This window comes from Phormidesmis sp. 146-12 (assembly GCF_052939495.1).
In genome coordinates this window covers 55,884-112,889 of the sequence record NZ_JBJPHS010000004.1, presented here as the reverse complement: position 1 = coordinate 112,889, position 57,006 = coordinate 55,884, and the positions used below count along the sequence as shown (strand labels likewise).

General features: G+C 49.4%; 57 protein-coding genes (2 of these 57 running past the window's edge). 33 read left to right on the top strand and 24 right to left on the bottom strand.

What is annotated here, in order from left to right:
* Nucleotides 1–520 carry the 3' portion of a tetratricopeptide repeat protein gene (locus tag ACKFKF_RS03405; RefSeq protein WP_446866387.1) on the top strand. Its footprint begins 230 nt before the window's first position, so the window shows 520 of its 750 coding nt (coding positions 231–750); its start codon lies off the left edge, out of view; its stop codon occupies nt 518–520.
* Between the two features lie 3 nt (nt 521–523).
* Here ACKFKF_RS03405 and ACKFKF_RS03400 read toward each other — a convergent pair whose 3' ends face one another.
* The 4 genes from ACKFKF_RS03400 to ACKFKF_RS03385 form a co-directional block, all read right to left on the bottom strand.
* The gene (locus ACKFKF_RS03400) at nt 524–1,138 is read right to left on the bottom strand and encodes a hypothetical protein (RefSeq protein WP_446866386.1); all 615 of its coding nucleotides are present in this window, start codon (nt 1,136–1,138) and stop codon (nt 524–526) included.
* A gap of 48 nt (nt 1,139–1,186) precedes the next feature.
* On the bottom strand, nt 1,187–1,744 hold the full coding sequence (locus ACKFKF_RS03395) for a hypothetical protein (protein ID WP_446866385.1): 558 nt from the start codon (nt 1,742–1,744) through the stop codon (nt 1,187–1,189).
* A 200-nt stretch (nt 1,745–1,944) separates the two neighbouring features.
* Nucleotides 1,945–3,402, bottom strand: a complete 1,458-nt coding sequence (gene glmM / locus ACKFKF_RS03390) for a phosphoglucosamine mutase (protein ID WP_446866383.1) — start codon at nt 3,400–3,402, stop codon at nt 1,945–1,947.
* A 63-nt stretch (nt 3,403–3,465) separates the two neighbouring features.
* On the bottom strand, nt 3,466–3,765 hold the full coding sequence (locus ACKFKF_RS03385) for a DUF7734 family protein (RefSeq protein WP_446861917.1): 300 nt from the start codon (nt 3,763–3,765) through the stop codon (nt 3,466–3,468).
* 212 nt (nt 3,766–3,977) lie between these two features.
* On the opposite strand from ACKFKF_RS03385, the gene ACKFKF_RS03380 reads away from it, so the two are divergent.
* Nucleotides 3,978–4,547, top strand: a complete 570-nt coding sequence (locus ACKFKF_RS03380; protein ID WP_446866382.1) for a hypothetical protein — start codon at nt 3,978–3,980, stop codon at nt 4,545–4,547.
* A 124-nt stretch (nt 4,548–4,671) separates the two neighbouring features.
* Here ACKFKF_RS03380 and ACKFKF_RS03375 read toward each other — a convergent pair whose 3' ends face one another.
* Nucleotides 4,672–5,277: a DUF3177 family protein gene (locus ACKFKF_RS03375; RefSeq protein WP_446866381.1), complete on the bottom strand. Its 606-nt coding sequence runs from the start codon at nt 5,275–5,277 to the stop codon at nt 4,672–4,674.
* A 249-nt stretch (nt 5,278–5,526) separates the two neighbouring features.
* Nucleotides 5,527–5,748, bottom strand: coding sequence for a CP12 domain-containing protein (locus tag ACKFKF_RS03370; protein ID WP_446866380.1), 222 nt, complete (start codon nt 5,746–5,748; stop codon nt 5,527–5,529).
* Between the two features lie 442 nt (nt 5,749–6,190).
* Between ACKFKF_RS03370 and ACKFKF_RS03365 the strand changes: the two genes are divergently transcribed.
* Together ACKFKF_RS03365 and trmB are read left to right on the top strand one after the other, a co-directional pair.
* Nucleotides 6,191–7,483: an FIST signal transduction protein gene (locus ACKFKF_RS03365; protein WP_446866379.1), complete on the top strand. Its 1,293-nt coding sequence runs from the start codon at nt 6,191–6,193 to the stop codon at nt 7,481–7,483.
* An 80-nt stretch (nt 7,484–7,563) separates the two neighbouring features.
* Complete coding sequence (gene trmB, locus ACKFKF_RS03360) at nt 7,564–8,202, top strand: tRNA (guanosine(46)-N7)-methyltransferase TrmB (protein WP_446866378.1); 639 nt, start codon at nt 7,564–7,566, stop codon at nt 8,200–8,202.
* A gap of 80 nt (nt 8,203–8,282) precedes the next feature.
* Here trmB and ACKFKF_RS03355 read toward each other — a convergent pair whose 3' ends face one another.
* Nucleotides 8,283–9,758 carry a dolichyl-phosphate-mannose--protein mannosyltransferase gene (locus ACKFKF_RS03355; RefSeq protein ID WP_446866377.1) on the bottom strand — a complete coding sequence of 492 codons (1,476 nt, stop codon included), beginning with the start codon at nt 9,756–9,758 and terminating at the stop codon, nt 8,283–8,285.
* Between the two features lie 244 nt (nt 9,759–10,002).
* Between ACKFKF_RS03355 and ACKFKF_RS03350 the strand changes: the two genes are divergently transcribed.
* From ACKFKF_RS03350 to ACKFKF_RS03315, 8 genes are all read left to right on the top strand, one after another.
* Nucleotides 10,003–10,818, top strand: a complete 816-nt coding sequence (locus tag ACKFKF_RS03350; RefSeq protein ID WP_446866376.1) for a response regulator — start codon at nt 10,003–10,005, stop codon at nt 10,816–10,818.
* Between the two features lie 279 nt (nt 10,819–11,097).
* Nucleotides 11,098–11,349: a hypothetical protein gene (locus ACKFKF_RS03345; protein ID WP_446861909.1), complete on the top strand. Its 252-nt coding sequence runs from the start codon at nt 11,098–11,100 to the stop codon at nt 11,347–11,349.
* Between the two features lie 204 nt (nt 11,350–11,553).
* The gene (gene argH, locus ACKFKF_RS03340; protein ID WP_446866375.1) at nt 11,554–13,041 is read left to right on the top strand and encodes an argininosuccinate lyase; all 1,488 of its coding nucleotides are present in this window, start codon (nt 11,554–11,556) and stop codon (nt 13,039–13,041) included.
* 15 nt (nt 13,042–13,056) lie between these two features.
* Nucleotides 13,057–13,515 carry a thioredoxin-dependent thiol peroxidase gene (bcp, locus tag ACKFKF_RS03335; protein ID WP_446866374.1) on the top strand — a complete coding sequence of 153 codons (459 nt, stop codon included), beginning with the start codon at nt 13,057–13,059 and terminating at the stop codon, nt 13,513–13,515.
* A 105-nt stretch (nt 13,516–13,620) separates the two neighbouring features.
* A complete protein-coding gene (locus ACKFKF_RS03330; RefSeq protein ID WP_446866373.1) occupies nt 13,621–14,076 on the top strand; it encodes an NUDIX hydrolase in 456 nt (151 codons plus the stop codon).
* A gap of 30 nt (nt 14,077–14,106) precedes the next feature.
* Nucleotides 14,107–14,310, top strand: a complete 204-nt coding sequence (locus ACKFKF_RS03325) for a hypothetical protein (RefSeq protein ID WP_446866372.1) — start codon at nt 14,107–14,109, stop codon at nt 14,308–14,310.
* A complete protein-coding gene (locus ACKFKF_RS03320; RefSeq protein WP_446866371.1) occupies nt 14,307–15,179 on the top strand; it encodes a nucleotidyltransferase domain-containing protein in 873 nt (290 codons plus the stop codon). Before ACKFKF_RS03325 ends, ACKFKF_RS03320 begins: the two co-directional genes overlap by 4 nt.
* Before the next feature lie 193 nt (nt 15,180–15,372).
* Nucleotides 15,373–15,585, top strand: coding sequence for a DUF6887 family protein (locus ACKFKF_RS03315; RefSeq protein WP_446866370.1), 213 nt, complete (start codon nt 15,373–15,375; stop codon nt 15,583–15,585).
* Between the two features lie 17 nt (nt 15,586–15,602).
* Here the strand turns inward: ACKFKF_RS03315 and ACKFKF_RS03310 are convergent, their stop codons facing one another.
* The gene (locus ACKFKF_RS03310) at nt 15,603–16,397 is read right to left on the bottom strand and encodes a pantothenate kinase (protein WP_446866369.1); all 795 of its coding nucleotides are present in this window, start codon (nt 16,395–16,397) and stop codon (nt 15,603–15,605) included.
* Between the two features lie 154 nt (nt 16,398–16,551).
* Between ACKFKF_RS03310 and ACKFKF_RS03305 the strand changes: the two genes are divergently transcribed.
* Together ACKFKF_RS03305 and ACKFKF_RS03300 are read left to right on the top strand one after the other, a co-directional pair.
* Complete coding sequence (locus ACKFKF_RS03305) at nt 16,552–18,294, top strand: diflavin flavoprotein (protein WP_446866368.1); 1,743 nt, start codon at nt 16,552–16,554, stop codon at nt 18,292–18,294.
* Nucleotides 18,295–18,435: 141 nt separating this feature from the next.
* Complete coding sequence (locus ACKFKF_RS03300; RefSeq protein WP_446866367.1) at nt 18,436–20,151, top strand: diflavin flavoprotein; 1,716 nt, start codon at nt 18,436–18,438, stop codon at nt 20,149–20,151.
* Between the two features lie 101 nt (nt 20,152–20,252).
* Here ACKFKF_RS03300 and ACKFKF_RS03295 read toward each other — a convergent pair whose 3' ends face one another.
* Complete coding sequence (locus ACKFKF_RS03295) at nt 20,253–21,299, bottom strand: squalene/phytoene synthase family protein (protein ID WP_446866366.1); 1,047 nt, start codon at nt 21,297–21,299, stop codon at nt 20,253–20,255.
* Nucleotides 21,300–22,221: 922 nt separating this feature from the next.
* Here ACKFKF_RS03295 and accD point away from each other — a divergent pair.
* From accD to petJ, 6 genes are all read left to right on the top strand, one after another.
* Nucleotides 22,222–23,148: an acetyl-CoA carboxylase, carboxyltransferase subunit beta gene (gene accD, locus ACKFKF_RS03290; RefSeq protein ID WP_446861899.1), complete on the top strand. Its 927-nt coding sequence runs from the start codon at nt 22,222–22,224 to the stop codon at nt 23,146–23,148.
* A gap of 481 nt (nt 23,149–23,629) precedes the next feature.
* Nucleotides 23,630–24,121 carry a photosystem II cytochrome c-550 gene (psbV, locus tag ACKFKF_RS03285; protein WP_446861898.1) on the top strand — a complete coding sequence of 164 codons (492 nt, stop codon included), beginning with the start codon at nt 23,630–23,632 and terminating at the stop codon, nt 24,119–24,121.
* 96 nt (nt 24,122–24,217) lie between these two features.
* Nucleotides 24,218–24,712: a photosystem II cytochrome PsbV2 gene (gene psbV2, locus ACKFKF_RS03280; protein WP_446866365.1), complete on the top strand. Its 495-nt coding sequence runs from the start codon at nt 24,218–24,220 to the stop codon at nt 24,710–24,712.
* Nucleotides 24,713–24,782: 70 nt separating this feature from the next.
* A complete protein-coding gene (locus tag ACKFKF_RS03275) occupies nt 24,783–25,331 on the top strand; it encodes a protein-tyrosine phosphatase family protein (protein ID WP_446866364.1) in 549 nt (182 codons plus the stop codon).
* 150 nt (nt 25,332–25,481) lie between these two features.
* Complete coding sequence (petE, locus tag ACKFKF_RS03270) at nt 25,482–25,895, top strand: plastocyanin (RefSeq protein ID WP_446861895.1); 414 nt, start codon at nt 25,482–25,484, stop codon at nt 25,893–25,895.
* 148 nt (nt 25,896–26,043) lie between these two features.
* Nucleotides 26,044–26,367, top strand: coding sequence for a cytochrome c6 PetJ (petJ, locus tag ACKFKF_RS03265; RefSeq protein ID WP_446866363.1), 324 nt, complete (start codon nt 26,044–26,046; stop codon nt 26,365–26,367).
* Nucleotides 26,368–26,449: 82 nt separating this feature from the next.
* On the opposite strand, the gene ACKFKF_RS03260 is transcribed toward petJ, so the two are convergent.
* Nucleotides 26,450–27,019, bottom strand: coding sequence for a DUF1997 domain-containing protein (locus ACKFKF_RS03260; RefSeq protein ID WP_446866362.1), 570 nt, complete (start codon nt 27,017–27,019; stop codon nt 26,450–26,452).
* Between the two features lie 555 nt (nt 27,020–27,574).
* Here ACKFKF_RS03260 and ACKFKF_RS03255 point away from each other — a divergent pair.
* Nucleotides 27,575–28,231, top strand: coding sequence for an SDR family oxidoreductase (locus tag ACKFKF_RS03255; RefSeq protein ID WP_446866361.1), 657 nt, complete (start codon nt 27,575–27,577; stop codon nt 28,229–28,231).
* A 129-nt stretch (nt 28,232–28,360) separates the two neighbouring features.
* Here the strand turns inward: ACKFKF_RS03255 and ACKFKF_RS03250 are convergent, their stop codons facing one another.
* Nucleotides 28,361–28,717 carry a metal-sensing transcriptional repressor gene (locus ACKFKF_RS03250; RefSeq protein ID WP_446861891.1) on the bottom strand — a complete coding sequence of 119 codons (357 nt, stop codon included), beginning with the start codon at nt 28,715–28,717 and terminating at the stop codon, nt 28,361–28,363.
* 243 nt (nt 28,718–28,960) lie between these two features.
* On the opposite strand from ACKFKF_RS03250, the gene ACKFKF_RS03245 reads away from it, so the two are divergent.
* From ACKFKF_RS03245 to ACKFKF_RS03230, 4 genes are all read left to right on the top strand, one after another.
* Nucleotides 28,961–30,184, top strand: coding sequence for an HhoA/HhoB/HtrA family serine endopeptidase (locus ACKFKF_RS03245; protein WP_446866360.1), 1,224 nt, complete (start codon nt 28,961–28,963; stop codon nt 30,182–30,184).
* Nucleotides 30,185–30,522: 338 nt separating this feature from the next.
* The gene (gene argF / locus ACKFKF_RS03240; RefSeq protein ID WP_446866359.1) at nt 30,523–31,458 is read left to right on the top strand and encodes an ornithine carbamoyltransferase; all 936 of its coding nucleotides are present in this window, start codon (nt 30,523–30,525) and stop codon (nt 31,456–31,458) included.
* Nucleotides 31,459–31,617: 159 nt separating this feature from the next.
* Nucleotides 31,618–34,218 carry a M1 family aminopeptidase gene (locus ACKFKF_RS03235; protein WP_446866357.1) on the top strand — a complete coding sequence of 867 codons (2,601 nt, stop codon included), beginning with the start codon at nt 31,618–31,620 and terminating at the stop codon, nt 34,216–34,218.
* Between the two features lie 192 nt (nt 34,219–34,410).
* Complete coding sequence (locus ACKFKF_RS03230; RefSeq protein WP_446866356.1) at nt 34,411–36,312, top strand: iron uptake porin; 1,902 nt, start codon at nt 34,411–34,413, stop codon at nt 36,310–36,312.
* 164 nt (nt 36,313–36,476) lie between these two features.
* On the opposite strand, the gene ACKFKF_RS03225 is transcribed toward ACKFKF_RS03230, so the two are convergent.
* Both ACKFKF_RS03225 and ACKFKF_RS03220 read right to left on the bottom strand, forming a co-directional pair.
* Complete coding sequence (locus tag ACKFKF_RS03225; RefSeq protein ID WP_446866355.1) at nt 36,477–37,661, bottom strand: NAD(P)/FAD-dependent oxidoreductase; 1,185 nt, start codon at nt 37,659–37,661, stop codon at nt 36,477–36,479.
* A gap of 17 nt (nt 37,662–37,678) precedes the next feature.
* Entirely contained in the window at nt 37,679–37,819 is a 141-nt protein-coding gene (locus tag ACKFKF_RS03220) for a hypothetical protein (RefSeq protein WP_446859402.1), read from the bottom strand.
* 25 nt (nt 37,820–37,844) lie between these two features.
* Here ACKFKF_RS03220 and ACKFKF_RS03215 point away from each other — a divergent pair, with 25 nt between their 5' ends.
* From ACKFKF_RS03215 to ACKFKF_RS03205, 3 genes are all read left to right on the top strand, one after another.
* Nucleotides 37,845–38,714, top strand: a complete 870-nt coding sequence (locus ACKFKF_RS03215; protein ID WP_446866354.1) for a M23 family metallopeptidase — start codon at nt 37,845–37,847, stop codon at nt 38,712–38,714.
* A gap of 188 nt (nt 38,715–38,902) precedes the next feature.
* The gene (locus ACKFKF_RS03210) at nt 38,903–39,388 is read left to right on the top strand and encodes a rhodanese-like domain-containing protein (protein ID WP_446866353.1); all 486 of its coding nucleotides are present in this window, start codon (nt 38,903–38,905) and stop codon (nt 39,386–39,388) included.
* Nucleotides 39,389–39,540: 152 nt separating this feature from the next.
* Nucleotides 39,541–40,218, top strand: a complete 678-nt coding sequence (locus tag ACKFKF_RS03205) for an SOS response-associated peptidase (RefSeq protein ID WP_446866352.1) — start codon at nt 39,541–39,543, stop codon at nt 40,216–40,218.
* 142 nt (nt 40,219–40,360) lie between these two features.
* On the opposite strand, the gene ACKFKF_RS03200 is transcribed toward ACKFKF_RS03205, so the two are convergent.
* The 7 genes from ACKFKF_RS03200 to ACKFKF_RS03170 form a co-directional block, all read right to left on the bottom strand.
* A complete protein-coding gene (locus tag ACKFKF_RS03200; RefSeq protein WP_446866351.1) occupies nt 40,361–41,200 on the bottom strand; it encodes a helix-turn-helix domain-containing protein in 840 nt (279 codons plus the stop codon).
* The gene (locus tag ACKFKF_RS03195; RefSeq protein ID WP_446866350.1) at nt 41,197–42,000 is read right to left on the bottom strand and encodes a pseudouridine synthase; all 804 of its coding nucleotides are present in this window, start codon (nt 41,998–42,000) and stop codon (nt 41,197–41,199) included. Before ACKFKF_RS03195 ends, ACKFKF_RS03200 begins: the two co-directional genes overlap by 4 nt.
* A gap of 163 nt (nt 42,001–42,163) precedes the next feature.
* Nucleotides 42,164–43,492: an ATP-binding protein gene (locus tag ACKFKF_RS03190; protein ID WP_446866349.1), complete on the bottom strand. Its 1,329-nt coding sequence runs from the start codon at nt 43,490–43,492 to the stop codon at nt 42,164–42,166.
* A 570-nt stretch (nt 43,493–44,062) separates the two neighbouring features.
* On the bottom strand, nt 44,063–44,854 hold the full coding sequence (locus ACKFKF_RS03185) for a response regulator transcription factor (RefSeq protein WP_446859451.1): 792 nt from the start codon (nt 44,852–44,854) through the stop codon (nt 44,063–44,065).
* A gap of 308 nt (nt 44,855–45,162) precedes the next feature.
* Nucleotides 45,163–46,185, bottom strand: a complete 1,023-nt coding sequence (locus ACKFKF_RS03180) for an AEC family transporter (protein WP_446866348.1) — start codon at nt 46,183–46,185, stop codon at nt 45,163–45,165.
* A gap of 98 nt (nt 46,186–46,283) precedes the next feature.
* Complete coding sequence (gene hpxZ / locus ACKFKF_RS03175) at nt 46,284–46,658, bottom strand: oxalurate catabolism protein HpxZ (RefSeq protein ID WP_446866347.1); 375 nt, start codon at nt 46,656–46,658, stop codon at nt 46,284–46,286.
* Nucleotides 46,659–46,693: 35 nt separating this feature from the next.
* Nucleotides 46,694–47,398 (bottom strand): 2,3-bisphosphoglycerate-dependent phosphoglycerate mutase, encoded by a 705-nt coding sequence (locus ACKFKF_RS03170; protein ID WP_446866346.1) that lies wholly within the window; start codon nt 47,396–47,398, stop codon nt 46,694–46,696.
* Between the two features lie 122 nt (nt 47,399–47,520).
* On the opposite strand from ACKFKF_RS03170, the gene ACKFKF_RS03165 reads away from it, so the two are divergent.
* On the top strand, nt 47,521–48,621 hold the full coding sequence (locus tag ACKFKF_RS03165; RefSeq protein ID WP_446866345.1) for a DNA topoisomerase IB: 1,101 nt from the start codon (nt 47,521–47,523) through the stop codon (nt 48,619–48,621).
* Nucleotides 48,622–48,667: 46 nt separating this feature from the next.
* On the opposite strand, the gene ACKFKF_RS03160 is transcribed toward ACKFKF_RS03165, so the two are convergent.
* Nucleotides 48,668–49,081: a hypothetical protein gene (locus ACKFKF_RS03160; protein WP_446859414.1), complete on the bottom strand. Its 414-nt coding sequence runs from the start codon at nt 49,079–49,081 to the stop codon at nt 48,668–48,670.
* Between the two features lie 61 nt (nt 49,082–49,142).
* Here ACKFKF_RS03160 and ACKFKF_RS03155 point away from each other — a divergent pair, with 61 nt between their 5' ends.
* The 3 genes from ACKFKF_RS03155 to ACKFKF_RS03145 all read left to right on the top strand — a co-directional run bounded on the left by ACKFKF_RS03155 (nt 49,143) and on the right by ACKFKF_RS03145 (nt 50,483).
* Nucleotides 49,143–49,319, top strand: a complete 177-nt coding sequence (locus tag ACKFKF_RS03155; RefSeq protein ID WP_446859415.1) for a hypothetical protein — start codon at nt 49,143–49,145, stop codon at nt 49,317–49,319.
* 413 nt (nt 49,320–49,732) lie between these two features.
* Nucleotides 49,733–50,152: a RusA family crossover junction endodeoxyribonuclease gene (locus ACKFKF_RS03150; protein WP_446859416.1), complete on the top strand. Its 420-nt coding sequence runs from the start codon at nt 49,733–49,735 to the stop codon at nt 50,150–50,152.
* A gap of 19 nt (nt 50,153–50,171) precedes the next feature.
* Nucleotides 50,172–50,483 (top strand): hypothetical protein, encoded by a 312-nt coding sequence (locus tag ACKFKF_RS03145; protein WP_446866344.1) that lies wholly within the window; start codon nt 50,172–50,174, stop codon nt 50,481–50,483.
* A 105-nt stretch (nt 50,484–50,588) separates the two neighbouring features.
* Here ACKFKF_RS03145 and pdhA read toward each other — a convergent pair whose 3' ends face one another.
* Entirely contained in the window at nt 50,589–51,620 is a 1,032-nt protein-coding gene (pdhA, locus tag ACKFKF_RS03140; RefSeq protein WP_446859418.1) for a pyruvate dehydrogenase (acetyl-transferring) E1 component subunit alpha, read from the bottom strand.
* Nucleotides 51,621–52,063: 443 nt separating this feature from the next.
* On the opposite strand from pdhA, the gene ACKFKF_RS03135 reads away from it, so the two are divergent.
* Nucleotides 52,064–54,238, top strand: coding sequence for an IMS domain-containing protein (locus ACKFKF_RS03135; RefSeq protein ID WP_446866342.1), 2,175 nt, complete (start codon nt 52,064–52,066; stop codon nt 54,236–54,238).
* A gap of 109 nt (nt 54,239–54,347) precedes the next feature.
* On the opposite strand, the gene ACKFKF_RS03130 is transcribed toward ACKFKF_RS03135, so the two are convergent.
* Nucleotides 54,348–55,628 carry a glycosyltransferase family 4 protein gene (locus tag ACKFKF_RS03130; protein ID WP_446866341.1) on the bottom strand — a complete coding sequence of 427 codons (1,281 nt, stop codon included), beginning with the start codon at nt 55,626–55,628 and terminating at the stop codon, nt 54,348–54,350.
* An 824-nt stretch (nt 55,629–56,452) separates the two neighbouring features.
* A protein-coding gene (gene sds / locus ACKFKF_RS03125; protein ID WP_446866340.1) for a solanesyl diphosphate synthase crosses the window boundary here: on the bottom strand, nt 56,453–57,006 show its 3' portion. 415 nt of this gene lie beyond the right edge of the window; only the last 554 of its 969 coding nucleotides appear in the window; its start codon lies off the right edge, out of view; it ends in the stop codon at nt 56,453–56,455.

Genomic DNA, 57,006 nt, shown 5'->3' with positions numbered 1-57,006 from the left:
ACTCTGGAACGCCGAAGCAGGCGTGAAAAATATTGGCAAAGCCCATCAGTATGTGACGCTGGGCAACGTTCTCTCTGAGATGGGTACGTTTGACAAAGCGGCAGAGGCGTATCAGCAGGCATTAGAGAAAGAGCCAAAAAATCCTCATGCGCTTTGGGGAATGGCCTTTGTGGAGGTCAAAAAGCAGCAGTTTGAGTCGGCAAAAGGTCATCTAGAAACGCTGTTGAGCCTCGATCGTGACTACAAATGTGGCGAGGCTTCGCTCCTTTACGGCAAAGCTTTGTTTGAGTTGCAAGATTGGGACGCTGCCAAAATCCATCTCACTCAAGACATCAAATACTGGAGCCATCCCGAATCTTCTGTTTTGCTGGCAAATCTTTTGATCCAACAAGGTGATTCTCAAGCAGCCCGCGAGTGTCTAGAAACGATGATTGCAAAGGTCAAAGCCTCACCGATTTATCACTACAGACACAACAAAAAATGGGTGAGTCAGGCAGAAAAACTATTGAGAGGATTGTAGCGATTAAGCGTCTCCATCTGACTGAGACAGCTTTACCGGAACATTCAGCTTTTTAGACAAGTTTCTCACGGTTTCAAAAAATTCGTCTGCCTTCCTAATCTGTTTTGAAACAGGCAAAATCATTCCTAGAACTGCAATAAAATAAGCTTTGATCTTTTCAGGTTTGCGGCGATAGGTGATTTTGATTTCGTCTTGTAAATCGTTGAAGTAGACGATCGCTAACTCTCTCCGAGCCTCTGGCAATTGTTCAACAGCTTCATACAAAACTTCTAACGACTTGATCACATCATGCAACTCGTAGATTGAGATGGGGCTGACTTCACTTTTAGCTGACGGTTGAGAGACAGAATTTATCGGAATAAAACTTTGACTTAACTCCGATATTTGCTCAAGTTCAGCTTTACCTTTTTCAGTTAGATAAGCTCGAACAATTTGAAATTCTCTCGTATCATTGTCATAAACTCTGGCTGCTTTTAAGTAACCATCTTCTGCCATTGTGTCGAGATAATATCGGAGCATTTGCATTGATGAACCCAACGCTTGAGCAATACTATCGCCCGTAATATTGCCCTGGTCGATCGCTCGTAAAATCCGAAGTTGTCGCTCATTCAATGGCATGGATTGGTACTATTTGACAGGATGCTATTCTAGCCGAGTTTGTGAAAATTACTGCTTGATTGCGCCAGCGTTACAATCCCTCAGCCAAATTTGTACTGCCTGACCGATGATGCCCTGACTGCTTTCTCTCGGTGGCGTGATAGGTTCTCCGATGGGCGCTCTCGCAGAGATGTCTGAAGCAGACCGTGTACGGGTAAACATCAGTGCCAATCGCCAGCCGCTGGTCGTTTTTGCCAAAAATAACCAATGATGTTGCTGAAGGTTAAATGGTTTGCCTGCACTGTTTTGACGCTCCAATGTCGTGAGAAAAACTTGTTGGAGATCAGAATCGGGCGGACTGTCAGTTCCAGACTTTAAAGGCAACGGCGTGAATTCAGGTCTGCCTGCGGTCAGGACAAAATTCATCGAAGCGATCGCCGATCGGCGAGTTGATCGAGTTGCCACTCGATTAGCATACCCCGGCAAATCGCGCAGTAGAAGGGTGACCAGGGGTTCGACTTGAGCAGAACAGGCTTTTTTGGAGATGGGCTGTGAAGGGGCGGATAGCGTAAATTCTGGAGCGAACCCTAGAGAGAGGAGCGCGATCGCCACAATTTGTATCTTCATAAAGACGTTGCATCCACTACAAATTGAGTCAACAACCCCGATCCTCTCTCAAAAGTTCTGCACTGTCATTGAGGGTTTGCCCGAAGGCGTGTCCTAAACTCACTTGTCACTTGTCTTTGAGCGATCGCCCATACTCATCAATCAGCTTCTTGAGTTTTGCAAATGGACTCTTAAGCTCTGATGATAATCTGACTCACGCTCTATACCAGGTGCTGTTGAACTGTGCTGACCAGGTGATCTGTCCAATGGGTGGCTAGATCCAGGCTTTCTGCTTCTACCATGACTCGAATCACAGGCTCAGTTCCAGAAGCACGAACGAGGATGCGCCCCTGGTTGCCCATTGCGGTTTCTGCCTGCGCGATCGCCGTCACCAACGGATCACAGTCTTTCCAATTAATACGCCGATTGCGATCGACCACGCGCACATTTTTGAGAAGTTGGGGATAGGTCTGGAAGCTCTGATCCACCAGTTCTGAGAGAGAGCAGCCGACTTGTTGGACGAGAAACGCGACATGTAGCGCCGTTAACAATCCGTCACCACTGATGCTGTAATGCGGGCAGAGAATGTGTCCTGACTGCTCGCCCCCCAGTTTTGCTCCGTGGCGCACCATTTCTGCATGGACATACTGATCGCCCACCGCCGCCCGAATTAAGGTGCCCCCCTGCTTTTCCCAGGCCCGCTCAAACCCTAGATTAGACATTACGGTAGCCACGATCGTATTGCCAGGTAGCTGCTGAGATTGCAACAACTGTTGTCCCCAAAAATAGAGAATGTAGTCTCCATCGACGATTCTGCCCTGACTATCAACGGCGAGAACGCGATCGGCATCTCCATCAAAAGCAAATCCTAAATCCGCAGAGCTTTCTTGAACGGCTGCTTGTAATAGGGCTAAATGAGTCGAGCCACAGTTGACATTAATGCGATCGCCATCGGGACGATCGTGCAGACAGATTAACTCTGCACCCAGCGATCGAAACACATCTGCGGACAATCGAGTGGCTGATCCCCAGGCCAAATCCAAAACGATCCGCATTCCTGCAAAGGGTTGAGGCTGGCCAGTCATTAAGGGATTTTTTAACGCCTCTACATAGTGACTGAGCAGTTCTGGACGGTGAGAATGCTGTCCCCAATGGTGGTCAGTGGATGCGATAGCTGAACTTTGACCCCGCAAACCCGCTTCGATCTGTTGTTGAAGTCTGGGAGCAAGCTTGGAGCCGTCTGGGTTAAAGAATTTGATGCCATTGTCGGCTGGGGGGTTGTGGCTGGCAGAAATCATCACACCGCCGATCGCGCCCACAGTATGCGCGAGATGAGCCACCGCAGGCGTTGGACATAGCCCCAGATCCCACACTTCGACCCCGGCGGCCGTCAGTCCGGCAGAGAGCGCCATCGCCAGCATGTTGCTTGAATTGCGCGAATCTTGCCCCAAAATAACAGGTTGGGGACTCGTGGCGTTCGATCGCAAAACTTGACCCGCCCAAAAGCCCACCTGAAGCGCCAAAGGAGCCGTGAGCAGTTCTCCAGCGTGGCCGCGAATGCCATCGGTGCCAAACAAAGCCGAGTCAGGCAGCGAAACCGTCCCCCAGGGTTGCCCTAAATTTTGCTCAAAAGAACTTGTCAGACTGGAGGTTCCAGCCCTTGCAGGTGACGACACCATATAACACGACTCCTCACACAATATAGATCACAGTGGAGAATACCATTTCTCAGGAAGATCTCGTTAGAGTCCAACTGACGCAAGAATTTGCTGAAAGTTTTCCCAAGAAATTCCTTTCTCTATATATCGTGGATCATTCGGGTTATACGGACTCTGAAGGCGATCGATTGATAGAATCTTCACATTCTCTGGCAAAATTGGCACATCTGGATCAAACGCCGTCGGATTCATCAAAGAACTGGAAAAGCCTTTGAATATTGCAATTTCATCCAACTCTCCCTCGATCTCAGCCGAAACCAGCAGCACTTCTGTCGGACGCTTGAGGGTATATTGCTCCAAACGCTGCCCGATCGAACTTCCCATGTTTGCTCCAGTTGGTTTGCTTCTGGTTAGACTGCATCGTTCTTTAATCAAAGAATATTTAGCTGGTTGGCTAGAGAGAATACAGGATTTTTGAAGAGTGCTGTCTATCGCGATCGCTCCTCAAAACAATTTGCTGACCCTGAAAATTTTCTACATGTTAGTACAATAATGGATTGGTGCGAGACTGCCCTTATCAACTCAGAGTTCAACCTATGGCAGATGACAACAAGGAAAAACAGCAGAGCGACAGCAGCAAAATTCAAGTTTCACTCGCTGTAATCGCTCTTTTAGGGACTCTCGGCACAGCGCTTGTAAGCAACTGGGATAAAATATTTTCAAAACCTGCTGTATCTCCTGCCCTGCAATCCGGTGTTTCTACGCCTAGTGTTGGGGCTTCTCCATCCCCTGCTTCTCAGATGAGTGGTCTTTTTGAGGTCGCAGCGGCAACGGCAGAAGGGGAATTGTTTTCTAACCCTTTGGATAAGAAAGTCAAGATTAAATTTCAGGCTGAAGGTTACTGGAGTGCGAATCCAGGGTGGAAGGAAAATAGCACTTCGCCTGAAGGATATGATGCAAAATTTGGTGGAGATGCTCTCTGTGATGCACGCGCTTCATCTTTAGTCATGAGAAATTCAGTCGGTGACTGCTTGTACATTGGTAAAGATGCAACTGTTAATGTAGCTCCAAAGGAGACGCTTCGTTTCTACATCAACGATGTCCGAGGAAATTATTCGGATAACAAAGGGTTCGTTAAAGTTAAGTGGTCTATTGAAGACCAATAGCTGACCTGACGATTAAATATGTATTAGACGATCGATCATCCGGTCGCATCTAAGCGGGTCAAAACGATCAGTTAGCCTTGGCCAGACCTGTAGAGTTGATGAATCGCAGCATTGGGTTACGCGCTCAGTTGCTCATTGCCGATCGCTTACGCTTGCCTACTCTAAAGAAGACAAAATAGCCCAGATAAAGCGTGTAGACAATTAGCCCAGCAATGCCCAAAAATCCAAGAAACCAGGGCTGAGTGCTGCTGTGAAAAAATTCTCTAAACGCCCAGGGTGGCTCTAACCACAGTCGGCAGGATGCGTCATTTTGCAGTTGAGTATTTGGTAAAGTGGCACACCGTAAAAAGGGCAACTGAGTGATCGCGCCCAACGCACAATAGACAGAAACACCCCATCGCCAGGAAGTGAGCGCCAGCTTAAGCGGATTTGAGGGTTGCTCCCGGATTTCTTCATTCAGATCGGCCCAGTACCAGAGAGTGATCGGAATCAAAATGCGAGCCAGCCAGCCCGAAATGAAGCCGATCGGCAGTGCCCCAATCAGTAAATACACGGTAATCGCCAACAAACTTGCGACGCGCCAATAAATAATCAACAATCGCTGCATCGCATCCGACTGTTTGGTAAAGGCCCAAATCAGCAGAATAAGCGGCACAATCACAGTAAACAGCACCGCCAGGCGGTAATCTGTCCAAACGAGCGGGGAGATCCAAGCGGGTGCATCTGACATGAGGGTTCGCAATTAGCTTTTAGCGGTTGGCTTTGAGATGGACTTTACCATTTTGCCTCTATTATGTAGCCGATCGGACTGAAGCGAAAAGCAAATTACTAACGATCGCCATCAAAAATTGCCACTAAAAAACAAGCAACCAGGTCACAATAAAAGCTTCCAGGCACTTGTTTAGAGGAATATTTGATTTTGGAGGGGTCACTGTCTCAACGATCGCAATCAGGGCTGACCCCAAACGACCCAAAAAAATTAGTTGTCGTAAACGCGGCATTCTAGAGCGTCAGGATTGTCGTCGCAAAACTGCTCTAAAGAGTTTTTGGGTTTGACTTGACGTTGGTGCGAAGCTTCGGCTTGCAGTTCTTCAACGGCATCCCAGGCGGCAGCACACTCGCCAGAGTTAGAACCGCTCACGTCACAGACAGAACGAGCATTTTGCAGTTCTTCTTCAATTTGTTTTTTGATGTCGCTCATAGGTTTTGAATTTCGTCCTTTTTGAACGGTGAAACTGAGTTAGAGAGAGTAGATACAGCCCAACCTTAGCGGTGTGGCTGACCTTTATTCACTGTTTTAGTGATACAGGCGTTAGCAGATTTGACCTTGATCGATCGTAATCTCTTAAGGTTCGACCATCTGCAACTGACGCAACACTTTTTAGTCTTGGGGGTAGCTATCCGGGTTATGTTTCTATATCTTAACGTGTCTTGGTCAGAGGTTAAGTACGGAAAACCCGTCGAGATTCTACAGAAGGGAAGCTTGAGGGAATTGTTCCAAAATTGTTGCAAAGTGTTGCGGGATTTGATCGTTTTTCTGGAATGATGCGATCGGTTGGGTAGTGCGATCGAGACGACCCCTGACAAGTTTTCAGTAAACTGGGGATACCCGCATTTCAGCACGCTGCACAAGAGGAATCACTATGGTGGAATCAACAACCGACTCAATGAGGTGGGCCAGCGCCCTTTCCACCCGTCCTTCGTTGGAGGCGGCGATCGCTGAAGTGGTGGCTCAGGCCCAAGACCTGCTGCAAAGACCTGCGGATTTAGCATTTGTCTTCATCTCTTCTGCGTTTGCCAGCGAATATTCTCGACTGTTGCCTCTTCTAAGAAATCAGCTTCCTGATGTGCCGCTTATCGGCTGTAGTGGGGGTGGAATTGTCGGAGTCACTTCACGAGGCAAGGCGTTAGAGGTTGAGGGAGAACCTGCGCTGAGTCTGACGTTGGCCGCTTTACCCGGCGTTAAGGTCAAGACGTTTCATCTAGAGGCGGAGGAATTGCCCGACTTAGACAGTGCGCCGGATGCGTGGGCGGAGTTGTTGGGGGTTCCGCTATCCGACCAGCCGCATTTTGTGCTGTTAGCCGATCCCTTTTCTGCCAAGATTAACGACTTGCTGCAAGGGTTGGATTATGCCTATGCGGGGGCTTCAAAGGTGGGCGGGTTGGCGAGTTCGGGGGCGATCGGAGGCAACAGTGGCTTGTTTTGTGATGATCGCTTTCATCGAGAAGGTACGGTTGGGGTGGCGTTGAGCGGTAATTTGGTGTTGGACACGATCGTTGCTCAAGGATGCCGTCCGATCGGAGACGTGTACTGGGTGACTGAGGGCGAACGGAACATCTTACTGGGCTTGCAGGAGCAGGATTGTTTGGATGATAATTCGCCGGACTGTGCGACGCAGCGATTGCCGCTAGAAGTTTTGCGAGATCTGATTCAAACTTTGAGTGAAGACGATCGGGAGTTAGCGCAGCATTCGCTATTTGTGGGCGTGGCGCAAAGTGAGTTTAAGCAGGATTTGGAGCCAGGAGATTTTTTGATTCGCAACTTGTTAGGGGTTGACCCGCGAGTGGGAGCAATTGCGATCGGCGATCGGATTCGTCCTGGTCAGCGGATTCAGTTTCATTTGCGGGATGCGGCGACTTCTGCTGACGATTTAGAAGTGTTGCTTCAGCGGTATCAAAAAGATGCGGGGTCGCGATCGTCGCCTGTGGGCGCTTTAATGTTCTCTTGTATGGGACGCGGTGAAGCACTGTATGGCGAACCCAATTTTGATTCCCAATTGTTTTGCGAATATCTCGACAACATTCCGCTAAGTGGCTTCTTTTGTAATGGAGAAATTGGCCCAGTCGGCAACAGCACCTTTCTACATGGCTATACGTCCGTGTTTGGAATTTGTCGGCAGAAGCGTGAGGAGTGGGGAGTGGGGAGTGGGGAGTGAGGAGTCGATCTTTCCAAACTTCTCAAACTCAGAAACCCTCAAAACTTTTTCATCCCTCATCCCTTATTCTGGAGGTTCCTTTGTCGATCGTTCGTGTGCGTGAACATGTCAATCCGCTAAGTCGCAAGTATCAGATTCCGATTCAGCCGCCCGATTGGGAGCAGGTGTATGCATTGAGCCAGCCGTTGCAGTTGGATATTGGCTGTGGGCGGGGGCGGTTTTTGCTCAAGATGGCCGAGTTGCAGCCTGACTGGAATTTTTTAGGACTGGAAATTCGAGAACCGTTGGTAGAACAGGCGATCGACCATCGCGACCAATTAGGCTTACAAAATTTGCACTATCTGTTTTGCAATGCCAACAATTCGCTACATCCTCTGTTGTCATCTCTAAAACCGGGAACGCTGCAACGAGTGTCGATTCAATTTCCTGACCCGTGGTTTAAGCGCAAGCACCAAAAGCGGCGAGTTGTCCAGCCAGAAGTCGTGGAGGAAGTAGCTAAATATCTGTGTCTAGGTGGGATGGTGTTTGTGCAGTCGGATGTGGAAGAAGTGGCGATCGAGATGGTCGATCGATTTGCTGACCATCCCGCTTTCGTTCGTCAAGACACGAGTTGGCTGCCCGAAAATCCGATGGCCGTCCCAACTGAGCGCGAGTCTTCCACTTTAGAGCGAGGAGAACCCGTGTATCGATCGGTGTTCTTCAAAAAAGACGAAGGGTAGATTTTTCCTCCCTCCTCCCTCCTCGCGAAGCGGATTACCCCCAAAGGGGAACAGATCATCGCAGTTCTCCCTCATGCCTTCTAGACCCAACTCGGAAACCACATTCGCAGCTTGTATTGCCACTCCGTTAAGGGAAGTCCGAGGTAGATGGGCATCCAAAAAATGAAGGCGACGAGGATTAGCCCGATCGTCCAAATTGCCAAACTGCGACGACGAGGAATTGCGCTGCGGAGCCAGCGATCGACCAGCCAGGCCAGCCCCATTGAGGCAAACACCGCCGCTCCCATGTAGTGATACAAAAAGATACAGCGCGTCACTCTCACCCAGGGCAGCAAATTAGCCGCATAGTTGACCAGCAGATACAAAACGATCCAGAGTTCGTTAGGGGCGATAAAACTGCTGCGTGTGGGGGTAAAAAGGCTGTTGAAGTTTTCAATCAGGGCACAGATGAGAAGCACGATCGCCGCCGACGAAAACCACCACAAAAAAGGATTTCCCATCGCGTGAACGTCATAGATCACACTGCCTGGCCCGATCGGAGTCGCCGCTCCACTGGTGGGAATGGGGGCCTGCAAACTATTGGTGACTTGATAAAAATAAGCCACCGGACGAATCATAAAAATCCAACTCAGCCAGGTCGAGCAATAGGGATGCACGGTCGCCCCACTACCCACTCGCTCGTGATAACTGAGAATCTGCTGCTGTAGCTGCCAAAAACCAGCGTCAGGGTTAAGTTGGAGATGCGGAATCCAGATCAGCCAGTAGAAGATCGCAGGAACGATCGCCAGCATCGCCCCCAAAGAAATTGGATTGAACTGAGTCAGGCGATCGAGCGGCGTTTCGGTAAAACTATCTGCGATGTGAGACGATCGCTTGCGGGTTAGTCGAAATTGCAGCAAAAGTCTCACCAGCCGAATGCTCCAAGCGACAAACCACAGCAGATACGCCCCCAAGAGAAACCACAGCCCATTCCACTTGATCGAGGCCGTCGCCCCAAACCAGATGCCCGCCACGCCCATCCACCACAGCCATTTCTGACTTCGCAGCGCCATCAAAAAAAATAACTGCCCTAACAGCCCAAATAGCACCAAGTAGACATTGTTCAACGCATAGCGAGACTCGACCAAAAACAAGCCGTCCGCTGCCGCAAACAATCCTGCAATCAGGGCAAAACTGCGTCTGAGACTGAGTTGATAGGCGATCGCCGCCACTACCAGAGGAATCAACGATCCCGTCAGCGCATTCAGCCAGCGATAGCTCCAGGTAGACAACGCCGAACCCGCCAGCGAATTGACCGCATCACGCCCGATCGGAAGCTGATTGCCAATCCAAATGCCAATGGCGATCAAATACTTACTCAACGGCGGATGTCCATCAAAAAAAGGAGTCTGCGTCAAATAGTTGTGGGCAAATTTAACGTAGTAAACCTCATCAAACACAAAGGTGTTAAACCGTCCCAGCCCCCAAAATCGCAGACCCAACGATGCCAAAAGCAGACTTAGCAAGCCTAGCCGCCACCACCAAACAGGTTTTTCAATAGGCTTTGATACACTCATTCATCTTGACCTCAGCCGCTACCAACCTCTCAGCATACGGTAGGAAGTAAAGCTTGAGGAGCCAGAAATTTAGGGGTTCTTAATCAAAAACTCATAAATCTTCCTGAATAGGGAACCCAGTGCTTCATAATCCGTCAGCACAAGAAGTGATTTCAACTGATGATGTAAAGGTGTTCGCTGTAAAAGGACTCAGCTAGTTCGAGTTCAGAAATCCCCCGGCTGTTCATCGATCGGAGCTTACCCCATGATTCGTGTATTACTCGTTGACGACCAAAACCTCATTCGTGAGGGCTTAAAAGCCTTGCTAGAACAAGAGCACGACTTAGAAGTGGTCGGAGACGCAAACACCGGAAAAAGCGCAATTCAACAAGTCGAAGCCCTTAAACCTGATGTGGTTTTGATTGACCTCTGTGTTCCTAGAATCGATGGGATCGCTACCACCCAGACGATCTGTGAGCGCTTTCCTGACACTCAGGTTTTGGTTTTGACGACGTTGGATGACGAAGAATCGGTTGCCAATGCGCTCAAGGTTGGCGCGACGGGCTATCTTCTCAAAGATTTGTCTCCTGATGAGTTGGTGGGTGCAGTTCGCAATGTTCACAAAGGCTACACTCAATTGAGTCCGGGGCTTCTACCCAAGATTCTCTCTAGAGTTGATGCTAGAGGTGAGGGTGTGACTTCGGTGCGATCTGCTTCAGCAGATATCTCTACGAGATCGGTTTCGGCAGATAACTCTATGCGATCGACTCCAGCAGAGGTCGCTTTGAAATCGGCTCCTCCTACCAATAAAGTCCTGACCTTTTCTGCCCAACGTCGGTCTTTTCAAGCTTCTCGGAGTGATTCCACGCTGCCCCCCGGCTTCACCAAACTCACAACACGAGAACGCCAGGTTTTGAGACTGATTGCGGCTGGCTCTAGCAATCGAGAAATTTCACAATCCCTAGCCATTTCTGAGGGAACGGTGAAAAATCATGTTGCCAGCATTCTAGGGCGACTCAATCTGCGCGATCGCACTCAGGCAGCGATTATTGCCAACTCGGTCATGCCACTCCTCAGTTAGGGTTAGTTCGATAAAGTTTGGCTTCGTTATTGACGGCTTCTGCCCCTCAAGCTGTCAATCCTAGAGGACTTTTAGACAAGATTTCTCGTTCAAAGTCCTTCATCTTGGGAGCAACCCGGATCGGTAACCGAGCCGAAGGGTTTCATCGAACTCAGTAGGGTGCGGGGCGTGGATAAAGCGGGTTACATTCGCCAATTCATGCCCCATTTCTCGATTCTGTGGTAGAAGGTTCCTCAAAAGCAAATAAAATAGCAAACGCTGCTTGAGGAGATTTACAGAATGATCATTCACATGGTTCAAGAGTTGACCAGTCTGGGGGCGATCGCGGGTCATTGGGGAGATGTCTTACAAACGCTGCACTGGCCCCTGCCTGACGATTGGATGGTGCTGGCTCAACAATTTAAAGAACCCGATTTTGCAGGAGACATCGGCAAGGCCTGGGCCCACTTTGTCAAAACCGGACAGGTGTGGGCCTTCTTGATTGGGCTGGTGATCGGTTACATGGTAAAAACCTTTACGACCTACGGCTAAGACCAAAAAGACTGAGGACGCTAGACCAAAGGCTCCAAATCTGATTCTGTCCAGAGTCTTAAGTTCTAAGTCTCAAATCCGTAAACTTTTTCCTGGAGTGTCTTCAACGACGTAAGACAGAGGACAGACTAACGTAGAAACCTTTTCTGTTCCTCTGCTATAGTCAAATGTCTATCACTCATCCGCATTCTGGAGAAGATTCTCTTGAATCAAGAACCCTCTGCGCCACAAACCTGGAGTCAGCGATTTGAATCAGCCTTGCATCCGGCGATCGCTGAGTTTAACGCCAGCATTCACTTCGATATTGAACTGATTGAATATGATCTGACTGGCTCACAGGCCCACGCTGAAATGTTGGCCAAAACGGGCATTATTTCCCCTGAAGAAGGCACCCAGCTAGTAAACGGTCTGGAGCAAATTCGCCAGGAATATCGGCAGGGAGCGTTTTCACCCGGAACGGAGGCTGAGGATGTTCATTTTGCGGTAGAGCGGCGGTTGACAGAGCTGGTCGGCGATGTCGGTAAAAAACTGCACACGGCGCGATCGCGCAATGATCAAGTCGGCACTGACACTCGGCTCTATCTGCGAGATCAGATTCAACAAATTCGCCAACAGCTTCGAGCGTTTCAACAAGTTCTACTCGATCTGGCTGCCCAAAATGTGAGAACGCTGATCCCTGGATACACTCATCTACAACGGGCCCAGCCGATCAGTTTGGCACATCATTTGCTGGCTTATTTTGAGATGACTCAGCGAGACTGGCAGCGGTTGGGCGAGATTTATCAGCGAGTCAACGTTTCACCCCTCGGATCGGGAGCGCTTGCCGGGACGACCTTCCCCATCGATCGCCACTTCACCGCAGAGCGACTGGAGTTTACGGGCGTGTATGCAAATAGTCTGGATGGAGTGAGCGATCGAGACTTTGCGATCGAGTTTCTCTGCGCCGCCAGTCTGATCATGGTGCATCTAAGCCGCTTGTCTGAAGAAGTCATCCTTTGGGCTTCTCAAGAATTCAGCTTTGTGACGCTGACGGACAGTTGTGCCACAGGTTCGAGCATTATGCCGCAGAAAAAGAATCCGGACGTTCCGGAGCTGGTGCGCGGCAAGTCGGGGCGAGTCTTTGGGCATTTGCAAGCGATGTTAGTTTTGATGAAAGGACTGCCGCTGGCTTACAACAAAGATTTGCAGGAAGACAAAGAAGCGCTGTTTGATACCGTCAAAACGGTGAAAGCCTGTCTGCAAGCGATGACGATTTTGTTTGAGGAAGGGTTGGAGTTTCGGGTCGATCGCCTCACCCAGGCGGTTAATGAAGATTTTTCTAACGCCACGGATGTTGCAGACTATCTCGCCTCCAAAGGTGTGCCATTTCGCGAAGCCTACAATCTGGTCGGCAAGGTCGTCAAAACCTGTTTAGCGTCTAACAAACTGCTCAAGGATCTGTCGATCGCCGAGTGGCAAGATCTGCACCCTGCTTTTGAGGAAGATATCTATGGGGCGATCGCACCGGAACAGGTCGTTTCTGCCCGCAATAGCTACGGAGGCACTGGCTTTGATCAAGTTGAGAAGGCGCTAGAAGCCGCCAAAAAAACGGTGAAAAACGGCAAGAACCAAGAAGGGAAGGACAAAAAGGCAAAAGACGAAAAGGCAAAGGACGAAAAGGCAAAGCACAAGAAGTCTAAAAACAAAAAATAATCCAACTTTCTCCTTATGCCCCTAAAAATTGGCGACCTTGCCCCCGACTTCCAGCTTCCTGACACTCAAGGCAATCTCATTCAGTTGTCCAAATTCAAAGGTCAGCGAGTGGTTTTGTACTTTTATCCACGTGACAACACGCCCGGTTGCACCAAAGAAGCCTGTAGCTTTCGAGATGCTTACGCAGAGTATCAGGCTCAAGACGTAGTGGTGTTGGGGGTTAGCACCGATGATGCAAAATCTCATCAAAAATTTGTGACTAAGTACGTGCTTCCATTTCCTCTACTCTGTGACGAGGGTGGAAAAGTGGCTGCTGAGTACGATAGTTACGGATTAAAGAAATTTATGGGGAAGGAATACAGGGGCATCAGTAGAAATACTTTTGTCATCGGCCCAGATGCTAGGATCGAGAAAATTTACACAAAGGTAAAACCAGAACATCACGCGGCACAAATTCTGACTGACTTAGTGTAGTCCTAGACTATTTCCAGGATGCCTTTACCCTTAGATTCACATTCTGTATTTAGAAAAAGACGGTTGCTCTGTGTGCCTGTCCCATTTGCTATAGCGTTTTAACTCATGCGTCGGTCGTGGCATTTTATTCAAACTGTAATTGGGATTATTTTTCGCCATCCCATCACAGGCACCAGCATTATTCCCCTTTTGCCGGATGGTCGGATCGTTTTGATTCGTCGTCGAGACAACGGTTTGTGGGGTTTGCCAGGGGGCATGGTCGATTGGGGTGAAGACATTCCAACTGCGATCAAACGAGAATTGTCCGAAGAAACGGGGCTAGAAGTAGACAAGATTCGCCGATTGGTGGGAGTTTATTCGTCGCCCGATCGCGATCCGAGAATTCACTCGATCTGTGTCGTCGTCGAAGTCGAAGTGCGAGGAGAGATGAGAATTAAGGATACGATCGAGGTCTTAGATGTGCAGGCGTTTGACTCCAATTCTCTTCCTGAAGGCAAGCTTTCTCACGACCATCGACAACAGCTACAAGATTATTTCAAAGGATTGACAACGCTGGACTGAGTAAAGCCTGTGTGGAAGCAGATAGTAGCGATGATTCGAGTGAAGAGTGAGCAGCAGATTTTGCAGGAAGGATTACAAGTTCTCTTATCAAAGATGCAGCCATCTGAAGTCGCCCGATTTTGCGCGGCCTGCAATCTGGGAGGGGGAGACTACCTCAAATTGAAGGATGAACTTTTTGCACAAGAATCAGTCGATAGTTTGTATTCTAAAGTTTTAGATTTTCAGTCGATATGAGTCAGCAATTGCCTCAGTTTGTTCACCAAGTTATTAGTCGTTTGCAAACAGTTCAGGGAGTTGCAGCGATCGCTTTAGGTGGCTCAAGGGCAAGAAGCAACCATACGCAAAAGTCAGATGTGGATTTTGGAATCTACTACTCGCCTGAAAACCCACTTGACCTGATTGCACTCAATCACCTTGCCTCTGAACTTGATGATAGCCATCGCGCAAATTTAGTCACCCCAATTGGTGAGTGGGGAAGATGGATCAATGGAGGTGGTTGGCTACAGATAGAAGGTGTACCTGTAGACTTTCTCTATCGTGATTTAGATCAGGTTAGTCGTGTTATTGATGATTGTCATGCAGGACAGATTACGATCGATTACCAACCAGGACATCCACATGGTTTTGTATCCTCTATCTATATGGGTGAAGTTGCTATTTGTCTATCACTTCACGATCCATATGAATATCTAAAAGGGTTAAAGGCTAAGACAGCCCCCTATCCGATTCAGCTTAAACAAGCAACGATTAATAGGTTTGCCTGGGAAATTAGTTTTTCATTGGCAATTGCGGAAAAGGCAGTTACACGCAACGATATTGTTTATGCAGCAGGGTGCTGTTTTCGTAGCGTGGCTTGCATGAATCAGGTATTATTTGCACTCAATGAAGAGTACCTGTTGAATGAGAAAGGTGCAGTAGCAATTGCCAACAGCTTTGCGCTCTGTCCACAAAACTATCGGGAACGAGTTGAGTCAGCGTTTACTTTATCATCGGCTGATGCAAAGTTAATTATGGAAGCGATCGCAATTCTTGAAGAAGTTGAGCAAGACTTGAGTCAATGGTATGGCGATCGTCGGTTAGTCGTAGAAAGACTGAAGAGGTAACAGGGCTGCATAACAATTCAAAGATCTTTTAGAAATGCTGCAAGATGCGATTCAAGGTTGGCTAGAAGTTGCCACTGAGCGAGAGAGCCTTCGGAGCGATCGCATTCTTGGGATATGGTAGTGACTCGCTATCACAGAAAGTGTATGCCCCCAGAAATTCTGATTTTTTCAGATGGTCAATGGAGGTTCAACGATGACGAAGCCTGACTTTAGCAAAATGAATCGTCAAGAATTGAGAGCTTATGTATTGGCTCATCGGGAAGATGATGATGCGATCGAAGCCCTAATCAACCGAGGAAATCCCACCAGTCCCAAGTATCCATTTCCACAAAGTAATGAAGATCTCAAAGAGATGGAAGAGATCCTCAAAAGAAAGCTGAGTAGTAATGGAGACATGACGCACTAATCAAACCTGAACAGAGGCTAAATGCTCAAAGCGTGTCTGACCGATCGCACTCCCCAAAACAATAAATTTGGCTCTAGTAGAATGCAATTGCTCATCTTAGGGAACCGTTGCTCAAGGTAGTGATGTAATCGGGCACTGTCTCCTCCCGTCAACACCAGAGCGCTATTAGGAAACTGTTGCTGCCAGTCTTCAATAAAGTCGCGAATGGTGGATATTAGCGAATAAACAATTCCGCTTTGGATGGCGGCGATCGTTCCCGTTGCCCAGCGAGACGGCAGATCTGTTAAGGTCTTGGTTTCAATTAGAGGAAGTGCTGCGGTTGCCTGGTGAAGTGCCCGAAACTGTAGCTGCAACCCTGGGAGAATTGCGCCTCCAATGAATTCTCGTTGCTCATTTGCCCCAGTGAACGTTAATGCAGTGCCGCCATCGATGACTAAAACTGGACTTTTATATAAATCGCTGGCTCCCCAAATTGCCAAGGTACGATCGAGTCCCAAGGTTGAATAAGCGTTTTGAAGGGAAATTTGATCGGGAGCGATCGTTCTCACCTGAGAATAGATTTGCCAAAGGGCAGTCTGTTGTGGCACGACCGAAGCGATCCAGAGTTCGGGTGACGACGGTAGGCTGATAGGAGCAAGTTGGCATTTTGCAAAATCGAATGAGGTGTGAATTAAGTTCTCAACGATCGACTCCGATAAATACGATGTATCCCAGGATTGTTGTAGATTGTCATCTATGAACCAACCCCAATGCAGCCGAGAATTGCCGATAATTAAGGCTAACCAGTGCTGATTCGTCGGTTTCTCGCTCATTGCATCCAGCTTAACGATTGGAAAACGATTTATAGATAAGTTTCGCTGATAAGTAGCTTTGCCTATCGGAACTTTACAAAGACGCAATTCTCAAGCGAAGATTAAGATTGAAGAGAAACATAAGTTTACAAACTTTATTGGTACGGAGGCAGTTATGGTCGCCCTTTCAGATCGCACAAGCGCCAGCCGCAGTCAAACTCGACTCACGATCCAAACCGCCGATATCGCGCCTGATACGACAGTCATCCGATCGCTGGATTGGGATCGCGATCGCTTCGACATCGAATTTGCGCTGCAAAACGGCACCACCTACAACTCCTTTTTGATTCGAGGCGAGAAGATTGCCCTGGTCGATACCTCCCACGAAAAGTTTCGCGACCTCTATCTCGACACATTAACAGGGCTGATTAATCCCGCAGACATCGACTATCTGATCATCAGCCATACCGAACCTGATCACAGCGGCTTGGTCAAAGACGTTTTGGCACTTAATCCAAATATTACGATCGTCGCTGCCAAAGTTGCGATTCAGTTTCTCGAAGGCTTTGTGCATCAGCCCTTTGAGCGGCAAATGGTCAAGAGTGGCGATCGCCTCGATCTGGGCAACGGTCACACGCTGGAATTCGTTCAGGCTCCCAATCTACACTGGCCTGACACCATTTTTACCTTTGACCACAGTACTCAGGTTCTCTACACCTGCGACGCTTTTGGAATGCACTTTTGTGACGATCACACCTACGACGAAGATCTAGATCTGATCGAAGAAGAATTTCGCTATTACTACGACTGCCTGATGGGCCCCAACGCTCGATCAGTTCTCTCAGCTATTAAACGTATGGATGGTTTGCCCGAAATCACGACGATCGCCACAGGTCACGGGCCATTACTTCGCCATAACCTGCAAGATTTGGTGGGACGCTATCGCGAGTGGAGTCAGGCTCAAGCTAAGGCTGTGACGACGGTTGGAGTCTTCTACGTTGGGGATTATGGGTATAGCGATCGGCTCGCTCAAGCGATTTCTAACGGCATTACCAAAACGGGTGTCGCGGTTGAAATGATGGACTTACGCACCTCTGAGCCGCAGGATGTGAGGGAATTAGTTGAGTTGGTGAGTGGTGTTGTGATTGGGATGCCGCCTCAATCGGGTGAATTTGCCGCCAATGCCAGTGCAGCCTTGGGGACGACTTTGGCAGCGACTAACTCCAAGCAGTCGGTGGGCTTGTTTGAAGCAGGCGGCGGAGATGATGAGTCTGTTTATCCCCTGCGAAATCGCTTTCAAGAAATTGGCTTGACGGAAGCATTCTCACCGATTCAGATTAAAGAACCGCCGACCGATGCCACTTATCAACTCTGCGACGAAGCAGGCATCGACATGGGACAATGGCTGACCCGCGATCGCACTGTCAAACAAATGAAGTCGCTGGATGGCGAACTGGACAAAGCCCTGGGTCGCTTGAGTGGCGGTCTCTACATCATCACGGCTCAGAAGGGCGACATCTCCAGTGCGATGCTGGCTTCCTGGGTGTCTCAGGCTAGTTTTGAGCCGTTGGGTATCACCATTGCTGTCGCCAAAGATCGGGCGATCGAGTCCTTTATGCACTTGGGCGATCGCTTTGTGCTAAACGTTCTCGAAGAAGACAACTATCAAGCCTTGATGCGCCACTTCTTGAAACGGTTTGCGCCGGGTGCCGATCGGTTTGCCGATGTCAAGACTTATCCTGCGACCAACGGTTCTCCCATTTTGGCGGATGCGCTGGCCTATATCGAATGCGAAGTCGTCAGCCGCATGGACTGCACCGATCACTGGATCGTCTACAGCACGATTCACACCGGCCGAGTCTCCAAAGCAGACGCACTGACTGCCGTTCACCATCGCAAAGTGGGCAACCACTATTAAGGGATGAGGGATGAGGGATGAGGGATGAAAGGGGTTTGAGGTGGAGATGCTCAAACTTTTCCTTTTTGAATTGGGCCACATTCCTCACTCTCTTTTTCATGTCTTCTCGCCAAGCCGAATAAAGTTCATCCTCTTCTTTTTATGAACAAGCCTAAAGATGTGCAGGTTGCTGAAATTGGCGCAGATACGCGGGTGTTACGATCGCGCACCTGGGATCGCCTCAAATTTGAAGTTGAGTATTCTCGTCAAAAAGGGACGACGGCGAATTCATACTTGATTCAGGCAGAAAAAACGGCGCTGATTGACCCGCCCGGAGCTTCTTTCACCGACATCTTTCTCAAGGAACTGCACGACCATCAGTATTTTCAAAAGCTGGACTATGTGATTTTGGGTCATGTCAATCCCAACCGGATCGCGACTCTAAAAGTCCTGTTGGATGCGGCTCCTCAAATGACGATCGTCTGTTCAAGACCTGCGGCCATTGCGCTCAAAGCGGCCTTTCCCGATCGCGACCTGCAAATCAACGCTGTCCGAGGTGAGGAAGTGTTGGATCTGGGCAAGGGGCATGAGTTGCGATTTGCGTTTGTGCCGACACCGCGCTGGGTGGATGGACTTTGTACCTTTGATCCCGCCACGCGCATTCTCTACACCGATAAGCTGTTTGGTGCTCACATTTGCGACGACGCGATTTTTGATGAAAACTGGAAACAGCTAGACGGCGATCGTCACTATTATTTCGATTGTCTCTATGCGGCTCAGTCTCGTCAGGTCGAAGCGACGCTTGATAAGATTGCCAATTTTCCTGCCAAAATTTATGGCGTGGGTCACGGTTCTCTCGTGCGCTACAGTCTCAGTCGTCTCACGTTGGACTATCGCCAATGGTGCGAACAGCAAAAGACTCAAGAACTCTCTGTCGCCCTGCTCTACACCTCTGCCTATGGCAATACCGCCACGACCGGACAAGCGATCGCCAAAGGGCTAACTCAATCTGAAGTAGACGTGCGATCGATTAACTGCGAATTTGCTGACACGGCAGAAATCACGGCGGCGATCGAACAGTGTGACGGCTTCATCATCGGTTCGCCAACCCTAGGAGGACATGCCCCAACCCAAATTCAGACCGCTCTGGGACTCGTGCTTTCGACGGCGGCAAAAAACAAGCTGGCTGGAGTGTTTGGGTCTTATGGCTGGAGCGGAGAAGCGATCGACCTGATCGAGAGCAAGCTACAAGATGCGGGCTATCCCTTTGGCTTTGAAACCATTCGCGTCAAATTTAAGCCAACCGACGAAGTGTTGCAACAGTGCGAGTTGGCAGGGACAGAATTTGCTCAAGCGCTCAAGAAAGCGAAAAAGGTGCGAGTGCCTCGACAAGTGGCAACCGAAGCTCAGAGCGATCGCACAGAACAAGCGTTAGGGCGGGTGGTTGGCTCTCTTTGTGTCGTCTCTGCCAAACAAGGTGACACGACATCGGGAGTTTTGACTTCCTGGGTGTCACAGGCGACGTTTAATCCGCCGGGGGTGACGGTGGCGATCGCGAAAGATCACGCAGATGGCGTGCTGGATCATGCGGGCGATCGCTTTGTCCTCAACATTCTCAAAGAGGGGCGAAACCTCAGACGACACTTTATGAAGCCTGCTGCCCCTGGAGAAAATCGCTTTGCCGATGTAGACACCCAAGAAGCTTCTAACGGTTGCCCTGTGCTGTCAGAGGCGCTGGCTTATCTGGAATGCACTGTGCAAAATCGGATGGAATGTGGAGATCACTGGCTACTTTATGCAGTGGTCGAGAGCGGCAAAGTGCTAGAGCAAAAGGGCGTAACGGCGGTCTACCATCGCAAATCAGGAAGCTACTACTAATAGCCGTCCACCTCTTCAGTGCAAAGGGCTTCGGGCAGTAGATGGACATTGCGTATAAAGCCTCTATCCTCTTTCCAGGACTCACTCCAGATCCACTTTTTCTAGCCTGCATTGAGGGTGTAGGGGGATACAGGATCTACAGTGGGGTCTTTGGGATGAGATAGGCGAGTTAGCTCAGAAATCTGGAACAGCTTGCTAGTACGGCTGAGATAAGAAGTTTGTTTAGCTGACTTCTCGATCGCTGGCCCAAACGTCCCTGGCAGCATCAACACCAAATCTCGTTTGACTTCTTGCCAATACAGTCTTGGAAAGCGCAAATAGTCATAGTCGCAGCGACGAAAAATCCGCTCAATACGCCGATAGCGATGCAGTGACCAATCTCGCAGCATTTGCCAGGAAGGATGCAGATCGGGTGCCAAAATAAATGGGTAGGCTTTGCGATGCAACTGAGGTAAATACTCATGTATCCAAAACTTCATCATCGGACGGTAGCCCGGATTGTCGATCGCCTGCAAGCTAAGAATTTCTGCTCGGCTGACCTTAAAGCGATCAAGTAGCTCTGTTGGCAAATAGCAAATTCCCTGTTCGGCATCTTCCCGCAGGTCTCGCAAGTTGTTGTAGAACTGGTCTAATGTGCCAAATTGTCCCGCAGCGTGCCACTGATGCTCTGATAAAAAAGGCAAAACTTGGAAGAAAGGGGCGGCTAAATCTTCTAGCATTCCCTCAAATTGGTCAAAACTACTGATGACAAGATGTTCTTTATGATACTTTGCTAGAGAGCTTAAGTATTGATCCCAGGATTGAATTGAGAGATGACCGATGGGGTCAGATAAGTCTTCAAACCAGCGATCGCGCATTCGATAGAAAAGTTTTGAGTGAGGGCATCCGGGCTGCACCTCTCCGGTTTCTTTGAGCCAGTTCCAGCTATCGTAAAACCACTGAAACTGAGATTTTTCTGAATGGATCAGACCGTTTTCTGCCAGACGATCAGCTAACCGAATCCAGTGAATCCGCTCAATCCACTGCTCGCTAATCTCTGGGTCAAGCTCCATAATCCAGGCGGCGTTGTCTTCATCTTTGAGTGTGTCATCCGCGATCGCACGATATTCCGAAGAACCCACCAGGCGAGAAATGGGCAAAGTATTCATAAGTGAACGGTAAACTTCCCTAAGTCACATATTAATGATGATTTCATGATTCCCATGTTTTGTTACGATTAACGTGTGATAAAAAATACAATTTAACATTCTAAATGCCCGTAGAAACAACCACCTACTGAAAGAGTAACTTTATTGGTCAATTCTTCTTATTGATGATGTTTACAAAAGCGACCTTGACCCAAAAGCAGCGACATGAGTTGGCTACAAAAATTTTGCTACGCAGCAAATGTCCTAAATCCTGCAAAGCTTTTTGCTAGTAATTGTTTTTGTTGAACAGTAAATTGAACCGTAAAAGTGCTCAGTAATTTGAGAGATGCTTGGTTCAGTTGGTTTCTCTGAACTACTAAGTCAGGATTACTAAGTCAAGGCAATAATAGAGCGTGCATTTTTGATGGGGTAGCCATTGCCACAAAACCCTGCGACCTAATGCATGTACGGAGAAAGGGCTGCAAAGTTTAGATAGTCTTGAGCGCCAGGTTAATAACTAAGGGCAAAACCGCCCATTTTTAGGCAAATTTTTAATAACAACAGCTTTATCAAGAACATTAGTCCCGCAGTCAAAGTCTGTTGGTTAAAGCCTGTTGGTTAAAGTCTGCTGTTTAGGGTTCTCCACCGTACCCTTCTGCAAATCCCCATTCTGCAAACTCCCATAGAGATTGCTCCCTTTCTCACATAACCAATGCTGATTGAGTCAACGTTTCGTGACCGATCGCACCATCCTATAATGCTGATTGTGTGATTGATTTCTGAAATCGATCGACTGTCTGCGATAATTTCACACAGTCTTAAGAAAAAAGAAACCTGGAGAAAAGCGGAATTAGTTCTCATCCCTTCGAGGGCTAAAACCCAAGAATGCGCTCTATCTGGGTCAAAAATTGTCAGTTATCCACTTTGAGGAAAAAACTTGGCTATGTCACTATTTGATTGGTTTGCAAATCGCCGAAAATCAGGTTCTACGACTCCTGATGGGCAAGAGCGAGAAATCGCTGATGGACTCTGGACAAAATGTGAAGCTTGTGGCGTGTTGACTTACACCAAAGATTTGCGATCGAATCAAATGGTCTGTCTGGAGTGCGACCATCACCTGCGAGTCTACAGCGATGAGCGAATCAGTCAGCTAATTGATGCCAATACCTGGGTTGCGATCGACGAAAACCTGCAACCTGTTGATCCTCTAAAATTTCGAGATCGCAAATCCTACAGCGATCGCATTCGTGAGACACAAGAAAAAACCCGGCTTACTGATGCCGTTCAGACTGGAATGGGGCAAATCGAAGGTCTACCCCTGGCTTTAGGCGTGATGGACTTTCGCTTTATGGGCGGCAGCATGGGGTCGGTGGTCGGCGAAAAACTAACCCGCTTAATCGAACGGGCGACTCAGCAGCGAATTCCAGTCGTAATTGTTTGCGCCTCCGGGGGAGCCAGAATGCAGGAAGGCATGTTGAGCCTGATGCAGATGGCCAAAATCTCAGGGGCGCTCGAACGTCATCAAGAAAATCGCCTACTTTATGTGCCTGTGTTGACCCATCCGACTACGGGCGGCGTAACTGCAAGCTTTGCCATGTTGGGTGACATTATCCTGGCCGAGCCGAAAGCTACGATCGGATTTGCGGGTCGCCGTGTTGTTGAGCAGACCTTGAGAGAAAAGCTGCCCGATGATTTCCAAACTTCTGAGTATTTGCTGCAACACGGGTTTGTGGATGCGATCGTCTCCCGCACTCAGCTTAAGAAAACGATCGCTCAACTGATTCGACTACATCAACCAATGGCTCCGTCCTCTCATCTCATGAACCAGTTTCCTAGCATTAAGGCTCTCAGCACAACAGGGCCTGATTAAGCACGGCTTAGAGAAGTTTTTAGGCTTGGGCGGTGAGAAGTAGAAAAGATTCAAAAATCGTTAATTTGACTGATAGAAGAGGACATCGAGAGTTTTTCTGAACCTTAAGCGCTCAATGTCTTTTTTTCATAAATCTTTTTCTCCCATCTGTCGTTACTTCGCTTAGCTGCTTCCTGCTCTCACCAGATACTCAATCTCTAAGATTCATCGCTGGATCGGGGCATTCACATGATATTGGTATTAAAGAGGTCAATTTTTATCATCAGCAAACATCATCTAAATTTCGCCACTTCACACCATTGAGACCTTTTCAGAGAAATCCCATTTCTGAGAAACCCAGTGGATTTATGTAATCAGTTGTGAACTTTCTTAAAAGATGTGTCTGCTTGTCGCACCTCTTGCCAGCGGGTAGAGGGCGCGATCGATTGAGCCAGCTTGTTGTGTTGTGATTCTGATAACCGAGCCACATTTAAGGAGAACCATGCTTAAAAGATACTTCTGGCTTGCTGTAGCCACTGTATTCTTTACTTTTCAGGTGTTTGCCCCCAGCGCGAACGCGGCAGAACTCGATAAAGCCATTCGGACTGTGCCGCTCAATGAGTCGGGCGATACGACGGTGCTAAGCCTGAAGCAAGTCAAAGAAGGGAAGCGACTGTTCCAATATGCTTGCGCTCAGTGTCATGCGGGCGGCGTTACCAAAACCGATCCCAACGTGGGTCTTGACCCAGAAGCGCTGTCTCTCGCGACTCCCAACCGTAACAATATTGAGGCGCTGGTTGACTACATGAAGGTGCCTACTAGCTACGATGGCGCGAATGAGATTTCAGAGATTCACCCCAGTCTCAAGAGCAAAGATCTGTTTCCAGAAATGCGTAACTTGACGCAGGATGATCTGGTGGCGATCGCGGGCCACGTTTTGCTGCAACCCAAGATCGTAGGCGACAAATGGGGCGGTGGCAAAATCCACTACTAAAAGCAAGCGATGATTTTCGTCAGGGCAGGTTCTTTTCTTGATCGCAACGATTTCAAAAGAGCCTGCTTTTTTACACACCATTACTACAAGAGTTGAATGCTGTCTCGATCGTCGTGGGTTCGCGTCTTATCTGGTGTGATGGCTTGTCTGAGTCTGTGGATGGTGACTCTGCCTGCCTATGCTGCTGATAAATATGTCACTAATTACCTCAAAGTCAGTGATCCCGTTTCTTTGGAGCTAGACCATCAAGGCAATAGCCGTTTGTTTTCCGCAGAGGAGCTAGCCAGCGGCAAGAAAATTTTTGAGCAAAGTTGTCTTACCTGCCATGTAGGAGGCGCAACGCTGCCCAATCCCAGGGTGCCGCTGTCGCTCAAAGCGCTACAAGGAGCCATGCCACCGCGAGATACGATCGCCAGTCTGGTTGAGTTTATGCGCGCCCCAATGCTGTATGACGGGAGTGAGGAGTCATTTGAGTGCCGCAAGGTGCCCACAAGCTGGCTGTCTCAAGCTGAGGTCGAAAGCGTTGCTGGATTTATTCTTAGAGCTGCTCAAAAAGCACCGGGATGGGGAGATAGTTTGGGGCAGTTCTAAATCTTAAGTTTTGAGCTTAACTGGAGAGAAGTTTCTGTCAGAGGCTTCTCTTTTTGTTGGAGAAACAATGATGAGTCCATACAGATTTGCGGCTGCTGGAGAACAAGAGGCGATCGTTTTTGGGGCTGCAAGACCTGGCCACTCTCAGCAGAACGTTAGCGAGTGGTTGGAATTTATGCGAAATCAAGGAATTCAGCGAGTTTGCTGTCTGCTGCCTACAGCGCAATTAACCCCCTTCTCGATAAATCTGTTGGAGGCTTATCAGCAAGAATTTGGCACAGATCGCGTTTGTTGGAGTCCGATCGCGGACTTTCAACTGGCTGATCGTGAGACGCTAACTCAGCAAATCCTGCCCTTTCTCAAAGTCGCTGACCAACAAAATGAAAAGGTTGTCGTTCACTGTGGGGGCGGCATTGGGAGAACGGGACAGGTGCTGGCGGCCTGGTTGGTTAGTGGACGAGGCTTGCCGACTCGATTAGCGATCGCCACCGTCAAAAAAATGGGTAGAAATCCTCATGAGGCGGCGATCGTGGCTCCCCTTCGGGGGCAAAGTCCGTGGAAGGTCATGAGAGAACTTGACACATTGCTGAACCAGTGCGGTACGGAGATCACTCCTTGAGAATGGAATGGTGTGATCGTCTCCCAGTAACAATCTCTCAAACCCTTTGAAAAATACCTTTTAGAGAAGTTTGACTGCTTGTCAAAGTAGAGTCCGCCAGGTTGTAAAATATAGAGAGAAGTGGAAAATATTCGTATTCCAGAGAAATCTATGAAATCAATTGCTTCCGTTACGCAGCGTCTCTCCCTGGCTTTCTGCACCATTCTCCTAGTGGTTGGCAGTCTATTTGTCGCAGTTAACCCCGCATCTGCTGAAACCTACACCGTGAAGATGGGCACTAACAAAGGGTTGGTTTTTGAACCCAAAGTTGTCAGCGTCAAGCCTGGTGATGTCGTCAAGTGGGAAGTTGGCGCGCTACCTCCTCACAATGTGGTGTTTGACGTTTCCAAAATTCCCGGTGGCAGCAAAGACTTGGCAGACAAACTGTCTCACAAAGGGCTAGAGAGCGCTGGTAAGTCCTTTGAGTTGACCATTCCTGCTGACGCACCTGCGGGTGAATACTCTTACTTCTGCCTGCCTCATCGCGGTGCTGGCATGGTTGGAAAGGTTGTCGTTGCGGGCTAGTTTTTTGCGATCGCAGGTTCTCCTTCTTGCTGGGTTGATTATTAGCGTTGGTTGTTTAGGCTGATTAAAAACCACTGACAAAGGTCATAGAATAAGTTTGCCACAAACATTCAGCCTTACAATCATCACCGAATCGGGGAGAACCGCCTTGCGAAAACTGCTGCCCATTCTGTTGCTGGCGATCGCGTTTTTTACCTTCACTCAGCCTGCCTGGGCCCTCAAACCGGACGGTCAGCACATCTTCAACGCCAACTGTTCGGCTTGCCACATTGGGGGTAACAACGTCATCATCGCCAACAAAACGTTAAGGAAAGAAGCGCTAGAGAAATACAGTATGAACTCTCTAGCAGCAATTAGAACTCAGGTGATAAACGGCAAAAACGCAATGCCTTCCTTTAAAGGTCGCCTTCAGGATGACGAGATAGAAGCTGTCGCTGAATACGTTTTAAGTCAGTCTGAGAAAGGCTGGTAGGTACTGAGTCTTTTCTATAGGAGTTTTATAGGACACCCTCCAATGATCTGTTGGGGGGTTTTTAATGGCTTAAATTTAATGCCTAAATCCATTTTCTAGAACGCTTGGGTAGAGGTAAGCCTCTCGATGTGTGAAAGTCTTCTTGTACCTTGTGAGTGAGCCGTCGTGAGACTTGTCGAACGACTTGTTTTAGCACTCGATCGCCCGTTTTTTGAATCAAGTGATCAGGGAGGGCATGAATAAATTTGGGAAACTGAATGCTGACAAGCAGATCCAACTGCCACTGGATTCGTGTCGTCTTGAAAGATGCTTGGACTTGAGAAAGCTCGACTAGCTCCATTGCGCCTCGAAAGTCGATTTCATAGCCAGCGGTCACATAATCGGGCACAGGCACCGTTTCGATCCGATAAACGCCTTCTTGCTGGGGCAATAGGTCTAAGCCGACTTTGGGTTCAATTTCGTAGCCAAACGCCCCAAAATTGCCGATCGTCAGCGCATAGCTATTTTGCCCGATCGCATCCACCTGCATCGGATGGGCACAGCGTCGAAACCAACCGTGATGAGCATCCAAATATTCTGCGACAGTCTTGGGGTCAGCAGACATCTCCATGCTGTCAACAAAGTGGCTGTGAAATTGGGTTGGCTCGGTCACGCTGGGGATTGCGTCTCCTGGCTAGGGTCAAGTGATGGGATTGCATCAGGTTGAGCAATTGGACGGCTCACGATGCGAAGCTTCGGTGAATCGGTCGAATGGGACTGCATGGACACTCTCTTGCGTAAGTTGCCGTGGGTCTATAGTCCAAAGTTCCCCCAGGATATTGATTCCTTCACTGCGATCTGGCTTCAGACCCGAAAGTTTATACAATCTAAATTTATTGGCAATTGTTTGCGGTGATTGCGGATACGGTAATTCCCAGGAGGTTGAATGTTTTTGCAGATCCAGGCTTCAAGTCCGGTGAAAGCTCGGTAGTGATGCGGATTACTGAGATCTGTTCTACGTAGTTTGGTTTAATTTGATTTAACGTTACGCAATGTATCTTAAAACAGCGTGAGAAATCTGGGAATGATTTGAGTCACAAATTTAGGTTGAGTCATTTTTGAGCCATGTTTTGAAGGCGGTTGACGATCGCCTCCTTCTTAAACCAGATGACAGGATAGCGATTAGATTGATAAATGTGCAATCAGCTTAATTGAGAGAAAACTGTTTATGAAAGCATTTGTCGCAGGGGCAACCGGAGAAACGGGACGGCGAATTGTTCAACAACTAATCGATCGCGGCATTCCCGTAAGAGCATTGGTACGCGACCCGCAAACAGCCCGATCGGTCTTGCCAACCGGAATCGAGCTAGTTACTGGGGATGTTTTGAATCCAGGAAGCCTGCGCTCGGCAATGGGAGACAGTACGATTGTGTTTTGTGCCACGGGTGCCCGTCCCAGCTTTGATCCCACGGGCCCTTACAAAGTGGATTATGAAGGCACAAAAAACCTCGTTGATGTCGCTAAATTCAAAGAAATCGAACATTTTGTCCTGGTGACTTCGCTTTGTACTTCAAAGTTTTTTCACCCATTAAATTTGTTTTGGCTGATTCTCGTCTGGAAAAAGCAGGCAGAAGAATATCTGCAAAACAGCGGGCTGACTTATACAATTGTGCGTCCTGGTGGGCTGAAGAATGAAGATAACGCAGATGCGATCGTGCTATCCTCGGCAGACACTTTGTTTGATGGTAGTATTCCTCGCACTAAGGTGGCTCAAGTCTGTGTGGAATCTGTCTTTCAAGCCAATGCCCGCAACAAAGTTGTAGAGATCGTCGCCAAACCTGATGCGCCTCAGAAGGAGTTGAGGGAGTTGTTTGAAGTGGTTTGATGGAGGGAGAACTTTGTTCCGCTTCGGGATGAGGGATGAAAGAAGAGTTGAAATTGGCTTTATCCCTTGTTCTTTGCCTGACGTAGCGATTTCCTCTCGTAGGAGTGTGAAGCCAAATTAAGTGTGAAGCTAAATTAGAAAGCGATCGAGGGCGGCTTTTAACTCCTTGATTTCTTCTTGAATGTTTCCGGCTTCTGCGGCACGGGCGACGCATTGGGTCAGGTGTTCGTCCAAAATGATGCGGGCTACGCGATCGAGGGCACCTCTCACCGCCGCAATTTGCACCAGAACGTCAGGACAGGGGCGATCGCTCTGCACCATCGACTTGATCCCCCGAATGTGACCTTCGATTCGAGACAGACGATTGACGACCTGCCGGACAGATTCCTCACTATGGACATGGGGATGATCAGAAGCGCCATGATCGTGAGTCTGATCGGCAGAATCTTTCAAATTCTCGCTGCGGGGAAGGTCTGATGTTGTCATTGGTGTTTTTTGCGAAGGGGTCTGTAGGGGTATTCCCGATCTTAATGGATGTTAAAGGGTTTCTAGGCTAACCCATTACCCAGGTCTACTCCGAAATTGGCAGAATAGATTTAACTGTTGTAAACAGAATTGTCGATCGTTCTTTGATGACCCCCGCTCAAGAATCTTTAGACTGTAGGTGGGGATCAGAGGATCACTCCTCGATCGCTTTGCAACTGTTCGTTTGCACTATGAGTTGATGCTATGCGATTCACCAAGGTTTTCAACGTTCTTCGTCGAGTTCGAGCCATTGTGCTGACCTGTCTTCTGACGCTGGGATGCGCTATCGGACTTCAGTTTTCGGCTGAAGCGGCCGCCCTGCAAGAAAAATTGACTCCGGAGGTTGCGTCTCAAGCGGTTGCGCCTCAAGAAAAGATCGCATTGAAGAGTCGAGCGATCGAGCGAGGGAGTTTTGTGGCAGAGGCGGTTAAGCTAGTTGGCCCCGCAGTCGTGCGGATTGACACCGAGCGAACCATTACTCGTCGGGCAACCACTGACCCCATGCTTGAAGATCCCTTCTTTCGGCGCTTTTTTGGCGAAGAGGTCATTCCTCAGATGCCCAGAGAAGAGCGGTTGCGGGGACAGGGTTCTGGCTTTTTGATCGATAAGAGTGGCGTGATTTTAACGAACTCTCACGTGATTAATGGCGCAGACAAAGTGACGGTGACGCTCAAAGATGGGCGAGTGTTTGAAGGCAAGGTGCGCGGATTTGATGAAGTGACCGATTTGGCAGTCGTCAAGATCGACGGCACCAATTTGCCCATAGCTCCGTTGGGCGATTCGGATGCGATTGATGTCGGAGAGTGGGCGATCGCCGTCGGAAATCCCCTCGGCTTAGACAACACCGTCACGCTGGGGATCGTCAGTACTCTGAAGCGATCGAGCGCTCAGGTGGGCATTCCTGACAAGCGATTAGACTTTATTCAAACCGATGCGGCAATCAACCCTGGCAATTCGGGCGGCCCGTTGTTAAACGATCGCGGGGAAGTGATTGGCATCAATACGGCGATTCGAGCCGATGCGATGGGGATTGGGTTTGCCATTCCGATCAACAAGGTCAAGTCGATTAAAGATCAGTTGGCGCGGGGCGAAAAGATCCCTCATCCTTATCTGGGCGTTCAGATGACAACGCTGACTCCAGAAATTGCTCAACAAAACAACAGCGATCCCAATTCTCCCTTCACCGTTCCTGAACTGAATGGCGTGATTGTGGTGCGAGTCTTGCCCAATACGCCAGCGGCGATCGCAGGCATTCGTCGAGGCGATGTTGTGACCCAAATCGATGGAGTAAAGGTTGCCTCCGCAGAACAACTCCAAACGATCGTTGAAAACAGCCGCCTCGGACAAACCCTCAAAGTCCAGATCCAACGAGGCGATCAGACTCAGCAGCTTGCAGTCAAAACCGCAGAACTGAGGAATGCGGCGTAGGGAGGGATGAGGGATGAGGGAGGGCTTTGCCCCGCATTCGCGAGGAGGGAGAACTTCGATGATCTGTTCCCCCTTTGGGGGTAATCCGCTGCGCGAGGAGGGATGAATTGGAAACGGTTTCGTTCTTCATGGTTTCTCAATGAGAAGTAGGCTGCTAAAAATTCGGCGAGAAACGTTGGACTCTATAAATCGATCCGAACAACCCTTTCATCCCTCCTCCTTCATCCCTAAAAAAACTAGGCTAACTGGGTCAGATTTGGTAGGGTTTTAAGATGATTTGCTTGTGCCAGTCTGAGGTGCAAGATTTTTTGTTTTTTTGGCAACTACCGAGGATGGGCATGAGCGAATTGAAGGGACGAGATCTGTTGAGTTTGGTCGATTTGAGCGCAGATGAACTGCACGAACTGTTAAACATTGCCGCCCAAATGAAGGCAGGAAAAATTAATCCTGTTTGCCAGGTCAAAGGTCATGCGCCAACTTTGGGACTGCTGTTTTACAAAGCGTCTACTCGGACTCGTGTGAGTTTCTCGGTGGCAATTTATCAGCTAGGTGGGCAAGTGCTGGATCTGAATGTGAGTTCGATTCAGGTGAGCCGGGGTGAACCGATCGCTGATACCGCTAGAGTCCTCGATCGTTACCTCGATATTTTGGCGATTCGTACCTTTGAGCATCAAGATCTGGAGGTGTTTGCTGAGTATGCGGAGATTCCGATCGTCAACGCGCTGACTGATTTAGAACATCCCTGTCAGATTTTGGCGGATTTGCAAACAGTGCAAGAAAAATTTGGTTCGCTGTCTGGGCTGACGCTGACTTATTTGGGCGATGGCAACAATGTGGCGCATTCTCTAATGTTGGGCTGTGCTTTGGCGGGGATCAATGTGCGGATTGCCACGCCGCCGGAATATCAACCCAGTGAAACGATCGTCCAACAAGCCAGAACGATCGCTGCCGGAAAGTCAGAGGTACTGTTGACTAGCGATCCGATCGCCGCCGCCAAAGATGCTCAGGTTCTCTACACCGATGTCTGGGCCAGCATGGGGCAAGAAGATCTAGCCGACAGTCGGATTCCGATTTTTCAGCCCTTTCAGGTGAATGAAAATTTGCTGACTTATGCGGATAAGGATGCGATCGTGCTGCACTGTCTCCCGGCTCACCGCGGCGAAGAGATTACCGAAGGCGTAATGGAGGGCGCACAATCAAAGCTCTGGGATCAAGCAGAGAATCGGATGCACGCTCAGAAAGCGCTGTTGGCGGCTCTTTTGGGAGGAGTCTAATCTCAAGCTGGTCTGCTAACTGAGTGAAGGCGCGGGTAAAAACTTTTTTCTCCACAGCTTTTCCATCCGTTTTTTGATATTGTCCATAGTCATAACGAGTTTATGCTTGTTCTTACTGAATCCGTCTCTCACTGAACCTTTAAGGTTGCTCCATTCATCATGCTGAATTCCTATTTTGATGCCGACAGTCGTCACAAGTCCTTTGAACTGCCCGGCGCACGACCTCACTACAATCCCGATCGTCCCGGTCAAGTGGAGCATATCTGTCTCGATTTGAGTTTGGATATTCCCAATCAGAGCTATCAGGGCACTTGTGTAACGCGGCTCAATCCGGTAAGAAGTGGAATCGATCGCCTGACCTTAGATGCGGTGAATCTTGAGATTCAAACGGTGAAAGTGTCCGAAGTTGAGCAGCCGTTTGACTATGACGGGGATCAGCTACACATTCGTCTCAAGCAGCCGACTCAGGCAGGAGAGGCGATCGAGGTGGCGATTTTCTACAGCGTCGAGAAGCCTCAGCGGGGTATTTATTTCGTTCTTCCTGACGAGCATTATCCTCAAAAGCCTGTGCAGGTTTGGACTCAGGGCGAAGATGAAGATTCTCGCTTTTGGTTTCCCTGTTTTGACTATCCGGGGCAGTTGACGACTTCCGAGATTCGGGTGAGTGTGCCGCAGCAGTATACGGCGATTTCTAATGGTGAGTTGATCAGCGTCGATTTGGAGGGCGATCGCAAAATTTATCACTGGCTACAAAAGCAGGTTCACCCAACGTATTTGATGACACTGGCGGTGGGTGATTTTGCGGAACTTAAGGACGAGTGGAAGGGCAAGCCCGTCACCTATTACGTCGAAAAAGGTCGAGAAAAGCAAGCTCAAATCAGCATGGGCAAAACGCCGCAAATGATTGAGTTTTTTAGTCAAACCTATGGCTATCCCTATCCGTTTCCTAAATACGCGCAGGTTTGTGTCGATGACTTTATTTTTGGTGGTATGGAAAATACGTCCACCACGCTGCTCACCGATCGCTGTCTTTTAGATGAACGGGCGGCGATCGACAACCGCAGTACCGAGACGCTGGTGGCTCACGAACTGGCACATCAATGGTTTGGCGATCTGGTCGTCATCAAGCATTGGTCACACGCCTGGATCAAAGAAGGCATGGCCTCTTATGCCGAAGTGCTGTGGATGAACCATGAATACGATGCTGAAACGGCTGCTTACTATTTGCTCGGAGAAGCCCGCAGCTATTTGGATGAAGATGCGTCTCGCTACCGTCGCCCGATCGTCACCCACATTTATCGAGAAGCGATCGAACTCTACGATCGTCACTTATATGAAAAGGGTGCCTGCGTCTATCACATGATTCGCACTGAGTTGGGAGACGACCTGTTTTGGAAAACGATCGCCACTTTTCTGCACGACAACGCTCACAAAACGGTTGAGACGGTGGATTTGTTGAGAGCGATCGAGAAATCAACAGGACGAAATCTACTATTTTTGTTTGATCAGTACGTTTTTCGAGGCGGTCATCCTGACTACAAAATCGCCTACTCCTGGGATGGTGACAGCAATCTCGCCAAAGTGACAGTGACGCAGACTCAGGTCAAAGAAGGCGAAACCAAAGAATTGTTTGATCTCAAGATTCCAATCGGATTTGGATTTGTGGGAGGTGAGGAGAGAGGAGAGAGGAGTGAGGAGAGGCAGCCAGAAGCTCAACTCAAAACGTTTCCGGTTCGGATTCACGATCGCGAACAGACTTTCTACTTCCCCCTCGAACAAAAGCCTGATTTTGTCAGCTTTGATGTGGGCAACTCCTATCTAAAGACGGTCGAATTGGAGTATCCAGTTTCAGAACTCAAAGCCCAACTTCAGCATGATCCTGACCCCGTTTCGCGAATTTATGCGGCGGAAGCGTTGGCCAAAAAAGGCGGGTTAGAAGTCGTCAAAGTCCTGTCAGAAGCGCTAAAGAGCGATCGCTTTTGGGGAGTGCGTTCAGAAGTTGCCAGAAGTTTGGCTGCCATTCGGCTTGACCAGGCTTTACAAGGACTACTCACCGGATTGTTGGATGAAGATGCGCGAGTGAGAAGAGCGATCGTCGAAAGTCTCGCCCAAATCAAAGCAACCGACAGCTACAAAGCGCTCAAATCGACCGTTGAGCAAGGCGATGCCAGCTATTACGTCGAAGCGGCCGCCTTGAGAAGTTTGGGTAAAGTCGCCACCTCCGACGAGTTAAACGACGACCTTTTGAAGCTGATCGAAACCGTTCTCAAAGAGCGTCAGGGCTGGAATGAAGTGGTCAGATCAGGGGCGATCGGTGCCCTCAGCCAACTCAAAACCTCAGAATCAGCGCTAAATCTTGTGCTGGAATATACGGCGATCGGCGTTCCTCAACCGCTGCGTCTAACGGCAATTCGAGCCTTGGGAGCGATTTCGAGCGGACAGAGCAATCTCAACTTAGAGCGAATTTTGTCTCGCTTTCAAGAACTCTCACGCGAAACCTTCTTCTTGACTCAAGTGGCAGTAGCCGTTGGACTGGGACAGATGGAAACGACCAAAGCGATCGGCATTCTGCAATCTCTGGCTGACCAGACTCCCGACGGCCGAGTGCGCCGCATTGCCGAAGAGTCGATCCAAACCGTCCAAAAAAATGCAGGTGCCGATCAAGCCGTCAAACAGCTACGCGAAGAACTCGATCAGTTAAAAAAAGACAATCAGACCCTAAAAAGTCGGCTAGAAACCCTGGAGGCAAAAGAAAAGTAAGACTCAAAAGCGGGTGATGGAGAATGAAGCGATCGCTTTCCACCTTCACCCCTCACTTTTCTGCATTCACTCCTTCCGCCTTACACCTCACTCCTCACTCCTCACTTTTTTCTGTTCACAAAGTTACAGTCTCGACAACACTTGTTTGGTACGATACACACCAAAGTTATGTTCGGATAGGTGTGAGGCTGTATGTTGAGTAAGTCTAATTTCTGGAAGCCCTTGCTGCTTTCTCCAGCCGTTTGGGCGACGTTACTGGTATCCAACTCTACGATCGGTTCCGCAGCGCAGCCGACTGATACCCAAGATCTGCTAGAGAAAGTTGATCTGGTGGTTGCTGATTCTTCTCAGACTGCGGTTGCTCCTGCTTCTCCGCTCAAAGTTGCCGATGCGACGGTTCCCACAAGCTCAAGCTTGGATGCGATCGAAAGCATTGCCTCTTTAGATCAAGCCGAAGAGACTCCAGAAACCCCCATGTCGCAGGTGACTTCTGTTTCTCAGTTGGGCGATGTGCGCCCCACAGATTGGGCGTTTCAGGCACTTCAGTCGCTGGTTGAGCGCTACGGCTGTATTGCGGGCTATCCCGACAAAACCTATCGCGGCAATCGGGCCATGACTCGCTATGAGTTTGCGGCTGGGTTGAATGCTTGTCTCGATCGCGTGAATGAATTAATCGCCGCAGCCACCGCAGATCTCGTCAAAAAAGAGGATCTGGCGACGCTGCAAAAACTGCAAGAAGAATTTGCCGCAGAACTGGCTACCTTGCGCGGACGGGTCGATGCCCTCGAAGCGCGAGCCACCACTTTAGAAAAGCAGCAGTTCTCAACCACCACCAAGCTTCAAGGAAATGTCTGGGTCAACATCACAGGCGCGACCGCCGGGCGCGGAGTCTTGTATGAAGGGCCCGTTTCTGGAGCCAACGATCCTGGGAACGGTCGATTCTTTGCAACCCGAACTGGAGGACTGCCTACAACCCTAACAGCCACCGATCCCAACATCACGATGGGCTTCTTGACCTGGCTGACCCTCAACACCTCCTTTAGCGGAAAAGATCTGCTGGTGACTCAGTTGGCGGCTGGAAACTCGATTTCTCCTTACAACCAATATGCGTCGGCTGGCTTTTTTAATGCGAGTGGTGTTCCTTTCTTCGACCAATCAGCGGGAACGGTCAACGGTCGTCCTGATGTCGTAATTCACGATCTCTTCTACAGCTTTCCGGTGGGCGAAAATGTCAAAGTCACCGTTGGCCCTCGCATCAACTGGTATCGTCACTTTGACTTCAATCGCTTTAACTTCGTCTTCAATTCGGGAGCTAGCTTTGACACCGCCAACAGCACTCAATCCAACTCGATCGACCGGGGTTCAGGAGCCGTCGTTGAAATCAATCTGGGCAAACAGTTTCGTCTAGCGCTCGGCTATTTGGGTGAAAACACTGAATTCTTACCTGCTCAGTTTGGCTTTAATACGTCGAGCAATCCCCAATTTGGCTTGTTTGGCGGCACCAACACGACATCAGCAGAACTCACCTTCTCGCCCAACGACAAGATCAACCTGCGCTTTCAATACAACCACTCGCGCATTCAGGCCTACGGCGGACAGGTGGGCGGAGCGATCGGAGAACCCATTCCCTATGGCTACATGGATGCGGGCCCTGGTTTCTCAGAGGGGGGAATTGGTGGTGGACTGAGATACGCCTCAGCGGATATGTTTGGCGTAAACTTTGACTGGGCGCTGACTCCTGGGATTGGTGTATTTGGGCGCTACAGCTTCGCGAATATTGATCTGAATCCGGTGGATGGAAGAGTCAGAACTCAGTCCTTCCAGGTGGGGGTCGGCTTCCCTGATCTGGGTAAAAAAGGTGCGTTGGGTACGGTCACTTTCTTGATGCCGATGGACATCACAAGGGGGCGGCGATTCTTTGCATCGGGGGGTGGCGACGGTGGCACCCAGTATGAGTTAGAAGCGTCCTATTTTTATCCGTTGACTCAAAATATTGCTGTAGTGCCGACGTTCTACGCGATCTTCAACCCCAACAACTTTGAAGTCAATCCAACGATCTTTGTGGGCAGCTTCCGAACGCAGTTTAGCTTCTAGACATTACCGTAGGTTCGATGAAATTTTTCGCTACGTTCAAGCCTTCTTCGCCCCCTAAATCCCCACCAGTCAGGGACTTTGAACTAGAACTCTCGTCTAAAGTCCTTCAGAATGGGGGTTGGGGGCAGAAGCGCTGAATATCGAAGTGAAGAATCTTATCGAATTCACACGACCTTCTCATCAAACCGGCCGGGCGACAATTGAACGATCGCCTCGTCGGTTTTTCCATTCATACAAGCCGCAAATCGTCGGGCGACTGTGGGAACCACCACCAGCGGATTGCTAAAGCCTGAGAAGACATGGATGCCCCGCGTGCCCGGAATTGCGCCGATGAGAGGAAGGCGATCGCTGCTAAAGGCAATCAAACAATGGTGCCAGGTTCCCGGTAGGTCGCCCAGTGTGGGGAGAATATTTCTGATTTTGGCTCTCAGATCGGACTCGCTTTGAAGGGGGTCGATCGCCGCATGGGGATCAGTTAAAGTGCGGCTGACTTGTCCCAGACGAATCGTGCCGTTGAGAAACTGAATGGCTCCCGCGTCAAGAATAGCTGGGGTTGGCTCGTGTCCAGGTTCGTTCCACAGGTCTTCGACGGTGGGCTGGGTCGATTTTGCTTCGAGTTGAAAGCGCTCTCCTTCGGCAGGCATGACTAGAGTGCGAAGCTTGATTTCGACAGGCGGCGTTTCGATTAATTCTGCATGAGTAAAAAACTGCTTAACCCTGATCCCGGCTTCTTTGAGCAGTTGACGGCTGATTCCTCCTGCACACATGACGACATGGGCGCTGTGAAAGGTTTGATCACGAGTCGTCACGCCAGAAACTTGATCCCCGGTTCTCACCAACCCTGTAACGTGAGCAATTTTGAAGTCTCCGCCCAATTGTTGAAAGGCTTGACAATAGCCCTGAGTCGTCAGTTCTGGCTCAATGTGTCCATGTTTGACCATCAGGGCACCGGAGATCGCCTCTCGATTCAGTAGCGGCTCTAATTCGCAGGCTTCGTCAACGGTGAGTAACTGAGGTGGGATGGCAAACGGAGTGTAATTTTCTGCCATTTTTTGGGGATCGTTGTGGGCGGCGATCGTCAGCAGCAAATCCATTTCTCGAAACTGCGTGTCTGTGTCCAACTCATCCGATAGCTGACGGTGCATCTCAATGCCTTCGGCAAACAGTTGGCGCGTTAAGTCCGTCGTGCCTGACCAAAATGCCAGCCCCCCATAGCTATAGCGAGTCGCACCCTGGAGGGGATCGTGCTGCTCTAAAAGTAGGGTTGAAAATCCTTGCTTGGCGAGTTCGTAGCTGAGGGCGGCTCCCGTCATGCCTGCGCCTACTACAATCCAGTCGTATGTTTTCATGCGAATCCATCTTGAGGCTAGAAAAAGTTTAGGGGATGCAGGGGGCGATCGACCGTCTCTAGTCGTACAGACTGTTGAACTTTTCTAGACGAGATTGCGGATGATGCAACTTTAGAGAGAAACAATTCTAGAATGACTTGAATCTGATACTGAGTCACCTCTTCTCAACTCCTCACACCACGAATGTTCAATTTACTTAAACTTTCAACGCCTGTAAAAGTGATTTTGGCTGGCTGTGTGGCGATCGCGACGATTTTGATTGCCCATCCTTCTCGCGCTCTACAAGCTCAGATCACACCTGCTAACCCTCAATTGGGCGATACGCTCACGGTTTTGGTACAGTCTCAAGGCGCTGCGCCGACGGTGACGCTGGGGAACAAATCCTATCCCACCTTTGCGGTCGGAAGTCAGAAATTTCGCGCCCTCTTACCGACGACTCCCCTTGATCGTCCCGGTCGCCTCTCTCTTAAGGTCACTGATGGCAGTGAAACTCAAAATTTGACGGTCAACTTAAAGAAGCGATCGTTTCCCACGCAGCGCATCTGGCTTCCACCGGGCAAAGGTGACGACGGCACCGATTTTGAGTTCGATCGCGTAGATGAATTCAAAAAAATTGTCAGTCCTCAAAAGTTTTGGTCAGGTAAGTTTCTGCGGCCCAACAATGGTGAAACGACCACAGGGTATGGAGTACGTCGCTACTACAATGGCGTGTTTGCTCAGGACTACTATCACCGGGGGGTGGATTATGCGGGCAATTCTGGATCTGCCATTATCGCGCCTGCGGATGGTCGAGTGGCGCTAGTGGGACGAGAAGCAAACGGCTTCAAAATTCACGGCAACTGTGTTGGAATTGACCACGGTCAGGGCGTTTCTACCATTTATCTCCATCTGAGCCGCATCAACGTCAAAGAAGGCGATTTCGTCAAAGCTGGACAGACGATCGGCGCCCTAGGGGGGACGGGTGCCGCGACCGGCCCGCATCTACACTGGGGATTCTACGTTCAAGGATTGTCAGTTGATCCGACTCCGTGGCGAACTCAAAGCTTTAACTAACCGCAGATCACCAGGCTTGTGATTCTGAATAATTAACGGTACAGATCCCTGATTTTGAAGTTGGGGATCTGTTGTGACCGCGCTCATTTATGCCTAAAGAAAATCACTTCCTCTCACCTGAGAAAGATTAGATCCCGCTCACTTTTTCAGTAAAATTTCTGAGTAATTGATTAGACACAGAGGCAATTATGAAAAACCCACAAGATCTTATTAAAGACGCTAAAGACGCACTTCCCAATGTCACGCCTACGCCCCCAGATTTGAAGAAAGAGTCTTCAGTTCATGATCTCAAGTCGCGCTTAGAGTGGGGCGAACCTGCGCTGACGATTTTGGATGTCAGATCCCGTGAAGCGTTTAACGACAGTAAAATCATGGGCGCGATGAATTTCCCCCTGAGTGAGTTGGTGGACATGGCGCAAAAGAATCTGGAGTCAAAGCGCGATATCTACGTTTACGGAAACAGCGCTGAAGAAACTTCTCAGGCTGCCCAAATGCTCCGTGAAGCTGGATTTAAGAGCGTTGCAGAAATCAAAGGTGGACTGGCTCAGTGGCGAGCGATCGGCGGGCCTACCGAAGGCAATGTTGATGCACGCGAAGAACCCGGCGAACATGCGTACAATGTGGTTTCTCAGGTAAAGCATCACGCAGATACGCAAAAAATCAACTTTAAGTAAGTTCAAACAACAGGTTCAGAGCGTTTAATTGGATTGTTCTTCTATAGGTTTAGTTATCAGGTAATGGGTCAGGTTTGGCTCGTTACCTTTTTTGCACAAGTTTTTTGAGTCGTTTTCTTAAACCTCTTTTTTAACCAACCTCTTTTTTAACGATGTGTGGCAGATTTACTCAAAGCTTGACAGGTGAAGCGATCGCCTCCGCCTTTGATCTCGATGACATCCCTGACTGGACACCCCGCTACAACATTGCACCGACGCAAACCGTTCCGGCAATCTTGAGCGAATCGGGCGATCGTACCTTCAAAGCCTTACGCTGGGGGCTGATCCCCACTTGGGCAAAAGATCCGGCAATCGGCGCGAGACTGATCAATGCGCGATCGGAAACCGTCACCGAAAAACCCAGCTTTCGATCAGCCTTCAAAAAACGACGCTGTTTAATCACGGCGGACGGATTTTATGAATGGCAGAAAACCCAGGGCAAGAAGCAGCCCTTTTACTTTCGGCTAGAAAACGGTCAGACGTTTGGATTTGCTGGCTTGTGGGAGCAGTGGTCGTCCCCAGAGGGCGATCTATGGCAGACCTGCACCATTCTGACAACCGATGCCAACTTACTTCTGAGTCAGGTACATGATCGGATGCCTGTGATGCTGCACCCCGAAGATTACGATCGCTGGCTCGATCCCCAAAATCAGGACACAGACGCTTTACAAGCCCTGCTTCGCCCTTATGAATCGGAAGCGATGCAATCTTATGCGGTCAGTCCCCTAGTCAATCGCCCCACTCACGATCAGCCAGACTGTATCGAAGCGATCGCGGCAAACAGTCACTAGATATGACGGTTGAACCCCCTGACAGGTGAACAAGCGCCACCGCAAGCTCAAAGATCTCAGGAATCTTGAGTTTGCGAAGACGGAATTTATTCGGATAGCTGCGACCTTTAGTTACCTAGTCACCAGGATTGTTTCGATCAGTCTAAAAGGCGCGATCGGGTGAATCTACGCTCATCTCATTGACTACGGGCGGCAAATTAGCAAAGCGGGGATCAGGCGGAAAGACTACTTCTTCGATCGCACCGGGCTGACCCAACTGTTTTGCCTGACTATCGTTGTAAGTGACCATCACGCCTCCTGCATTTCCTGCGCGGATGACAACCTGCTTCTCAGCCATCCAGGTCTTTTGAGCGCCCTCTGACAAAACGCCTTCATACTCAGTTTTGCCATCGGCGACTACCCGCACCCAGGATTGAGAAGTTAGTGTTAACCCGACTCGAATGGGCTTTTGCGTTCCAGGCTTGGCGGCTACGTTGGCGACCGGAGTCGTTGGGTTTCGCATTGGACTGACCGGCCCAATCGCCGTTCCTGGTGCGGACTGCAATCGCTGTACTTCTGGTAGCTGCGCCTGAGTTGACGAACGATTAAGAAAATAAGAAAGACCGTTGACCGCAGAGACGATCAAAAACATATAAAGCAAATATAAATGTATTGGGCGCAACTGGGCCCCCGGCAAACTGCGCCACGAAGGACGAATTTCGGGCAGACCAAACCGAGTCGGAAAGGCACTCGCAAACTCTACGCCATCCAGTCCGATCGCGTCGGCATACTGTCTCAAAAAACTTTGGATGTAGACAGGCTCAGGCAAAATGTTGAGATTGCCTTCCTCGATCGCCCTCAAAAGTCTGGGCTGGATGCGAGTAATCCGAGCGACTGCTTCGAGAGAAATTTCTTGCTGCTGACGTAACTGAGCCAAGCGCATTCCCAACTCTGCCAGCCGTTCTGCTTGCTCTCGGTTTGCCTGGAGGACTTGCTTATTCATACGCTCTGCTCCTTGATCTCTGCTGGCAACCTAATCGATGTTAGGTCAAATTGGTCTTTCAACAAACGGACTTCAAAACTTTTTAGAGGGCGATATTGGCCACTCAGTACAGGGGGACGATCAACTTGGATAGTGGCGATCGCGGTTCTGTGAAGCTGTAGCACTGGATGCCCTAATTGTTCTGCAACTTTGCGAATCTGGCGATTTCTCCCTTCAATGAGAATCACCTCTAACAAAGTCTGGACATCTGAACGCTGAAGAAATTTTACCTGAGCGGGTAACGTCTTTCGACCTTCTAACATAACTCCCTGCTGCCACTGTCGCAAGACTGCTGACGAAGGTGAGCCTGCTACCAAGACTTGATATGTCTTAGGAATGATGTGACGGGGGTGGGTGAGATAGTAAGTTAATTCACCATCGTTAGTCAAGAGGATCGCTCCGGTTGATTCTACATCTAATCGCCCTACAGGATGAAGCCCCTGACCCTTCTGCAAGGAGTTGGGTAGTAGGTCAATCACAGTGGTTCGTCCCTGGGGATCAGCGCAGGTCGAGACCACTCCGGCTGGTTTGTTAAGCAAAAAATAAAGGGATCTAGGGCGCGAAATGTCGCCTGCTGGTGTGGAGGTCGATTGAACCAGCTTGCCGTCTACTTCAACGCGATCGACTCCTAAGCTGGCTTTGTCACCCAGATGAGCGACTTGCCCGTTGAGCAAGACTCGACCTTCCAGGATTAGTTGCTCGGCTTGACGACGGGAGGCGATGCCCCACTGGGACAGAATTTTTTGCACTCTCTCAGACATAAATCAGAGGCTACACACATCCTTAAAATTGCGGAATCAAAAACCGTAGTGTCAAAGCAGCTATGTAGAACCACTATTATGTACAAATATTACATGAGATGGTGATTGGCACAATCCCTCAATCAGCGGCACAATGTTTCCCAAAGTCCAGCATAGGGGCTGACTATTCAAACTGCTCTGACCAAGGTAGCAAGATTTGTAACCACGCGCCTCCGGTACCGGGATCATTTTTGGCACTAATCTTTCCATGATGAGCTTCGACGATTTGCCGCACGATCGCCAGTCCCAACCCGCTGCCGCTACTTAATTGGACAGGCTGTAAGGCGATGTCAGCGTTAGGTTGCCATTCAGTGTCACTGCGCGATCGAGAAGGGTCGGCTCGATAAAAGCGATCGAACACAAAGGGTAGAGAATTGTCTGGAAAGCCCTGTCCTGCGTCGATAATGTCGATTTGAATTTCGTGGGTCGCTTGTTTAGAGGGTTGAGTTAGGGGATGCAGACCAAGACGAACCGCGATCGAATGCTGAGGCTGGCTATATTTGAGGGCGTTGTCGAATAGGTTGAGAAAAACTCGATGTAAGCGAGACTCATCGCCTCGAATCAGCAAGTGATCCAACCCTTGATAGTCCAGCTCGACTGACTTTTCGGTAGACAACGGCTCTAGACTGTGCCACGCTGCCTGAATCAGATTTACCAGGTCGATCGTCTTCAAATTTAAGCGCTGAGTCGGACTGATTTCTAACTGGCCGAGATCGAGCAATTCTTGTACCAAGGTACTCAGACGCACCGCTTCTTTGAGCAGGCGATCGACCCAGTTGCGGGTAGGTGGTTCCAGACGAGATTGAAGGGTTTCGGCAACCAGACGAATAGAGGTGAGTGGGGTTTTTAGCTCGTGAGCCACATCGGAGGCCCAGCGATCGCGCTGTTGAGTCAAGGTGAAGGCTTCTTGACGGTCTTCTAGATATACGCCCACGTCTCCTTCTGCCAGGGGAAACGCTACCCCCCGTAAGGGGATCGCCTGCTGCTCAGACATATTGACCGCATCGACAGAAGCTGCGTAAAACGTCCAATCTCGCTGACAAAGCTTTTGGCTGTCTCGTGCCTGCTCGATCAGAGAATCTAGCTCATACGATCGCACCAGCTCCAACAACAATCGGGGCTGATTTGTATTATGGGACTGAATATGCAGCGTTTGACAGGCGTAGGGGTTGCACCAAATAAGCTGATTTTCTTCGTCAACCTGCAAATAGCCGATCGGGGCTAGATCGACAATTTGTTTCCAGGTTTCGAGGCGGCGTTCTAGCTGTCTGCTTGATCGCTGATGATGAGTTACCGCCAAGGTCAACTGAGATGTCAGTGATAGCCCAGCATCCACATTGTCTATACTCAGGTCTTGAGTTAACTGCTTGAGTTTTGAAGTGAGTCGATATCGAAACCAACTCAGTAGCAGCAGTCCGATCGCGAGTCCGAGCAGAAACCACAAAAATTCCACAGGTTAGCCACAGGGTCACGGGGGCAATTGACCAATTTGCACTGATCAACGCCTACTAGCTTAACCGAACCCAGGGAGTGGCATTTGAGAAACGCTATAGGATCGTGAATTAAACAACCTGTAATTCTCGCGGTTTCGCTTCGTTTGATTCGGCTTCTGCCCCCTAAATCCCCCAAATTTGGGGGACTTTGAACCGCGAAACTGCCTTAAATTCTAGAATGTCTGCTTTCTCAAAGTCCCCCAGAATGGGGGATTTAGGGGGCGAAGCAACCAGGCAATCATCGATCTTATTCAATTCACGATCCTATAGAAAGTCAACCAAAACGAGTAGACCAACTTGATAAAGCGATCGTCCTACCTGCTGTTAGCGTAAACTCGACGAAATACTTGGCCTCAAATACAGGTTTGGAAACGTTCCTTCGCCCTAAGTAAGAGCCTTCCAAAAATCTTGCCTAAAAGTCCCCCATTGGGGAGGTTGGGGGCAAAAGAACAGACCGACGAAGCGCGAAAAGTCTGTCAAACCGACGTATTTTTAACCCTTCTCACATTTTTAACCCTTCTCACACAGATCTAGCCAAACCGATAGCCAAATCCCCGAACCGTCACCAGATACTCAGGGTTGCTGGGGTCGATCTCCAGCTTTTCTCGGAGCCAGCGAATATGGACATCGACCGTTTTGCTGTCTCCGATAAAGTCAGGCCCCCAGATGCGTTCTAGCAATTGTTCTCTTGACCAGACCCGCTTGGTGTGGCTCATAAACAGTTCGAGCAGTTTGAACTCTTTGGGCGAGAAATTGACTTCTTCTCCGCGCACCGTGACGCGACATTCTTGAGGAAAAACAGTGATGTCTTGAAACTTAAGCGTAGGAGCCTGAGTCGAAGACTGAAATTGTTGATGCCGACGCAGCAAGGCTCGACAGCGAGCGACTAACTCTCTCATACCAAAGGGTTTGGTGAGATAATCATCGGCCCCGACTTCTAGCCCGACGACGCGATCGGTCTCCGTCCCTTTAGCGCTCAACATCAGAATGGGGATGCTGTTTCCTTCTCGGCGCACAAACCGACATAAGTCTAGACCGTTGACGTAGGGCAACATCAGATCCAAAATCATCAGATCAAACTTGGCGGACTCTTGAGCAGCAGAAGGAAACGATCGCGGGGGAGTATTCCCTTTGCCGATCGCCGTCTGAATCATCTCTAAAGCACTGCGACCGTCGGCGGCCGTTAGCACTTCGTAGCCTTCCTCGCTGAGGGTGAGGGCGATCGTGTCGCGAATCAAATCTTCATCTTCGACGACCAGAACCCGACCGATTTTCATGTTGGGCTGGACTTTCTTAACTTCGAGCGAAGGCGTGGATAGCATACATGTGCTGGAGGCGAGCTTTTCCATGATGATTCTACCATTGATTAAAATCGCAGTATGGTTTTATACATTTTCTACAGTTAATTATTTCTCATCTGTCTCCTTAACGTGAATCCGATGAAATCCTTCGCTGCGGTTATCATTCCGGGCAGCCCCGTAAATCCCTCAAGTTTGGGGGACTTTGAGCAAAAAATCCCGTCTGGAAGTCCCCAGTTTTGGGGGTTGGGGGGCGAAAGTGCTGAATCACGAAGCGAAACATCTCTGTCAAATTCACGTCTCTTTAAGAAAGCCCGCTCGATCGCCCAGACTCATTGCCCAAAAAGCGCCAGCCATAGCGGAATCATGACCAGTAGCACGATCGTACTTAAAGCAATGCTGCTGGCTGCCAAGTCGTGATCAAGGTTATATTCTTCCGCCAAAATCAAGCTTGCAAAGGCGCTGGGCATTCCGGCCATCAAGACGAGCGACAGGCGGGGATCACCAGACAACCCCAATAGCGTCGTGCCAATGCCAACCAGACCGGGTAATAGCAGCACTTTGAGCAGCACCGGGAGCAATGCAGCTTTTAGACTTTGAAGACCTTGAAGCTGACTGAGCCGCATTCCCATCAACAGAAAGGACGCAGGAATCACGAACAGTAAAGAAGCATCGATCGTCTGCTCTGCCCATCCGACAAATGGAATTGACTGGGTAGAATAGCCGATCGCAAATGCCCAAAGTGAGGGCACTGTGACCAGATCTTTGAGCAGTCGCCAGCCGTGGTTGGGTTGCTCAGGTCGTCCGTAGTGGCTGGCAATTAATACCCCAACGCCGTAAGTGCCAATTAGATTTTGGGTAACGCTAAAAAAAACCGCCCAACTCATATCGCCCGTCGTCAACAGGGCAGGAATGATCCCCAGACCGACAAAGCCCGTATTGCCGATCGTACTGGCGATGATCAGGGTACCTTGATGGGGGCGATCAAGCGGTGGAACCCAGGATTTGAGTAAGAGGTGAGGAGTGAGGGGTGAGGAGTGAGGAGTGAGGGGCGGGTTTTTTTCTTTGTCTTGAATGGCCCAATCTCTGGTCAGTGAGATCAAGATTTGGAGGGTGAGCCAGGCGAGGAGTAGCCCAGTACCCAGGGTGGCGATCGTGATGGCGGGAGCTAACTCTATTTGATGAGAAAAATCGGTCTGTCTCGCCAGGGCAAAAATCTGCCAGGGAACGCCTACCCAATAGAGGCTGCGACCCAAGAAACGCGGAAAATTTTCTGGTAGAAAGCGAAAAGAGAGAATGCCCAACCCTGTCCAGACGAGCAAGGGGGTGTAAGCGTGAAACAGGGTCTCGATCATGCCAAAGCGACTCAGGGCAATGTCCCTAGAAATGCTGTCTTTCTCCTCAATTCTAGGTTTGATTGACGACTTATGTTAACAAAAATTTACAACGGTGCTCAAGCCATGAGCGACACATGAGCCGCGACGACTCGCCAACCATCGGGCGTGCGTACCCAGGTCTGGCTTTGTCTGCCGATCAGACCCGATCCTTTGCGCTGAAATTCGGTGTTGGTGGTGGCGAAGTGGTGGCTGTAGGTGGTGATGACGGTGTTTTTGAGAATGCGATCGAGACTCGAAATATCCCGTGCGTTGCGAAAAGCTGTAATCGATTCGTATCCATACAAGTTTTCGGTGACTCCAAAGCGAATGGTGTGGGGACTGTCCCAAAACAATTCGTTGAGGACGGTGAGATCGTTGTTGACGAGGGCCGTTTCGTAGCGCTCAAAGGCGTTTTTGATTTCGGTCAAGGCGTTTGGGTGGTTGATTTCCATTTTGGAGTTCCTTTCCTGATCAATAGAGGATCGCTCTACAGTGATTCATTCAAAACGATTTTGTCTGTCACTTTTGCTGCTTCATCAAGGTCGTAAACGATCGGGACACCTGTCATAAGTTCTAAATTGGCGATCGTTTGACTGTTGAGGTTGTCCAAAATCATGATGATCGATCGTAGAGAATTGCCGTGAGCCGCGACCAAAACGTTTTCGCCTGCCTGCAAGTGAGGCAAAATGCGACTTTGAAAATAGGGAATGGTGCGATTCAGGGTGTCTTGCAGACTTTCGCCCTGGGGAGGACGAGTGGAAAACGATCGCCGCCATTGTTGCACCCTGTCTGCCCCATATTGTTCGGCGGTTTGGGCTTTGTTGAGTCCTTGAAGCTGACCGTAGTAGCGTTCATCAAGGGCGGGGCTGAGAAAAATCGGCAGTTCTTCGTCGGAGTTGCCTTCGTACTGATCCCAGCCGCGCCAGTCGGGGTCGTTGGCAGCGTGTTGAATGATTGGAGAGTGACCCGCGCAGACTTCAGGATATTCGGTCAGGCAGATGACGGCGGTTTCGATCGCTCTAATCAACAAACTGGTGTAGCAGACATCGATTTGATAATTTCTCAATCGATAAGCGGCTTTGGCGGCTTCGAGTCGCCCCAATTTGCTCAAAGGCACATCGACCCAGCCTGTAAATTTGTTGGCGGCGTTCCAGATACTTTGCCCATGCCGAATCAGGATAAGTTTTGCCATGTTTTTTATGAATTCTACCCGATCGCTCCTTGAGACTATACTTCTGTGTGGATTTCGCTCGGTCTCAGATTCGATAGTTTTTAAACAACTAATCGTCTGATTTTCCGAGTAGGTAACGAATTATGCAGCTTAAGGTTGAGCAAGCTTCTGTTGAGGAGGCGATCGAGTCTGTCATTCCAACTGATCCCGTTGAGTCTGCTGAGGCGGTGGGACTGCGATATGTGACGGATGATGTTCCAGGAATCCAGCGCAAACCTTCTGGCAAAAAGGGTTTTATTTATCTGGATGTAGACGGCAAGCAGATCCGCGATCGCGATGAAATTAGTCGCATTGAGTCTTTAGCAATCCCACCTGCTTACAAAAAAGTGTGGATTTGTCCTTATCAAAACGGTCATCTGCAAGCGACGGGGCGCGATGCCAAGGGACGCAAACAATATCGATATCATCCACTGTGGCGATCGATTCGTGATCAAACAAAATTTACGCGCATGATTGCGTTTAGTCAAGCGTTACCTGACCTTCGCAAGCGGTTGGATCACGATTTGTCGCTGCCAGGATTGCCCAAACAAAAAGTGTTAGCGGCCATTCTCAAATTGATGGAGCTAACTAGAATTCGAGTGGGAAATGAGGAATACGCTAAAGCAAACAATTCCTATGGTTTGACGACGCTTCAAGATGATCATGTAAATGTTTCAGGGACAAAAATCGAGTTTAGTTTTCGCGGAAAAAGTGGCGTTGATCATGAGATTGAAGTGAGCGATCGTCGTCTCGCCAAAATTGTCAAACGCTGTCAAGAAATCCCCGGTCAAGAGTTGTTTCAATATCTAGACGAAAACAAACAGCCGCAGGATATTACTTCGACCGACGTGAATGATTATCTCAGAGAAGTCACAGGTCAAGACTTTACTGCAAAAGACTTTCGCACCTGGGCTGGCACTGTTCTTGCGGCCTCTCACCTGGTAGAAATTGGTCGGTTTACGTCCCAAACGGGGGCTAAAAAAAACATTACGCAAGCCCTAAAAACAGTCTCCGCTCACCTGGGAAATCGCCCTGCAACCTGCCGCAAATATTATGTACATCCAGCAGTCTTTGAGGCGTATTTAGACGAAACGCTGCATGATGTAATGGGAGAATATGGAGCGATCGTGATTGCCGATTCTCACGCTTTGAAGTGTGAAGAACTAGCCGTCGTTGCGCTGTTAGAAAAAGTTAATTCTGTATGAGGTCAGCCTCCTAAATCTCCCACGGGTCAGGAACTTTAAGCGTGTACTAGCGCTCTTCTGATTGTTCGTTCACTTGTTGCTGGATCTCGGTCAACAGGCGGTTAAATCGATCGCGTCTTCCCCTCAATCGATCGCGCTGCTGCTGCAATACCTGAATGTCATCCTCAATATCAGCTAGTTGATCTTCCACTTCTGCAACTAATTCACTCAATACTCTCTCACTAATTTTTGCTCCAGGCTTGAGGCTGATTTCTTGTCGTGCAATCTGCTCGATTAGCTCTGACATGCTGAGATTGCGCTGACTTGCCATGACCGAGAGGTTTGCTTTTGCGGTCGGTGTCACGGTCAGATTTAGCTTGTCTCTGTTTTCGCCTCTGGCTCCCGAACTCGCTCTCGGACTCACAAAAACTTCTAGCTCATAGGTGCGTATATCGTCCCAATTATCTTCTACGAAGCGCACATCTCAAATGCGCCTGATACGCTTATAATTTTTTGCATATAAGGCGTATAAAGGATATTTTATGAGCTACCGACCTTGGGCGATCGTGGCCATCTTTCCAGGACACAGACCTCGTGAAATTGTTCGTACGGTGACTCGATCGGATGCCGAAGCGTTTGCTAGATTTCTAAACCGCAGCGTCAAGCAAGGAAATTTTTACGTCGTGTTCGATCCACCCTGTGCCCCAACCGAGGAGTGAACCTTTTGGAGGAAACGAGCGCTCAATAAAAAACCCCCAGCGCGAACGCCAGAGGCAATATCAGGGTGCATCTACCATTCCCCTATACACAATTAGCCCTCCTCATCCGGAAAAGCATTCAAAGCATTCAATATTTTATTTTGAACCAGCGATCGGGCTTGAACTTTAATCCAACGTCCAACGTCTAAAATCCAGAGATCTCGTCTGCCATCTCAACAGTCAAAATTTTTTCTCAAAGCGCATAGTGCAGGCGATTTTACTGACTTGCATCACACACAAACGATGGAGTGCAGACTTACTATAGGAGATGGACGAAATTAGTCTCTACCGATGGGTAGGAACCTTTTGGGGTGTATTTCTAATCTCAATTTTTGTAGCTGATCCGCCAGAACTTCCGCAAAGGAATACCTCCAGTGCTACCCTTTGAATTCGTCGTGACTGGGAAGCCAGTTTCTCATCAAACAAAAGACAAAAAGCGCCTTCAAGACTGGAAGCAAACCGTTCGTAGAACCGCCGAAGCCTGTTGGCAAAACAAACCCCCGATCGGCAACTACGTTCGAGTGGTCATTACACATTACTACGATGCAGAGCCGGGTAACGAAAACTGGGTTCCCGACAGTGATAATATTGTAAAGCCTATGAGAGACGCTCTGAATGGGCTAATCTATGTAGATGACTACCAGATCACGGATTTCGTGAGTCGTCGGCGTAGTCTTAATGGATCTTTTCGGATAAAGGGCATCTCTCCTGTTCTTGCAGAGGGATTTTGTCTAGGAGTAGAATTTCTACATATAAGAGTAGAAGTTGCTCCCAATCCCGAAGAGTTAGATTAAGATTCTCCACTGAGTTCCTATGAATCACTCAAACAACCCAACCCCATTAGAGCATCGGCGACTTCTAACGCTGGCTAAAGAATACCGAGAGCAAGGATATGCTGTGATCGTTAACCCTTCCCCTGAAGACTTGCCGCCTGCTTTAGCAAAATGTCGATTTGACCTGATTGCTAAAACTTCCAGCAAGACGATCGTCGTCGAAGTTCGTAACCGAGACACTCTGACCCTCAACGGTGCCGAAGATTTGCGCCGCATGACCAAACTGGTCGAAGAAATCCCTAATTGGGAACTTGAGTTAGTTGTGACTAACCCTCGCAGACGAGCCAGTTGAGCGATCGCGTGATCCCAATATTTTTTCGTAGACAAGCGGACAGCAAGGGAGCAGAGGCCCCCTTTTTTATTGTCTACCTATTTCTGTTATTACCTAATCTTCGGTCTAATCTTCAGCAAAAATGTACTTGTACAACTCGCTCGGATCGGGTTCAGGACTGTTGATGCCAAACTCGACCGCTTCATCGACGATCGCCTGAATCTTCTTCTCGATCGCCTTTAATTCAGACTGATCCGCCAAATTTTGCTCTAACAGATAGCCCGCCAGCTTTTTGATCGGATCACGGGCCAGCCAACGCTCTTTTTCATCCTTCGATCGCAACTCATCGGGATCAGCCAGCGAGTGTCCTCTAAAACGGTAGGTCAAGCATTCGATCAGCGTCGGCCCTTCTCCCGCACGGGCACGAGCCACCGCCTCTTGAGCGATCGCTCTCACCGCTAACACGTCCATTCCATCCACCTCGTAACCGGGCATCCCAAAGGCGGCGGCTTTTTTGTAGATTTCAGGCTGAGAAGTGGCTCGATCGTGGGCCATCCCGATCGCCCATTTGTTGTTTTCTACGACAAACAAAATCGGCAACTTCCAGAGCGCCGCCATGTTCAAACATTCAAAAAACTGACCGTTGTTGGTCGTCCCGTCCCCAAAGAAGGCCGCCGTCACCTGATCTGCGCTCTCATCGCCCATAACTTCTCGACGATACTTAGACTGAAAGGCCGCCCCCGTCGCCACAGGAATCCCTTCACCAATAAACGCAAAGCCCCCCAACAGCCGATGCTTCTCCGAAAACAAGTGCATTGAGCCGCCGCGACCTTTACTACAGCCCGTCGCCTTGCCAAATAGCTCCGCCATCACCTCTTTAGCCGGAACCCCCGCACACAGCGCATGAACGTGATCGCGATAGGTACTGCACACATAATCTTCGCCCGGCCGCATCGCCTGAATCACACCCGTCGAAACGGCCTCTTGACCGTTGTACAAGTGAACAAACCCAAACATTTTGCCGCGATAATACATCTCAGCGCACTTATCTTCAAAAAAGCGCCCCAGGATCATATCCTCATAAAGTACCAGCCCTTCTTCTTTTGTGATCTGGGCAGAAGCAGATTGAATTTTCGGTAAAGCTCTTTCTTGTACCATTTGCTTGTAGTAACCTCGCTGCAATACCCAAAAAGAGGGGACGTTGAACTTTAGACGTTGGACTTTAAATGCGGGACGTTAGACGCTGGGTTTTGGACACTGGACAAGGCAGGGTTTCATCCAGAGCGTTAAGCGCTAACCCGATCGCACCCTCAATTTAATCTAAAATACCGCCCTGTTGGATCAAAGATCAAACAACTGAACTAGAGAATTCTCTGCTGTCTGATGGCAAAACTTGAAAACTTAACCTTCTATTAAGTGAATAGTGCTTCCACAACAATCCAGAAACCTCTATTGTGAGAAATTGTGAGAAATCAAGCGATCGCCCAAACTAGAGTTTTCTAAAGGTAAACAGCCGACTTTGTATCTACGGGTTATCATGACAGTCATTCGATTGCGGTTATAATTTTTGCTCTTGTCGCTCACTGCTGGGGAAGTCAACCGTGCGTATTCCGCTCGATTATTATCGAATTCTGGGTCTGCCCATCCAGGCGACTGCCGAACAACTCAAGCAGGCACATCGCGATCGTACGCTGCAACTCCCGCGCCGTGAGTACTCGGAGGGAGCGATCGCCACTCGTCGGCAGTTGATTGACGAAGCATACGCCGTGTTGTCGAGTCCAGAAAAACGCCGGGACTATGACGAAGGTTTTTTGGCCAAAACTTATGAGCCAGACTTGGAGGCGAGCAGTTCATCTGGTGTATCACAAAGCACCAATCGACCCGAAGCGGCTGATCCGTCCCCTAGTATTGAGATTCAAGATAGACAACTAATCGGGGCACTGCTGATTTTGCAAGAACTGGGCGAATATGAACTTGTTCTCAGACTCGGCCGACCTTATCTCACCAGTGGCAGCGCCAATCTCAGAGACGGCAAACTGGGCGATCCCAAGATTGTTCTATCAGACATTGTGCTGACCGTTGCCCTGGCCTGCTTAGAACTGGGTCGAGAACAGTGGCAGCAAGGACAGTATGAAAACGCCGCCGAAGCCCTCGAAACGGGGCAAGAACTGTTGCTTAGAGAAGGTCTGTTTGCCAGCGTTCGAGGCGAAATTCAGGCTGACCTGTTTAAGCTGCGTCCCTACCGAATTTTGGAACTGTTGGCCCTCCCGGATGAACAGTCACCCGATCGCCACCGGGGGTTGCGGCTGCTTCAAGATATGCTGCGAGAGCGCGGCGGCATCGATGGCACGGGCAACGATCAATCGGGGTTAAGCATTGATGACTTTTTGCGATTTATTCAACAACTGCGCGGCTACCTGACCGCCGAAGAACAGCAAACGCTTTTTGAAGAAGAGGCGCGTCGTCCCTCGGCCGTTGCTACCTATCTGGCGGTTTATGCGCTGATGGCTCGTGGGTTTGCTCGACAACAGCCGGCCCTGATTCGACGGGCGAAGTTGATGCTGGTGCGGCTCGGCAGTCGGCAAGATGTGCATTTAGAGCAGGCTGTTTGTTCGCTTTTGTTGGGTCAGACCGAAGAAGCCAGCCGTGCGTTAGAACTTAGCCAGGAATATGAGCCGCTCGCCTTCATCCGCGAAAATTCTCAAGGGGCCCCTGATCTCTTACCTGGCTTGTGTCTCTATGCAGAACGCTGGCTCCAGGATGAGGTGTTTCCCCATTTTCGTGACCTCGCTCAACAAAAAGCAGCGCTCAAAGATTACTTTGCCAATGACCAGGTTCAAGAATATTTAGAAGAACTGCCCGTCGAAGCTGAACCGATCGAGTGGGGCGCAAATCCCATCGGGCGATCGACCCCGATCCGGCAAAATGGCAGAGTGGATCAGTCCGTCCATTCCGTGAGTCGCGCCTCGACAGCGACGATCGCGACTGACGATCGCCTCACTGATGACGTTCTGGCGATGCCTGCTGCCCAGCGTCTCTCTCAACTTTCGCCTGAAGGCAGTTTGCAAACCGACTCCTCTCCCCCAGTGGGAACGCGCACTCGTCCCAGAGTTGATCGCCCCCGTGGAGAACTCAATAACGGCCACCGCATTCCAGACGCAGATGATTTGCCGCCGCGACGATCGGACGGGAGACCTGCTAAAACTCGTAGAAAGTCGAGGCTTTCCCTTCCCCTAGTTCTGTTGGGCATTCTTGCCGTGGGTGCTTTGGGGTTTTTGCTCATTCGAGGCTTGCGGGCCCTCACCGGACAGTCTGCTGGCAATGAGCTTTTGGTACAACTCGATCAGCCCGTAATTGCCATCCCTGAAGTCGTCCCCGATTCGCCACTGGCAGGTGATATGAATGAGGCGACGGCTCAACGAGTTTTAGAATTTTGGCTCAACACCAAAAAAGAGGCGATGAGTGAGTCTTATGCAACGACCAAACTCAATCAGATCTTGGTAGAACCCAAACTCGCAGAATGGCGCGCCTCTTCTGAAGAAGCCAAACGTGAAGGGCTGCACATTCAGTATGAACATACTATAAAAGTCGATTCTGTTGAGGCAAATCCGACTGATCCCAATCAGGCGATCGTCACCGCCACCGCGTCTGAAGTCAGAAAATACTATAGAGGTGGCAGCCTTTTTGATACCCAAACAGACACCAATCTCAAGGTTCGCTATTCTCTGATTCGTCAAGACAACCAGTGGCGCATCAAAGATTGGCAAGTACAGTGAGCCGCTTTTGGTGAATATCGCTAAAGGTTCTGACAAAAATTAGGCAAATTTGCCGAGATCAAGTTGTTTATCTCAGCCAAATTTGCCCGGTTGCTTTACTCGCTGCAATTTATGCGCTGACTGCCGCAGAACGATTTTTGGCCGCAACAGTCTGCTCTTCCATCACCTGGCTATAGAGGTCACCCAACTGAGACGCAACGCCATCCCAGCTAAACTTCTCTTCGACTCGCTTGCGACCCGCCTTGCCCAACTGATTGCGCCACTCAGGGTTAGAGAGAATGCGATCGATACCCTCTGCAAAGGCGGCATCATTTTTGGGAGGAGCCAAAAGCCCCGTCACTTCAGGAACCACCGTATACTGCAAGCCGCCCACATCGCTGGCAATCACAGGTGTATGGCTGGCCATGGCTTCGATCGCCACCAATCCAAACGGCTCATAGTGACTCGGCACCAGACAGACATCGGCCGCCGCATAATACAGGTGCAGATTCTCATTGCCCAGGCGACCCGGAAACTGAGTCGCGTTTTGCAGCCCCACGTCTGAGACGATGCCCTCAATCCGTTCGCGTTCAATCCCGTCGCTCTGACCAGGCCGACTGCCGCCCCCGATGATCAGTTTAATTTGGCTGCGTAGTTGAGATTGCGCTACCGCTCGGACTGCCGTTTCGATGCCTTTGCGTCGATCGAATCGCCCCACATACAGCACTACTTTCTCATCTTGAGGAATGCCTAGTTGCCGTCTCGCTTCGGACTGAGAAACGGAGCCATAGCGACGAATATCGGTGCCACAAGGAATCACATCAATGTTGCCGTGAGTCGAGACCAGCGATCGCATATGGTCACGTTCTTGAGGACTGGTGGCCACGATGCGATCGGCCGTTTCCAGGCAGAGTTTCTCAGTGGCTAGTCGAGTTTTGGCAATCATTGGTATCGTAGCGATCGATTGATATTTGACCGCACCGAGAGAATGGTAAGTGTGCAACAGCTTTAGAGATTGGTGCTTTCTCAACTCCATGCCCACCCAGCTAGACATCCAATAGTGAGTGTGAGCCGCCTTGTATTGAACGCCGTTCTCTGCCTGAAATCGCTGGAATGCTCGAACAAATTCTGGCATGTAGGGAAACAAATCATCTCTGGGAATAAACGTCTTTGGCCCCGCCGTCAAGCGAATGGTACGGCAGTGACGATTGTGCTGAACGATCGCAGGCTGGTCTGCATCCGATTGACGAGTAAACATATCAACCTGCCAACCTTGACGAGCTAGTGCTTCTCCGACTTGACGCACATAGACATTTTGCCCGCCAGCTTCTTCTTTACCAATCTCAATGGCCGGGTCGCCATGTTCCGAAATCAACGCAATGCGAGGCTGCTTTTGACCTAGAAAAAACATAGTTTTATTTCCCAAGATGCGGTGAATGAGGGCACATTAAAAATTGAAATCGATCAATGTTTCACAGCTTTATAAGTCATAGAATACAGGTGAAATTTCTTACCTTAATCAGTCATGGGTAAGAAAAGACGACCAAGAAATTGACCACCCTGGGATGAGAACGTGCCCTTTATTCTCATCGGTAGAACTGCTTTCAGGAAATTTTTGATGAGCAAAATAGCGCTACAACTCGCTAAAAAATGACTTGATCAAGTGCTTTCTTTTGCTGCGCTCCAGTTATATTTATCGCTGAAAAGCCGCGTTGGACTTGACTAAGCGCTACACTGCGAAGCTTTAGGAAAGACAACTATCAAATCGATGAAATTAACGATGAAATTAACAGCATTGGGGAACTTCTAATCGAAAAGGTCGCTCTAGTAAACAGTAAACAACTTACCTTTTCTCTTCTGCATCTGAGTCATTCAATCTGTCAACGATTCAATCAGGCTCAGGAACGTTAAATAGTCAAACGAGCTACGTTTTTGATTTTGCTTGGTTTAATTAAAATTTGATTTACCTAAATTTAGATCACCCCAAAGTATTATTCTACTTGCCTAACTTTAGAGGGTTGACAAAAGTACATACTTAAGCGGGTACGAAATTTTGAGTGACAATAAACCTGTTTGAAGCGATTGAGTTGTTGCCACTTTGTAGAGTTTTTGCCGTTTAATCTGGCTGCGATCGTCCCTTCCAGCTCTCTTTTTTCTCACTCATACGATCGCACAAAAAACAAGGGCAGATGATCACCTACCCTTCAGAACTATCTTGATGATAAAGCGTCCGATCTAATACAGACGACTGAGAACGTAGTCAGCTAGTTTGACCAGTGCCTGCCGAGGCTCCGAGACGGGAAGCTCAGACAGATGTTCTACAGCCATCCGCGCATGACTGGCGGCCAATTCGCGCGATCGCTCAATGCCTCGACTATCTTTTACTAGAGCCAGCGCCTGCTCTAAGTCATCTTCTTGAGCAAACTCGCGCTCGATTAAGGCCTCTAAATAAGGCTTTTCTTCTAATGCATAAAGAACCGGAGCCGTCAAATTGCCGCTTTTAAGATCAGACCCCGCAGGCTTACCCAGCCCTTCTGTCGAGCCAGTGAAATCTAAAATATCATCCACAATCTGAAAGGCGAGACCGAGATGTCGCCCATAGTGGTACATGCTTTGAGTCTGAGCGTCTGAAACTTCGCTAAGAACGGCGGCCGCCTTGGCGCTGTTGGCCATCAAAGAAGCCGTTTTGTAATAGCTCTTAGACAGATAGGCCTCGATCGAGACTGTAGAAAAGCAGTTTAACCCTTGCTGAATCTCGCCCTCTGCAAAGTCTTTGATCACTTCAGACA

Coding starts and splice junctions, on each gene's coding strand:
- ACKFKF_RS03400 (WP_446866386.1), bottom strand. CDS start 1,138: ATGCCATTGAATGAGCGACAACTTCGGATTTTACGAGCGATCGACCAG.
- ACKFKF_RS03395 (WP_446866385.1), bottom strand. CDS start 1,744: ATGAAGATACAAATTGTGGCGATCGCGCTCCTCTCTCTAGGGTTCGCT.
- glmM (WP_446866383.1), bottom strand. CDS start 3,402: ATGGTGTCGTCACCTGCAAGGGCTGGAACCTCCAGTCTGACAAGTTCT.
- ACKFKF_RS03385 (WP_446861917.1), bottom strand. CDS start 3,765: ATGGGAAGTTCGATCGGGCAGCGTTTGGAGCAATATACCCTCAAGCGT.
- ACKFKF_RS03380 (WP_446866382.1), top strand. CDS start 3,978: ATGGCAGATGACAACAAGGAAAAACAGCAGAGCGACAGCAGCAAAATT.
- ACKFKF_RS03375 (WP_446866381.1), bottom strand. CDS start 5,277: ATGTCAGATGCACCCGCTTGGATCTCCCCGCTCGTTTGGACAGATTAC.
- ACKFKF_RS03370 (WP_446866380.1), bottom strand. CDS start 5,748: ATGAGCGACATCAAAAAACAAATTGAAGAAGAACTGCAAAATGCTCGT.
- ACKFKF_RS03365 (WP_446866379.1), top strand. CDS start 6,191: ATGGTGGAATCAACAACCGACTCAATGAGGTGGGCCAGCGCCCTTTCC.
- ACKFKF_RS03355 (WP_446866377.1), bottom strand. CDS start 9,758: ATGAGTGTATCAAAGCCTATTGAAAAACCTGTTTGGTGGTGGCGGCTA.
- ACKFKF_RS03350 (WP_446866376.1), top strand. CDS start 10,003: ATGATTCGTGTATTACTCGTTGACGACCAAAACCTCATTCGTGAGGGC.
- ACKFKF_RS03345 (WP_446861909.1), top strand. CDS start 11,098: ATGATCATTCACATGGTTCAAGAGTTGACCAGTCTGGGGGCGATCGCG.
- bcp (WP_446866374.1), top strand. CDS start 13,057: ATGCCCCTAAAAATTGGCGACCTTGCCCCCGACTTCCAGCTTCCTGAC.
- ACKFKF_RS03330 (WP_446866373.1), top strand. CDS start 13,621: ATGCGTCGGTCGTGGCATTTTATTCAAACTGTAATTGGGATTATTTTT.
- ACKFKF_RS03325 (WP_446866372.1), top strand. CDS start 14,107: ATGATTCGAGTGAAGAGTGAGCAGCAGATTTTGCAGGAAGGATTACAA.
- ACKFKF_RS03320 (WP_446866371.1), top strand. CDS start 14,307: ATGAGTCAGCAATTGCCTCAGTTTGTTCACCAAGTTATTAGTCGTTTG.
- ACKFKF_RS03315 (WP_446866370.1), top strand. CDS start 15,373: ATGACGAAGCCTGACTTTAGCAAAATGAATCGTCAAGAATTGAGAGCT.
- ACKFKF_RS03310 (WP_446866369.1), bottom strand. CDS start 16,397: ATGAGCGAGAAACCGACGAATCAGCACTGGTTAGCCTTAATTATCGGC.
- ACKFKF_RS03305 (WP_446866368.1), top strand. CDS start 16,552: ATGGTCGCCCTTTCAGATCGCACAAGCGCCAGCCGCAGTCAAACTCGA.
- ACKFKF_RS03300 (WP_446866367.1), top strand. CDS start 18,436: ATGAACAAGCCTAAAGATGTGCAGGTTGCTGAAATTGGCGCAGATACG.
- ACKFKF_RS03295 (WP_446866366.1), bottom strand. CDS start 21,299: ATGAATACTTTGCCCATTTCTCGCCTGGTGGGTTCTTCGGAATATCGT.
- accD (WP_446861899.1), top strand. CDS start 22,222: ATGTCACTATTTGATTGGTTTGCAAATCGCCGAAAATCAGGTTCTACG.
- psbV (WP_446861898.1), top strand. CDS start 23,630: ATGCTTAAAAGATACTTCTGGCTTGCTGTAGCCACTGTATTCTTTACT.
- psbV2 (WP_446866365.1), top strand. CDS start 24,218: ATGCTGTCTCGATCGTCGTGGGTTCGCGTCTTATCTGGTGTGATGGCT.
- ACKFKF_RS03275 (WP_446866364.1), top strand. CDS start 24,783: ATGAGTCCATACAGATTTGCGGCTGCTGGAGAACAAGAGGCGATCGTT.
- petE (WP_446861895.1), top strand. CDS start 25,482: ATGAAATCAATTGCTTCCGTTACGCAGCGTCTCTCCCTGGCTTTCTGC.
- ACKFKF_RS03255 (WP_446866361.1), top strand. CDS start 27,575: ATGAAAGCATTTGTCGCAGGGGCAACCGGAGAAACGGGACGGCGAATT.
- ACKFKF_RS03250 (WP_446861891.1), bottom strand. CDS start 28,717: ATGACAACATCAGACCTTCCCCGCAGCGAGAATTTGAAAGATTCTGCC.
- ACKFKF_RS03245 (WP_446866360.1), top strand. CDS start 28,961: ATGCGATTCACCAAGGTTTTCAACGTTCTTCGTCGAGTTCGAGCCATT.
- argF (WP_446866359.1), top strand. CDS start 30,523: ATGAGCGAATTGAAGGGACGAGATCTGTTGAGTTTGGTCGATTTGAGC.
- ACKFKF_RS03235 (WP_446866357.1), top strand. CDS start 31,618: ATGCTGAATTCCTATTTTGATGCCGACAGTCGTCACAAGTCCTTTGAA.
- ACKFKF_RS03230 (WP_446866356.1), top strand. CDS start 34,411: ATGTTGAGTAAGTCTAATTTCTGGAAGCCCTTGCTGCTTTCTCCAGCC.
- ACKFKF_RS03225 (WP_446866355.1), bottom strand. CDS start 37,661: ATGAAAACATACGACTGGATTGTAGTAGGCGCAGGCATGACGGGAGCC.
- ACKFKF_RS03215 (WP_446866354.1), top strand. CDS start 37,845: ATGTTCAATTTACTTAAACTTTCAACGCCTGTAAAAGTGATTTTGGCT.
- ACKFKF_RS03210 (WP_446866353.1), top strand. CDS start 38,903: ATGAAAAACCCACAAGATCTTATTAAAGACGCTAAAGACGCACTTCCC.
- ACKFKF_RS03205 (WP_446866352.1), top strand. CDS start 39,541: ATGTGTGGCAGATTTACTCAAAGCTTGACAGGTGAAGCGATCGCCTCC.
- ACKFKF_RS03200 (WP_446866351.1), bottom strand. CDS start 41,200: ATGAATAAGCAAGTCCTCCAGGCAAACCGAGAGCAAGCAGAACGGCTG.
- ACKFKF_RS03195 (WP_446866350.1), bottom strand. CDS start 42,000: ATGTCTGAGAGAGTGCAAAAAATTCTGTCCCAGTGGGGCATCGCCTCC.
- ACKFKF_RS03185 (WP_446859451.1), bottom strand. CDS start 44,854: ATGCTATCCACGCCTTCGCTCGAAGTTAAGAAAGTCCAGCCCAACATG.
- ACKFKF_RS03180 (WP_446866348.1), bottom strand. CDS start 46,185: ATGATCGAGACCCTGTTTCACGCTTACACCCCCTTGCTCGTCTGGACA.
- hpxZ (WP_446866347.1), bottom strand. CDS start 46,658: ATGGAAATCAACCACCCAAACGCCTTGACCGAAATCAAAAACGCCTTT.
- ACKFKF_RS03170 (WP_446866346.1), bottom strand. CDS start 47,398: ATGGCAAAACTTATCCTGATTCGGCATGGGCAAAGTATCTGGAACGCC.
- ACKFKF_RS03165 (WP_446866345.1), top strand. CDS start 47,521: ATGCAGCTTAAGGTTGAGCAAGCTTCTGTTGAGGAGGCGATCGAGTCT.
- ACKFKF_RS03155 (WP_446859415.1), top strand. CDS start 49,143: ATGAGCTACCGACCTTGGGCGATCGTGGCCATCTTTCCAGGACACAGA.
- ACKFKF_RS03145 (WP_446866344.1), top strand. CDS start 50,172: ATGAATCACTCAAACAACCCAACCCCATTAGAGCATCGGCGACTTCTA.
- pdhA (WP_446859418.1), bottom strand. CDS start 51,620: ATGGTACAAGAAAGAGCTTTACCGAAAATTCAATCTGCTTCTGCCCAG.
- ACKFKF_RS03130 (WP_446866341.1), bottom strand. CDS start 55,628: ATGTTTTTTCTAGGTCAAAAGCAGCCTCGCATTGCGTTGATTTCGGAA.